The organism is Amycolatopsis sp. GM8, assembly GCF_021653975.1.
GTDB lineage: Bacteria > Actinomycetota > Actinomycetes > Mycobacteriales > Pseudonocardiaceae > Amycolatopsis_E.
In genome coordinates this window covers 617,664-670,914 of record NZ_JAJKFK010000003.1, presented here as the reverse complement: position 1 = coordinate 670,914, position 53,251 = coordinate 617,664, and the positions used below count along the sequence as shown (strand labels likewise).

The window sequence follows — 53,251 nt, the reverse complement described above, 5'->3', positions numbered from 1 at the left end:
AAAACCCAGGGCATCGCCGACCGGATCGGCACGGTCGTGGCGATCGCGCCCCCGGCGCACGGCACCACGTTCGCCGGTCTCACCACCCTCGCATACCTGTTCGGGCAAGGGGAACGCGACCTGGTCGGCCAGGCACTGTCCACCGTGGGCTGTGCCGCGTGCGACGACCTGACCGTCGGCGGCAGTGCGGTCGCCACGCTCGACGCCGGACCGATCGCGCAGCCCGGCGTGCACTACACGATCATCACCTCGCGCTACGACGAACTGGTCACCCCGACCGAAACGGCGTTTGTCCGCGAGCCCGGCGTGGTCAACGAGTACGTGCAGGACACCTGCCCGTTCGACCCGGTCGGGCACATCGGCGAGGCCTACGACCTCAACGTGTGGCACCTGGTGACCAACGCCCTCGACCCGGCGCACGCCACGAAGTTCGTGTGCACGGCCGGATCCCCGGGCTGAGCCGCGGCGGCCGCCCCGCGCAGGGGTCGGGGCGGCCGCCGAGTTTCACGACCGGTAGAAGGCCGCCGCGTTGTGGCACAGTACCTTTGCCCGGTCCACTTCGGACAGTGCGGCGAGCAGCCGGGTCGCCCCGTCACCGTGGTCGTGCGGGTAGTCGCTCGCGTGCATGACGAAATCCGGCACACGCATCATCTCCAGGAACTGCGTCAGCTGCTCACTGTCCGCGGGTAGCTGCGCGGGTTCCGTGGTGGCGCGGAAATGCCGGTACAGGTATTCCGCCGGGGCCTCGTTCACCCACGGCACCTCGCGCCAGACCGAGCGCCATTCCTTGTCGAACCGCCACATCAGCGCCGGCACCCAGGAGAAACCGCATTCCGACAAGCAGACCCGCAGCTGAGGGATGTCCCGGAAGACACCTTCCGCGATCAGGCTCACCACATGCGCCTGCACTATCTGCGCGTTGCTCACGTAGTCCTCGAGGTACGTGTGCGTGAACCCGGTCGCGGTGGGGGAGCTGGAGATCCGGCCCCACGCGTGCAGGCCGACCACCAGATCGTGCCGCGCCGCCGCGGCCAGCAGCGGGTGGAAACGCTTGTTGCCGTACCGCGCGTCCTGGCCGCGCACCGGCAGCAGCACCTGCACGAACCGCCGGTCCGGGCCCAGCCGCTCGATTTCCGCGACCGCCGCGTCGATGTCCAGCGTCGGCACCACCATGCTCGCCCGCAGCCGGTCGTCGGAGTCCAGCCATTCCGTGCGGATCCAGTCGTTGATCGCGTGAGTGAGTGCGTTCTCGTAGTACGGATTGCGGCTGATGTCGAATGACGTGGTGCAGTTGAGCAAAGCCCACCGCAACCCGTCGCGGTCGAGGACCTGCTTGCCCAGCAACTCCACATTGTCCGGCGGGAACGCACCGGCCGCGCGCGCCTCCGGAGTCGCCGACGTCGGGGCACCGGGAGGGTAAGCGTTTCCGACAGACGGCGATAGGCGAAGGTTCGCGTCTGTCACGTAGGAACGCCAGTAGTCGTCCAGATAAGGGAAAAGCGCCCGGATGCTCGACGGTCCACAGTGGACATCCGTGTCGATGTGCTCGGTCACGGGCGCTCCAGGCGGTGGTAGAGCCGGTAGGCGTTGCCGGTCATGATGGTGTCCCGCAGATCCTTCGGCAGGTCCCGCAGCGCCGTCGCCGGCGAGTCGAAATCCCAGTGCGGATAGTCCGAGGCGAACAGGATCCGGTCGGTCATCCCGGTGTGCCGCAACGCCATCGGCAGGTGTGCGGGGTCGGGCGGTTCCTCGATCGGCTGCGTCGAGAACCAGAAGTGCTCACGGAAGTACTCGGACGGCTTGCGGCGCAGCTTCGGCACATCGGCGCGCAACCGGGGCCAGGCCGCGTCGAGGCTCCACAGTAGTGGCACCGACCACGCGATCCCGCCCTCGACGAGAACCACCTGCAGATCCGGCACATCCTCGAAAACGCCTTCACAGATCAGGTTCGCGGCCACCATCGCCATCACGTTGCCGAACCACGCGTGGTGCTCCAGGTAGAACGACGGCCAGCCGTCGCCGCGGTGCTGCTCGATCCCGCCGAGGTGGATCGCGATCGGCAGCCCGGCCCGCGCGGCCGCCCGGTAGATCGGCAGGTACTTCTGGTGCCCCAGAAAGGTTTCCGCACCACCGGGGAACAGCACCTGGACGAAGCGGGGATCGGCGGCGTAGTGTTCGATCTCGGCGATCGCCAGCTCCGGCGACTCGTGCGGCACGCAGATGCTGCTCACCAGCCGCGGTTCGGGTTCGAGGAAGTCTTCGCGCAGGCATTCGTTGAGAGCGTGGCACAACGCGTGCGCGTAGTCCGGCGCCTCCGCGCCATAACTGTGCGCCTGCAACGGAATCAGCACGCCATGGCCGACGCCGTACTCGTCGAGCACCTGCTCGCGCAGCAGGCCGAGGTCGCTGCCGGGAATCCCGTTGGCGGGAAAGGAATCCAGCCGCATCCCGCCGTTGCGCACGCGCGGGTACATCGCCGGCGGCGGTGCGATCCGGGAGCCGAACTGCTGGAACCGGGTGCGCCACGGCTCGGGCAGCTTCTCGGCGAGCCGCGCGGCCGGCACGGTCGGATGGATGTCGGCGTCGACGAGCGCGGTGCGCTGTTTCGGCTCGGTCGTGGTCACTGCGTCTTCACCTGCCTGTCTGCCCGGGTGGTCGTGTCGACCACCACGTAGTCGTCTTCCACCCGCACGTCATACGTTTCCGCGACATACGGACCCGGCACGCGGTCCGGGAACTTCGCATCCGCGCCGATCTGCGCACCGGGCGCCACTGCCACGCCGTAGCTGCGCACGGGCGCCTCGCCGGGCCCGAGATAGGACTGCCCGGTGGTCACGTCGTATTCCCAGCCGTGCCACGGGCAGGCCAGGAACACGTCCTCGTTGACGCCGAAGTCGCCGGGGCCGGCCGACGTCGCGGTCGGCGCCGTGCGCCCCAGGCACAGCGGCCCACCCTGGTGCGGGCAGTAGTTGTTGAGGGCATAGAACTTCTCACCGATCCGGAACACCCCGATGGAGCGCCTCCCGACCCGCACGATCCGCCGTTCGCCCGGCGCGAACTCGGCAACGGGGGCCACCACGATCCGCATTGATCACGTCCCTTCACGCTCGCATATCTGTCAAACTACGGAAGGGCCCGAGCCCCGGGCGATGGACGAATGTTGCCCGGGAATACGTCATGCGTCGCTCCCCGGCACGCGTGATCGGTGCTATTCATGAGCTATGGGAACCGGGCAGCACACCCTCGACCGGGGCCGGCCGGTCGCGCCCGCCGAGCTGCGCGGACGCGCGGACTGGATCCGGCTGCGCACCGTCGAACTGATCGATCAGGCCGGGCTCGGGCACTACTCGAGTACGTTCTCCTGCGCGGAAATCTTCGCCACCCTGTACTACCACGTGCTGCGGCTGCGCCCGGCCGAACCGGATTGGCCGGACCGGGACCGGTTCCTGCTCGGAAAGGGACACGTCGCCACCGGATTGTGGCCGGTGCTGGCGGATCTCGGCTATTTCCCGGCCGAATGGCTCGGCCGGTTCGGGAAAGTGGGTTCCCCGCTCAAACGACCATCCCAATATGCGGCTGGCGCCCGGCATCGACTTCAGCTCCGGCGCGCTGGGCCACAACCTGTCCGTCGCGACCGGGATCGCGCTCGGCGCACGGATGTCGGGGCGTGACTACCGGACGTTCGTCGTGACCGGCGCGGGCCCGACATCGGACGCGATGAACATCGAACCCCTCGGCGAGCGGTTCGCGTCTTTCGGTTGGCACGTCGAGGAAATCGACGGTAACGACGTGGAAGCCCTGACCGCGGCCTTCGACGCGCTGCCGGATCCCTTGGCAGGCAAGCCAGTCTGTTTGATCGCGCGGACCCGGAAGGGCAGGGGAGTGACGATGATGGAGGAATCCCCGCAGGCCTGGCATCTCGGGCTGCTCGAACCCGATCAGCGGGACGCGGTGCTGCTGGAGATCAAGGAAAGGCTGTCATGAGCAGGATGGTCGACGTCTTCACCGACGCCGAGATCCACACCGCGCTGGCGACCAACCCCGCCGGCCACGCGATCGCCACGCTCGCCGCCGACGATCCCCGGATTCTTACGCTGAGCGCGGACCTGGGTGCGACGCTGGCCGATTTCCGCGAGAAGTACCCGGAGCGCTATGTCGAGCTGGGCATCGCCGAGACGAACTCGATCTCGGTCGCGGCCGGGCTCGCGACCTGCGGGTATCTGCCCTACATCTACTCGATGTCGCCGTTCGGGGTGCTGAAATGCGCCGAGCAGTTGCGCACCGACGTCGCGTACAACCACCTGCCGGTGCGGCTGGTCGGGCGGCTGACGGGGCTGGCGATGGGGTATTTCGGGACCAGCCACCACGCGGTCGAGGACATCGCGGTCGCGCGGGCGATCACGAACATGGTCATCGTGACCCCGGCGGACAGCAACGCGGTGCTGAGCCTGATGCGCGCGACGCTCGACGTGCCGGGCCCGGTGTACCTGCGCATCGCGGAAGGCGCCGAGCCGGTTTACGAGACCCCGCCGGAGATCGAGTTCGGCCGGTGGCCGCGGCTGCGCGAGGGCAACGATGTCACGCTGATCGGGCACGGCCTGGCGACCGGCCTCGTCGTGCGCGCGGCCGCACGCCTTGAGGCGCAAGGGATCGAGGCCGACGTGTACGACGCCGCGTACCTCAAGCCGTTCGACGAGGACGCGATCGTCACGTCGTTGCGGCGGACCGGGCGGGCGCTGACCGTCGAGGACCACAACGAGGTCGGCGGCCTCGGTGCCCTCGTCGCGGAGGTGTCCGGCCGCCGCAAGCTCGGCGCCGACCTCTCGCGCCTCGCCCTGCCCGACGTCGACCTCGAAGCGGGCGTCCCCGCCGAGCTGTACGAGTACTACGGCCTGACGACCGGCAACGTCGTCCGCCGCGCCCTGGCCCTCATCGACGGCGAACAACCCGTGGGTCACTCGTAGCGGATCACGCCGCGGATGGTGCGGTGGTTGCGCATGTCCTGGTAGCCGTCGTTGACCTCGTCGAGCGTGTACGTGCGGGTCACCAGGTCGTCCAGCAGCAGGTCGCCCTGCCGGTACAGCTCCAGCAGCCGCGGCACGTCGGCGCGGGGGTTCGCGTGCCCGAACAGGCACCCGACGATCCGCTTCTCCCACGCGGTCAGCTCGAACATCGGCAGCTCCACCTGCCGCGCGGTGACCGGCGCGAGCGAGGTCAGCGCGACCACCCCGAGCTTGCCCACCAGCGAGAGCGCGTCCGCGATGATCGTCGGGGTCGCGGTGTCCACGGTGATCAGCGCCTTGTCCGCGAGCCGTCCGCGGGTCAGGTCCGGCAGCACTGCCAGAGCGTCCTTTGTGGACGCGAAGGTGTGTGTCGCGCCGAAATGCCGGGCCTGCTCGCGGTTGAACTCCGCCGGGTCGATCGCGATGATCTTCGTCGCGCCCGCGATCCGCGCGCCCTGCACGGCATTCGCGCCCACGCCACCGATCCCGAGCACGACGACCGTGTCCCCGGCCCGCACCTGAGCGCCGTACACGGCCGTGCCCCAGCCCGTCGTCACCCCGCAGCCGACCAGCGCGGCCTTGTCCAGCGGGATGTCGTCGTCGATGCGGATCGCCGAACTCTGGCTCACCACGGTGTACGGCGAGAACGTGCCGAGCATGCACATCAGCCGGGCGTCAGCGCCGCGCACGTGGTGCCGGGACGTGCCGTCGCGCTGCAACCCGACGGACAACCCGGCGCCCTCGTCGCACAGGTTCTGGTGTCCCTCGGCGCACCACGCGCATTCGCCGCACGCGGGAATGAAACTCAGCACCACATGGTCGCCTTCGCGCACCTTCGTCACGTTCGGACCGGCGCGCTCGACGATCCCGGCGCCCTCGTGGCCGCCGATACCGGGAAGCGCTTCCAGCGGCAGATCGCCGACGCGGACGTGTTCGTCGGAATGGCACAGCCCCGAGGCGGCGAGCCGGATGAGCACCTCGCCTTCGCGTGGTTCGTCGAGTTCGAGTTCCTCGATCTGCCAGTCTTTGCCGTACTCCCATAGGACAGCAGCCGCAGTCTTCACGGGTGCAAGTATGAAACGGCACACCTGTACGAGAAATACGTCAAAGGACTCATGCCGGGTGAGCGTTCGGCCGGACCGCGCTGGCAGGATCACGGTATGGAACGCGTACTCGGCATCGGTGGTTACTTTATTCGCGCTGCGGACCCGGCGGCCCTGGGTCGCTGGTATCGGGACTGCCTCGGCCTCGATGCCGATGAGAACGGCGTGTGGCATCAGCAGGCGGGCCCCACCGTTTTCGCCCCGTTCGAGGCCGGGACCGGCTACTTCGGGTCCGCCGCACAGCAGACCATGCTCAACTTCCGGGTCCGTGACCTGAACGCCATGCTCGCCCAGCTGCGCGGCAAGGGCGCCGACGTGGCCGACGAGACCCAGGACATGGCAGGCGTGGGCCGTTTCGGCTGGGTCACCGACCCCGAGGGCAACCGCATCGAGCTCTGGCAGCCCGCTTAGCGCGCTGACCACGGACTTGACACCGGGTGGACAATAAAAAATCGGCGTGCCCTCCATAAGCCAATGGAGAACTCGCCGCTTCTATTGTCAGAATAAGCACTGTGAGGGGCCTGTGTCAAGTCAGGGGTACGAAGCGGAATTGCGGTCCGAGCGGGACTACGTGGCCGGGCTCTACACGCGGCTCGACGCCGAGCGCGCGCGGGTGAAGGAGGCGTACCAGGCGTCACTGGGCGGAAACGGCCGGGCGCCGATGGAACGGGACGTCGAGGTGCGCGCACTGGACCGGGAGGTGCGGCGGCTGAACGTCGCGGACAACGGGTTGTGTTTCGGCCGGCTGGACACCATTTCGGGGGACCATTCCTACATCGGCCGGATCGGCCTTTTCGACGGCGAGAACGAGTACGAACCGATGCTGCTGGATTGGCGGGCACCGGCCGCACGCCCGTTTTACACCGCCACCGGCGCGACCCCGGAGAACATGCGCAGGCGGCGGCAGTTCCTCACCCGCGGGCGTCAGGTGGTCGAGTTCAGCGACGAGGTGTTCGGCCACCCCGACAGCGGCGAGCGCGGGGACGCGGCTCTGCTCGCGGCGGTCAACGCGCCGCGCGGGGAGGGGATGCGCGACATCGTCGCGACGATCCAGGCGGAGCAGGACGAGATCATCCGCCTGGACCACCCGGGCGTGCTGGTGATCGAGGGCGGCCCGGGCACCGGGAAAACGGTGGTGGCGCTGCATCGCGTCGCGTACCTGCTCTACACGCAGCGCGAGCGGATGGAACGCCACGGTGTGCTGGTCGTCGGGCCCAACCCGGCGTTTCTCAACCACATCAGCCGCGTGCTGCCGTCGCTCGGCGAGTCCGACGTCGTGTTCACCACCCCCGGCGGCCTGCTGCCCGGTCTGCGCGTCACCGTCGAAGACAGCCCGGCAGCCGCGCGGCTCAAGGGTTCGCGGAAGATCCTCGACGTGCTCGCGGCGGCGATCGCCGACCGGCAGCGGCTGCCGGCGGAGCCGGTGCCGATCCAGTTGAAGGACGTCACGGTGCGGATCGACGCGGAGACCGCCGAGTGGGCCAGGCAGGAGGCGCGGGACAGCGGGCTGCCGCACAACGAGGCCCGCGCGGTGTTCACCGAGATCGTCACCTATGTGCTCACCGAACGCGCGGTCGGCCGGATCGGCCGCGGCTGGCTCACCCGCGACGACCGCGAAGAATGGGAGAACATGCGGGCAGGCCTGCTCAAGGACCTCGCGGTGGACGAGAAGTTCGCCGCGGCACTCGACGAACTGTGGCCGATCCTGACGCCGGAAACCCTGCTGGCATCGCTTTATTCCTCGCCCGAACGGCTGCGGGCGGCCGGTGCCGGCGAGGAGTTGTTGCGTGCCAAAGGCGACGCTTGGACCGTGTCCGACGTGCCGCTGCTCGACGAGCTGATCGACCTGCTGGGCCGGGACAAGGAGGCCGACCGCGCCGCCGAGCAGGCCGCCGAGCGCCAGCGCGCGGCCGAGGCCGCGTACGCCGCCGACGTGCTGGACAGCCTCATCAAGCGGGAGGACCTGAACGACGACGTCAACCTGGTCGCGCAGGACCTGCTCTACGCCGAGGACCTGGCCGACCGCTTCGTCGAGCAGGACACCCGGGACCTCGCCGAACGCGCTGCCGCGGACCGGGACTGGACCTACCGGCACGTCGTCGTCGACGAGGCGCAGGAACTGTCCGAAATGGACTGGCGAGTGCTGATGCGGCGCTGCCCCAACCGGTCGTTCACGGTGGTCGGCGACCTCGCGCAGCGCCGGTCACCGGCCGGCGCGACGTCGTGGGACACGATGCTCGAGCCGTACGTGCCGGGCCGCTGGGTCTACCGGTCGCTGACGGTCAACTACCGCACCCCGGCGGAGATCATGGCCGTCGCCGCCGCCCTGCTCGCCGAGTTCGCGCCCGGTGTCACCCCGCCGGAGTCGGTCCGCGCGTCCGGTGTCCGGCCGTGGGCCAGGCAGGTCACCGAGGACGAACTTCCCGCCGCCATCGAGGAATTCGTTGGGGAGGAAGAAGGTCGCGAAGGTACCAGCGTCGTGATCGGACCGCCGGGCGTGCCGGGTGCGGTGGCGCCGGCTGAGACGAAGGGCCTGGAGTTCGACGCGGTTCTCGTCGTGGCCCCGGAACAGATCCTGGCCGACGGACCGCGTGGCGCGGCCGAGTTGTATGTCGCGCTCACCCGCGCCACCCAGCGCCTCGGCGTGCTGCATCAGGGCCCGTTGCCGCCAGCCCTGACCGGACTCGCTACAAAGAAATTTGCTCATTGGGCTCGGCGGGGATGAAAGCAGTGGTGTGTGCATCGTCGAGGTCGACGCCTGCGGGCTGTGCGGCTTGGACGTGCACGCGCCGGCCGCCGGCGCCACCACCGAAGGGCAGGTGCTGGGCCACGAGTTCGGCGGCCGCGTCGTCGAAGCGCGCGACACTCGCGGACGGGATGTCGCCGGACGAGGTGGCGGCGAAGCTCGCCGACGCGGTGCGGGCCGGTTCCCCGTACCTGCTGACCGATCACGACTGGGACGACCGGGATCATCCAGCGCCACCAAGCGATCCTTGCCGGCGCGGCGGAGGTGGCGCGGTGAGGTTCCAAGGACGCGTGGCGGTGGTGACGGGCGCGGCGGCGGGGTTCGGCCTGGCGGTCTCGACGCGGCTGACCAACGAGGGCGCGAAGGTCGTGATGGTGGACCGGGTGGCGGAGGCGCTGGAGAAGGCGGCGGCCGGATTGGCGGACGCGCTGCCGGTAGTCGCCGATGTCAGCGTCGAGTCCGAAGTGGACGGTTACGTGGTGCGGGCGGTACGGGCGCACGGGGAGATCGACCTGTTCTTCAACAATGCCGGGATCGAGGGCCGGATGGCGCCGATGACCGAGCTGCCGGTGGCCGACTTCGACCGGGTGTGGGCGGTCAACGGGCGCGGGGTGTTCCTGGGCCTGCGCGCGGTGCTGAAGGTGATGAAGGCACAGGGGCGTCGCGATCGTGAACACCGCCTCGCAGGCCGCGATCCGTGGCGCGGCGACGTTTTCCCCCTACGTGGCGGCAAAACACGCGGTCGCCGGGCTGACTTGCTGTGCCGCGCTGGAGGGTGCCCCGTTCGGCATCCGGGTCAACGCCCTCGCGCCCGTTGACCGCCCACACCCGGATGGCGCGCGACCTGACCGCCCAGGTGGACTTCGACGACCCGGAAGGCGCGTACGAACGCACCGCCGCATGTGTCCCGCTGGGCCGGTACGGCACCGCGGAAGTGGTGGCGAACCTGGCTGTCTGGCTGCGAATTTGACCGATTTGGGCGTGCGAGTCCGGCTCGCCGCGTAGCGTGGCCCCCGGCACCAGGACGAGGGGGTACGGAAATGGGAGAGCCATACAAAGTCGATCTCGATGTCATCGACCAGGTGCGCGGCCTCATCGAGGACGCGGAAAAGCACTACGCCACGGTGCTCGCGAATTGTGAGCAGGCCACCGGTGGGCTGCAACTGAAGGGCGGGCGCGGCGAAACCGGTGCCTACCAGGCGCAGCTGTCGGAGTTCGCCACGCAATGGGGGAACGCGCTGGCCTCGTTCCTCCGGGACGAGCACACGTTCGTGACGTTCCTCGACGATATGCGGACCAATCTGGGCCACGCGCACAGCCTTTACCGGCAGCACGAGGCCAAGGCCACGGACACGCTCAACGAGCTCAGCAGGCAACTCGACGAGCTGGGCAGGTGAAAAGATGTCCGCGACGACGGATCCGCAGCCGGGGCATCCCGCCATTCAGCATCTCGACAAGGCCTTCACGAACGCGCCCAAGCTTGCCGGTTATCTCGAGTATCTGGCACATCCGGAACAGAACTACGGTCCCCGGCTGCTCGATTCGGTCGGGTCGGAGTCGAGCATCGGGGAACCGCAACCGCCGAACCAGAATCCGCCCTATGTCGGGTCCGTGCTCCGCGAATTGACGATCCCGGAGTTCTTCGCGGCCGCCGATGTCCTTTCCGGGCAGGATGTCGACGCACTCGGCGGACCGGTCGGCGTGATCGAGGAAATGCGGCATCGCAAGGACGGGCCGCAGGGGCCGCTGCAGGACACCGCGGACGTGTGGATACGACTCGACGGTGCGATCGACGCCCTGGACAAGAGCTGGACGAGCGATTCCGGAAAGGGAGTCGTGACGATCCTCGGCGATATGCGGGTGTGGTACGGGCACCGCACCGAGAAACTCTTCGTGATGTCCAAACGTCTCGTGGAATTCGGGGTCGCGATCAGGGTGGCGCGCCGGAACCTCAACGATCTCATGGGCAAGCTCGTCGACGGGCTGGAAGCGCACACCCGGGATTCCGGGTTCGACGCGGGAGTGTTCAGCATCATCGGCAAGGTCGTGGGATTCGGCGTCGGGAAAATGGAGCCGACCGGAGTGGCGTCGCTCGTCTTCGGCACTTTCTACGACCAGGCGATGAAGGCGGCCCAGGCCGATACCAAATCGGCGGGTCTGGAAGGGGCGAAGTTCTACGACATTCTGCGGTCGTATCTCGATGGCGCGCGCCAGGTCTGCGAGGACATGGCCGATACGGTGCACAGTCTCCTGACCAATGCCGACCTGGGGGACAACAGCATCACGCAGTTGCGCGGGACGATCCCGCCCCCGCCCACACTTCGCGGGTGAAACCGCGCATCCCCTGCGACATTTGTCTCGGGCGCCGTAGGACAGCGGCTCACCGGACCGGGAAACATCGGGTCACCCCCTTGCGGCCACGCGCGTGGCCTGCCCAGACTTGGACCGCCGGGATACGACGCTGCACGAAGGGGTCCAGCGTGACGGAAGTGATCACGAACGCCACCGGGACCTGCCCCGCCTGCGGCCGGCCACCGGGCGAGGTGGGCGGGTCCGACGCCGAGCGCCGCCGGCTCGCGGCCATCGCGCGGGCCGCCTCCAGCGTGGCCGACGCGGCGTCGCTCAGCGTGACCCTCGACGTCGTCGCGCGGGAGGTCGTGCAGGCCACCCACATCGCCGCCGTCCAGATCCTGAAGGTCGAACAGGGCACGATGCGCGTGGTCGGCAAGGCCGGGTTCACCGACGCCGACGACTTCGCCGAGCGGCTCGAACAATGCCGCCAGCTGGGCGCGCGGCTGATGTTCGTCGAGGCTTTCGAGAACCAGAAGCGGATCGTGGTGCCGCACCGGAAAGCGGCGGTGATGGCGGATCCGAAGTGGGCGCCGCTGCACCAGATCATGGGCGCGCCGAACTGGGACAGCTTCGTGGCCGTCCCGCTCGTCGTGCGAGGCCGCGCGGTCGGGGTGCTGAACGCGTTCTACTCGCCGGGCGAGGACCCGGTCGACGAGACGCTGGAGTTCCTCGAGGCGATGACCGACCAGGCCGCGATGGCGGTCGACTCGGCGGAGCTGCTGGCCCAGTCCCGGCGCGAGGCGCAGCTGCACGAGCGGGCCCGGCTCGCCCGGGAGCTGCACGATTCCGTCGTACAACAGGTTTTCTCGATGCGGATGCACGCGAAGGCACTGCGCGCGAAGGTGGGCGCGTCCGAACAGGTGCAGGGTGTCGCCGACGAACTGCTGGACCTGGCCCAGAACGCGCTCGCCGACCTGCGCGGTCTCGTGCTGCAGCTGCACCCGCTCGAACTCGCCGGGCGTGATCTCGCGGGCGCGCTCCGCACACTCGCCGAGTCGGTCCAGGCCGCTTCGGGCGTGCGGATCGACATCGCCACCACCGAACTGCCGGCCATGCCGACCGAACTGCAGGACGATGTTTTCCGGATCGTGCAGGAGGCGCTCAACAATGTCGTCAAGCACGCGCAGGCGACTTCGGCGGGTGTCACGGTCACGGTCGAGGGCGGGAAGCTCACGGTCCAGGTGACCGACGACGGGGTGGGCCTCGCGGGCGATCCGCGGCCGCAGGCGCTGGGGCTGGTGTCGATCCGGGAGCGAGCACAACGATGGAGTGGAAATATGCGGATCGGCAACATCACCGGCGGTTGCCGGGTCACGGTCCGGATGACGATCCCCGCGGACGGCCGGCCGTGACCGCCGCGGCCACCGGGCAGATCGGCGTGATGGTGGTCGACGACCATGCCGTCGTCCGGCGCGGATTGGCCGCGTATCTGGAAAGCGCCGAAGGTATCGAGGTCGTCGCCGAGGCCGTCGACGGCCAGGACGCGCTAGCACGGCTAGCCCGGATGGCAGCGCAAGGATGGCTACCACAGGTCGTGCTGATGGACGTACTCATGCCACGGCTGGACGGGATCTCCGCGCTAGCGTTGCTAGCGGGAAAATATCCGGACGTGCGTGTCGTGGTGCTGACCAGCTTCGGCGAGACCGAGCGGGTGCACGCCGCCCTGCAGGCCGGTGCCGCCGGCTACCTGCTCAAGGACGCCGACCCGGACGAGGTCGCCGCCGCGATCCGGGCCGCCGCCCGTGGCGAGGTCCACCTCGACCCGGCGGTGGCCGGACGCCTGACCCGCCAGCTCGTCTCCCCGCCGATGGGCCTGGCCGCCCTGACCGCGCGCGAACGCACCATCCTCACACTCGTAGGACGTGGGATGTCCAACCGGCAGATCGCGACCGAACTGTCGATCAGCGAACGAACCGCCCGGACCCACGTGAGCCACGTGCTGACCAAACTGCAGCTGCCGTCCAGAACCCAGGCGGCACTGTTCGCGATCCGGGAAGGACTGATCGACGCGCCCAGCTGAAAAGGTCAACGGGGCGAGGCGGCCGGCGTGGCGATGCCGAGGAACTCCGCCGTGGCACTGGCAGCCGAGATTTCCTGGTTGGTCCTGCCGAGGATGAACGGTGCTTTGCGGGGGCCCGGAACGGTGTGCCCGCCGTTGTGGATCGTCAGGAGCCGCACCGCGGGTTGTCCCGCTTCGCGGTAGTCCGTCTGCTCGACCCAGGTCTTGCCACGCGCACCGGTGCCGTTCGGCGGCCGCGTGATCACCGGCGTGGCCGAGATGCCGTTGCGGCGAGCGAAGTACTCGGCCGTCGCCGGCATCGAGAGCGCCGTTCCACCGACCTTGAACATCCGTCGCGCCCACCCGCTCATGGTGCCGCCCCGGTAGGGGACGATCGGGTCCTTCGTCCCGTGGATCAGGAGCACCGGCAGTGGCGTGACCGGGGGCATACCGGCCGGCAGGTGGAAGCTTTCGGGTGCGGGCATTGTCGCGCTGAACACGGCCGCGCCGGCGAGCAGGCCGGGGACCTCGTGCATCAACCGCATCACCAGCTGGCCCCCGTTCGAGTACCCGGCAGCGAATACGCGGTCCGGATCGATGCGATGTGAGGCTTCGAGCTCACGGATGACGGCACGAGTGAAGGCCACGTCGTCGACATTCTCCAGGCGTGCGGGGAAGAAGCTCTCTTTGCGAGCGTCGTTCCAGTTGCCCCGGTAACCGTCCAGATAGGCGACCACGGCGGCACCGCCGGCGGCCATCGCGTCGAACGAGCGACCGGTGAACTTGCGGTGTGTCTCGCCGTCCTGCTTGGAGCCATGGAAGATCAGAACCAGATCTCGCCGTGGAGACGAGTCCTGCTCGCCTACGACCGTGTACGTCCGTTTCCTGCCGCCGACCTCTACGGTATTGCGCATCGTCACGTCCTCGCATCTCGTTGCCGCCCATGCGGCACGAAAACGACGCTAAACGCTGACATCGTGTCAAGGTCAAGTCGTCGGTCCTGTGTGCTTCGAGGTGCGGCGTGATCATCAGCGAACTCAGCGCGAAGACGGGCGTGAGCCCACGCTCACTGCGCGACGAACGGCTACCGTCACTACCACGACGACGCGATCCCGGTGGTGCGAACCATCCGGTCGATGTACGACGCCGGGTTCTCCACTCAGACGGTTCGCACCTTCCTGCTCTGCGCGACCGGCAACCACGACGAGGTTGACGCCGACGCCATCCGCGAGAGCGTTACCCAGATGCGCGACGAGCTCGCCAGCCGTATCTCCGAGCTCACCACCACGCGCGAGACATTGACGCGGTTTCTCGAACAGGGGTGGACGTGAGGGGGAGAGCCGACGCCGATCGCTGATCGTCTAGCGGGCCGCTTTCTATCGGGGTTGGGGGAGGTGTGGGTGGGCTGGTCTGGTGGTTGCGTTTTGTTGCCGGGTGCCGGGCCGGCGTGTTTGCGCGTGGTGCGGGCGTGTTTGCTGGTGGCGCGGGTGAGTTGGCCGGCTGCGCGGGTGAGTTTGCCCGTTGCGCGCCGTCGTTACCGCGCTGGGTGGGGTCTTGGGTGCCCGGATGTGCTGAACCAGGACTCGCCCGGGGGTAGTCCTCGGCCTGCCAGCGTTTTCGACAGGGAGCGGGACGTTTCCAGCAGGATCCGGGCCAGTGCGCGCGGGCGGGCCCGGACCGTTTCCACCACCACGCTGATCGCGGCCGCCACTTGACCGTCGACGCCCAGCACCGGCACCGCCACGACCATGTCGTCGACGGTGATCTGGCCGCGCGCCACCGCGACGCCCGTCTGCCGGATGCGGGCCAGGTGCCGCCGCAGCTCAGCCGGATCCGTGACGGTCAACGGCGTAAAGCGTTCCAGCGGCGACGAAAGCACCTTCGCCTGCAGGTCACGGTCGGCGTGCGCGAGCAACACGAGCCCGGTCCCGGTGGCGTGCATCGGCCACCGATCGCCCACCCGGCTGCTGACCGCCTTCCGTGCCCGCAACGCCTCGACGTAGACGACCTCGAGACCGTCCCGCACCCCCAGATGCACATTGCCGCGCGTCGCCTCGTGCAGGTTGTCCAGGTACGGGAACGCCGCCTCCCGCAATTGAAGCCCACGCGGGGCAAGCGCGGCCAATTCCAGCAGCCGCAAACCGACCGAGTAACGCCCGTCCGCATCACGTTCCAGGCCGCCCCAGTCGACCAGTTCCCGGATCAGCCGGTGCGCCGTCGGCAGCGTCAAGCCGGCCCGGCGGGCGATTTCGCTCAACGACAGGGTGCGGTGCCGTGGCCCGAAAGCGCTCAGCACCGCCAGCACGCGCATCGCGGCGGTCGGGCGTGCCTGGTCCACAGGCGCAGTGGGAGCGGACATGCACACCTCCGCGAGACTCCGGTGTCTGCACCGTCCGAAGTGGACTGATCTCCGGCCGGAACAGGTGCTCGTCCGATTCTTCCCACGCCCGGGCGCACGCACAAGACAGCGGCCGGAACCGCTCGCCGCACCCGCGACGGATGTTGTATCCGCCACCGGCGGGAACCGGATCGTCTTCCGCCACGCGAAATCCATCGTTGCCGGGGCAGATCCCGTTGGCCACGCTGTCGGCACCCAAGTGAGCCACGTCACCTGGCCGGACCGGACTGTGGAGGACGCCGGTGAATGCGAAGATCCGATGGTTCGCGCTCCTGTTCGGCACAATGCTCGGACTCGTCGCGTGCGGCGGCACGAGCACCCCCAGCGGCAGCGGCGCCGCGCCAGCCGGGCCACCCCAGCGCGGCGGCGAACTCACGGTGCTGGAGGACAGCGCGTTCGCGGGCGGCTGGCCCTCGGGCCTCGACCCGGCCACCAACACCACCGGCGGCGCGAACATCTCGCAGATGTACGCCATCTACGGCGGCCTGTTCAGGCTCACCGCCAACGACGACGGCAGCAACGCGAAGGTCGAGCCCAACCAGGCCGAGAGCTACCAGATGCTCGACGGCGGCCGCACCGTCAAGATCACCCTCCGCGACGGCATCACCTTCTCCGACGGCACCCCGTTGAACGCCGACGCCGTCGCGTTCAACTTCCGCCGCGACGTCACCGCGACCTGCACCTGCGCCCCGCAATGGCCGCTCGCCCCGGACGGTATCTCGACCGAGGGGCCGCGCACGGTCGTGCTGAAGTTCACCCGCCCCAACGCGACCGCGATCAACGCGTTCCCGATCTCCAACGTCAACTGGATCGTGTCGCCGGCCGCGCTGCAGAAGGCGGGCCCCGACCAGTTCAAGATCAACCCGGTCGGCGCCGGCCCGTACACGGTGGTGTCCAACCGGCTCAGCTCGGAGCTGGTGCTGCAGCGCAACCCGGGCTACTTCAAGCCCGGCCTGCCGTACCTGGACAAGCTGACCTTCAAGTCGATCGGCGGCGACCAGCCCGCATACCAGGCGCTGCAAGCGGGTCAGGCCCAGGCGTACGAAGGGCTGAGCACGGTTCCCTTGCTGGACCAGGCGAAAACGAACACCCAGCTGACCGTCACCTCGCAGCCGCCGACCTCGCCGTACGTCATCCAGCTCAACACCAAGACCGCCCCGTTCAACAACGAACTGGCGCGCGAGGCGATCTACTACGCCACGGACTTCGACGCGATCTCGCGCGGGCTGTTCAAGAACCTCTACCCGGTCAGCCAGTCCTTCACCGGACCGGGCGGGCTGTTCTACCACCAGACCGTGCCCGGCTACCGGACGTTCGACCTGGAGAAGGCCAAGCAGATCGTGCAGCAGCTGGGCGGGCTGAACATCAAGCTCGGCACGCTGGGCGCGTACGTGGCGCAGCAGGTCGTGACCGCGCTGCAGACGCAGTGGAAGGCCGCGGGCATCAACGTCACCATCGAGACCTACCAGCTGAACTCGCTCGTGCAGCAGTTCAACTCGGGCACCTGGCAGGCGATGCTGCAGACCGCGGGCGCGTGGGACCCGGCCGCCGGGGTGGGCGTCTCGTTCCGGTTCGCCTCGACCTACCCGTTCAGCGGGGTGGCCGACCCGCACGTCGACGACCTGCTGAACCAGGCGTCGGCGACGATCGACCTGGGCCAGCGCGACACGCTGTACCAGGAGGCCGGGAAGTACCTCAGCGACAAGGCCTACGCGCCGTTCGGGCTCGCCTTCGCCCCGGCGAACCTCGCGGTGAAGGGCGTGTACGGCCCGGGCCTGACCACGAAGATCCCGCCGCTGGTGGTCAACAGCGGCGTGCTGTGGGACGAGGTGTGGAAGGCGCAGTGACCCGCTGAGCAGTGGGGCGCGCCCGTAGACTTCCCGGCCATGACGGACGTGGACGAACACGGGCGCCCCGAACCGCCGTACGCCGGGGACGAGGTCGAGACCCTGCTGGGGTTCCTGGACTTCCAGCGCGGGACCTTCGAATGGAAGTGCTCGGGCCTGGGGCCGGAGGGTTTCCGGGCGACGGTGGGCGCGTCGTCGATGACGCTCGGCGGGATGGTCAAGCATCTGGCCTGGGTCGAGGATCACTGGTTTTCCCGCTGGCTGCACGGAAACGAGCGGCAACCGCTGTGGAACGGCGTGGACTGGCAGGCCGACCCCGACTGGGACTGGCACTCCGCCGCGCACGACACTCCGGAGCAGTTGCTGGTGCTGTGGAAGGACACCGTCGCCAGGTCCCGCGCCCTCGTCGCCGGCGCGCTGGCCGACGGCGGGCCCGCGCGGCTGTCCCGGCACACCTGGCCGGACGGGCGGCCGGTGAGCCTGCGCTGGATGCTGTGCCACCTGGTCGAGGAGTACGCCCGCCACAACGGCCACGCCGACCTGATCCGCGAGTCGATCGACGGCCTGACGGGGGAGTGACCTCAGCGGCGCCGCAACCGCGCGTGTTCGATCGCGGGCGGGGTGGCGGCGTAGTTGTCCCGGGGGTCGAGATCGACGCCGGGCGGGACGATCTCATCGATCCGGTCCAGCACGTCGCCGGACAGCTCGGTCTCGGCGGCGGGCAGCAGGCTGTCCAGGTGTTCCCGCGTGCGCGGTCCGATCAGGACGGCGGTCACCGCCGGATGCGCGCGTACGAAAGCCGTCGCCAGCTGCGGCAGGGTCAGGCCCGCTTCGCCGGCGAGCGCCGCTAGCTTCGCCGCCGCGGCGGCCTTCGCCTGGCCGGCCGGGGCGCCGGGGTCGTAGGCCGACGACTCGGGCGTCGCGCGGTAGAGCGCGGCGCGGTGGCTCGAGGCGACGTCCGCCCGCCCGGACAGCCACCCGCCGTTGAGCGGGCTGAACGTGAGCACGCCCAGGTCGTACTTCTGGGCGACCGGGAAGACCGCGGCCTCGGGCTTGCGCGTGAAGATCGAGTACAGGCACTGCTCGGTCACGAACCGGTGCGTGCCACGACGTTCCGCCGCCCACTGCGCCTCGACGATCGTCTCCGCCGGGAACATCGACGAGCCGAACGCGAGGATCTTCCCGGCTTGCACCAGATCCGACAGCGCGGACAGCGTCTCCTCCGGCGGAGTGTCGTGGTCGGGGCGGTGCAGCTGGTACAGGTCGATGTGGTCGGTGCCGAGCCGCCGCAGGCTGTTCTCGACCGCGCGGATGATCCAGCGCCGCGAGGCGCCGCGCTGGTTCGGGTCCTCGCCCATGGGCAGGCCGAACTTGGTCGCGAGCACGACGTCGTCCCGCCGGGTCTTGATCGCCTTGCCGACGATCTCCTCGGACTCGCCTTGTGAGTAGCGGTCCGCGGTGTCGATGAGGTTGATACCGGCGTCGAGTGCACTGTGGACGATCCGGATCGCGTCGTCGTGGTCCGGATTGCCCAAAGAGCCGAACATCATCGCGCCGAGTGCGAACTCGCTGACCGAGATTCCGGTCGCGCCGAGGATCCTGCGTTTCACTGGTGGTGCCTTTCTCTTGTCGCTGATCACAGGACACCACCGCGGTGCGGGGGAGTGTGAGCGCGATCCTGCCGCCGCCTTGCGCGATCCTGGCGAGTTCGCTTGGTTGGAGGAATGGACCTGCTCGACGAACTCCGGACGCTCATCACCCGCCACGCCCGGGGACAGCGAGACGAAGCGGTGCGGCTCGCCGACGGGGTGAAGGTCACCAGGCGCGAGGAGCCGACGGAGCCGTCGGCCGGGATGACCGAGCCCTCGGTCGCGGTGGTCGGATCGGGGGTGAAGCGGACGGTGCTCAACGGCGTGCCGTACGAGTACCGCGCCGGGCAGTATCTCGTGTTCTCGCTGGATCTGCCGGTGTTCGGCGAAGCGCTGAAGGCGAGCCACGACGAGCCGTTCACCGTGTTCAGCATGCGGCTCGACCCGGCCGAGATCGCCCCGCTGCTGCTCGAAACGCCGGCCCGGCCGCCCGAGTTCGGCGGCCTCGCGATCAGCGACGCGACACCGGAAATCCTGGACCCCGTCGTCCGCCTGCTGCGGATCGCCGACCGCGCCGACGACCTGCGGGTGCTCGGGCCGGGCATCCGGCGGGAGATCCTGTGGCGGCTGCTCACCGGCGAGCAGGGCGCGTTCGTCCGGCAGATCGGCCTTGCCGACGGCATGCTCGCGCACGTCTCCCGCGCGATCGGCTGGATTCGGCGGCACCACAGCGAACCACTGCTCGTCGCCGATCTCGCGGAGCTCGCCGGGATGAGCCCGTCCGCCTTCCACCGGCACTTCCGAGCCGCGACCTCGATGACGCCGATCCAGTTCCAGAAGCAGATCCGGATGCAGGAGGCCCGGGTGCTGCTCAAGACCCGGACCGCCACCGTGGCCGAGGTCGGCTACCGCGTCGGGTACACCAGCGCGTCCCAGTTCAGCCGCGAGTACCTGAAGGCTTTCGGTGTTTCCCCTGGGGCGGAACGGAATTCCCTACGCGACTGACTTCCGCAGCGCCGCCGGCGGCAGCAGTGACTCATCGGCCGCGGGCCACGCCAGCGGGTCCGGCCCGAGCGCGGTCAGCTCCGCGATCTGCTCGGCGCACCACGGCGACACCGCGCGCCGCCCGCCGCGGACGTCCTCGGCGAAGGTGGTCCAGTCCACCCATTCGTAACTGTCTACTTCGGACGGATCGGGTACCGGGTCACGGTCGGTGCGGGCGCGGAACACCGGGCACATCTCGTTTTCCACGATGCCGTCCATGACGGCGCGGTAGCGGAAGCGGGGCAGCACCAGGGTGAGCCCGCTGATCTCGGCGCCCAGCTCCTGGCGGATCCGGCGCGGCACGGTGGTCATGATGTCCTCGTCCGGCGCCGGATGGCCGCAGCAGCTGTTGGTGAGCAGGCCGGGGAAGGTCTTCTTGGTCCGCGCGCGGGTGGTCAGCAGCAGCCGGCCGTCCGGGCCGAACAGGTAGCAGGAGAAAGCCAGATGCAGGGGTGTGTCAGTGTGGTGGACCTCCGCCTTGTCCAGCACGCCAGTCGCTTCCCCGGACTCGTTCAGCAGCACGACCTGTTCCATGCGAGGAAATGTACTAGGTTCGGGTGCCCTCCCGGTCCACGATCCCGGCGAGCACATGTTGCTGTGCGAATGTCCACACGTTGTTCGCGACGAAGTACAGCAGCAGCCCGATCGGCACCGGGAAGAAGAACCCGGACACGAACACGCCCGCGGGCGCGAGGTACATCATCACCCGGCTGACCAGGGTGGCCTGCGGGTTGGTGGCGTCCTGGTGGCGCAGGCCCAGCCGCATGGACAGGAAGGTCGCCAGGCCCGCGAGCAGCATCAGCGGGATCGCGACCGCCAGCAGGTGCGGCCGATCGGTGCCCAGCGCGGACAGCTGCGCGGGTGACTCGCTCAGCCACGCGCCGAGCCGGGCACCGAACACGTTGGCGCCGAGGAAGGACTCGACCCCGGCCTGGTCGAACACGTGGTTCGAGGACGCGCCCGGCGTGAAGTCGCGCAGCACCCAGTACAGGCTCAGGAACGCGGGGATCTGGATCAGCGCGGGCAGGCAGCCGGCGAGCGGGCTGGTGCCGTGTTCGGCGTGCAGCTGCTGGATTTCCCGGGTCATCCGCTCGCGGTCGCCGCGGTGGGTGTCCTGGATCTTTACCAAGCCGACCAAAGTAGGCCAGCCCGATCAACCGGCGGCCGACCTACGTTCAGCCGATCGCCGTGACTGCCGGTCGGCTTGGTAACCATCAGCACAGCATTTCCGGGGCCAGCTCGCGCATCCGGCGGGCGGTGCGCAGTTGGCCGAGCGCGGGTTTGACCAGCAGCAGGCGGACGGTGAACACGAGGAAGACCACGGCGAGCACCCAGGTCAGCCCCGCGGCGGGGCCGAAGAGGGCGCCGAACGCCGCGTGCCAGAGCCAGAGGACAGCCGAAACAGGGTAGAGAAAGACATCGAACATGAAGGAACGCTCCGTCGGATCGAGCAGGTGAATGGGCAGGCCGGAAGGCGGCTGCCGGGCTCGAAACGCGGAGGTCAGGCAGCCGGGACGGCTGCTGCCGGTGCCCGGGGACGGGCGCGGCCCGGGGCGTCCGGGTCGCAGAGCCGGACGCGGCCCAGGACACGGTCGCGCAGGCTGACCGCGCGCACGTGGGTGGGCGCGGCGGTGATCTCGACGCGCAGGCAGATCCCGATGACGGCCAGCGCGGCCACTCCCGCGGCGAGCGCGGTGGCCAGTTCGGCCGGGCTCGCGCCGACTGCCGGGAGGGCGAGGAACAGGGCGGGCAGCACGACGGCGAGCGCGAACTTCAGCCGCGCTCCGAGGTCGGTGTCCACCATGCGGCCGACTGTACCGGTTTCCCGTCAGCGCCAGCGCACGGATTCGACGATCCGCCGCCAGGCGGCGTCGTTGCGCGCGCCCGACGGGCCGGACAGGGTCAGCACGAGATCGTGCCGCGCCCGCCAGAACTCGTACCGCTCGACGGACACGATCACCGGCGGCGCCGAAGCCGGCTGGGCCTGGTAGGTCACCCGGATCGCCGGCCCAGCCGCGGTCACCGAGCCGAGGATGAAGTGGTCGTTGGTGGTTCGCAGCAACGGCACGGCCTCGGCGGTCACGGACTCGGCCGTCGGTGCACGCGGCGTGGCCGAGGTGTCCACGGCGACGCTGTCGAAGCCCGAGGTGAACAGCAGCGAGCTCCCGCCCGCCGTCCGGATCCACCCGTCCGGCACGTCGACCGAGGCGGACCCGTCGGCGGTGGTCACCGTGACGAAGGGCTGGGTGGCGGGGATTTCGCCGATCATCGTGGCCGGCGGGGGAGCGGCGGGCCGTTCACCGGCGGGGGCGGCACAGGCGGCCAGCATGATCGCCGCGGCGAACACCGGGATGGTGCGGTGCATGACCCTGCCCGCTCAGTCGTGCGAGAGCCGGTAGCCGACGCCGCGCAGCGTCTGGATGAACCCGGGCCCGATCTTGCGCCGCAGGTACCCGATGTAGACCTCGACGATGTTCTCGTCGCCGTCGTAATGCGCGTCCCACACGTGCGTCAGGATCTCGTGCTTGCTCAGCGCCTCGCCACGCCGCCGCAACAGGAACTCGAGCAGCCCGAACTCGCGGGCGGTCAGCTCGATCTCCTTCTGTCCTTTGTGGACAGTCCGGGCGGCGGGGTCGAGCCGCAGGTCGCCGAGGGTGAGCACGGCGGGCCGCTCGGGCGCGCCGCGGCGCATCAGCGCCCGCAGCCGGGCGACCAGCACGACGTAGGAGAACGGCTTGGTGAGATAGTCGTCGGCGCCGAGGTCGAACGCGTCCGCCTCGTCGTACTCGCCGTCCTTCGCGGTCAGCATCAGCACCGGCGTCCAGTTCTCCCGCTGCCGCAGGCTTTTCAGCACGGCGTAGCCGGACATGCCGGGCAGCATGATGTCGAGCACGATGACGTCGAACGAGTGCTCCTGGGCGAGCCACAACCCGTCGGGCCCGGTGTGCGCGGTCTCGACGGTGAAGCCGTCGGCGGTCAGGCCCTTGCGCAGGGTTTCGGCGAAGGCCAGCTCGTCCTCGATCACCAGGATCCGCATCACCCACCGTCCTTCAACGGAAGCCGGATGAGGAAGTGCGCGCCCGGGTAGTCGTTGTCCTCCCCGGCGGTGCACTCGGCGCTGCCGCCGTGCCGGGCGGCGATCCCCGCCACGATGGCGAGCCCCAGCCCGGCCGACCCGCCCGCGCCGTGGTGGCGGGCGTCGTCGCGGCGCACGAACCGTTCGAAGATCCGCGTCCGGTCGACCGCGGGCACGCCCGGCCCGTCGTCGGCGACCTCGACGTACGCGCTGGCGCCCTCGGTGCCCGTCCGCACCATGATCCGCTGCTTCGCGTGCTCGCGCGCGTTGTCGACGAGGTTGCGGATCGCCCGGCGCAGCTGGGCCGGGTTGCCGCTGACCTTGGCCGGTTCCGTGTCGATCGCGACCTCCGGCAGCCGCGCGGCGCGGGCGCGATCGGCCTCCGTGCGGGCCAGATCGTCGAGGTCGACCTCGGTGTGCGGGGGATTGTCGCTCGCGTCGTCGGTGCGGGCGAGCAGCAGCAGATCGTCCACCAGCTCGCGCAGGCGCGCGGTCTCCGTCGACACGACGTCGAGCAGTTCGGCGGTGTTCATCGCGTCCGGATGGTGTTCGTGCACCTCCAGCGCGGTGGTGACGGTGTTCAGCGGCGAGCGCAGCTCGTGGCTCGCGTCGGCGACGAACCGGCGTTGCGCGCCCTGGGCCGAGGCCAGCCGGGCGAGCATCGAGTTCAGCGTCGTGGCCAGGTTGTGCAGCTCGTCGTGCCCCGGCGGCAGGCCGACCCGGCGGCCGAGATCCCGGGTGGAGATCTCCGCGACCGTGCGCCGCATCTGCTCGACCGGCCGTAACGCCGCGCCGACCGCGCGGTACACGGCGAGCGCGGCGATTCCCAGCAACGGCACCGCCGCGGCGCCGAGCAGCAGCGAGAGCCGGGCCGACGCCTCACTGACCGGCTCGAGCGAGCGGGCCGAGATGACCGTGTACGGACCGCCGGGCCCGGCCACGCCGGTGGAGACGAGCCGGTAGTCGCCGTCGGTGCCGTTGACCGGCATCGTGACCGTCTCCACGATCTCCCGCCCCGGCGTCGGGCGCGCCGACGTGAGCGGCGGGCGCCCGGCGATCGCGGGATCGCTCGCGACCGGGCGGCCGGCGCGGTCGAGGACCTGGAGCACCGACGCGCTGTCGCCGGTGCTGGCCACGTCGCTGCCGGTCAGGTCGCGCGCGCCCTCCTTCGTGATGTCGGCGATGACCTGCTTGCCGGCGCTGCGCGCGTTCTCCGTGGTGGCCTTGTCGAGCGACCAGCCGAGCAGCAGGATCACCACGACCCCGGCCAGCACGAGCGAAGCCGCCACCGCGACGACGGCGACGACCGTCGTGCGGGTGCGCAGGCCCGGCCGGGGAAAAACGCGTGACATGGGTGCAGCGTAAGCAGGTCTCATCCCCGATGCCCGCCCGCGCGCAGCCGTTCCTCGCGCAGCGCGCTCACTTCGGCGAGCGGCAGTGCGGGGAGCGGCGCGCCGAGCACCCAGCCCAGCAGGAGGTCGGCGAGCGCGGGATTGCGGGCGAGGACGGGGCCGTGCAGGTAGGTGGCGAGGACGCGGCCGGTGACCGCGCCGTCGGTGCCGTCGCCGTTGCCGGTGCCGGCGAGCACGCGGCCGAGCGGGCGGCTGCCCCGGCCGAGCGTCGTGACACCGAGGTGGTTTTCGAATCCGGTCAACGGTTCCGCGCCCAGCCCCTGATCGGCCTGGACGACGACCTCGCCGACCGCCCGCCGGTCGCCCGGGCTGGTTTCCGCGTCGAGCAGGCCCAGGCCTTCGTGGCGCACACCGTCGGTGGTGCCGAACCCGGTGCCCAGCAGCTGCAGGCCGGCGCACACGCCGAAGACGACGGCGCCGCGGGCGGCGGCGCTTTGCAGGCCGCGGTGCTCCCGCAGATGCGCCGCGGCGAGTGTCTGCGACTCGTCCTCGCCGCCGCCGAGCAGGTACAGGTCGAGCCCGGCCGGAACCGGTTCGCCGTAGTGGAATTCGGTGATGGTGGCCGGGATTTCGCGCCAGTGCAGGCGACGGCACAGCACCGTCGCGTTGCCCGAATCGCTGTAGGTACCCAGCACGTCCGGCAGGACGAGCCCGATCCGGACCGCGGACTCACTCATCGGCCATCCGCTGCGCCACCCCGCGGAACGCCGTGTAGTTCGCGACCAGCTCCACCGACTCGCCGTCCAGCGCGGCGACCGCGGCGATCGGGTCGCGGGCGACGGTGTGCGGCACCTCGGCGTAGGTCAGCCGGACCGCCAGGTCCATCGCCCGCTCGCCGGCGGCCACCACCGGGCGCCCGGCGAGCCGTTCGAACGGCACGTCCCACAGCCACGACATGTCCCGCCCGTCGGCCTCGCGGCTGTTCACCGCGATCACGACCGGCGTGTGGGAATCCAGCAGTGGCAACGTTTCCCGCCAGCCCGCCGGGTTCTTGGCCAGCAGCAGCCGCACCGAGTGCCCGGCGACGGGGGCGCGGCGGTACCGGCCGGCGACCGCGCTGATCGAGCGCACCCGCTCGATCGCGGTTTCCGCCGGGACGCCGAGGTGCACCGCGGTGGCCACGGCCATCGCGGCGTTGGCGGCGTTCGCCCGCCCCGGCAGCTGGAGGTCCAGCGGCAGTGAGCTTCCCGGCGTGGTCAGGTCATCGCCGTCGAGTGTCCACAGTGGAGCGGGCCGGGTGAACCCGCACACGCACTGCCAGTCCGTGCCGTCGCGCAGGATGGCCTGGCCGCACCGGGCGCAGGCCAGCGCGTCGGCGTGCCAGCTCTGCCCGGCGCCGACCCACACCTGCCGCGCCGCGGCGAGCGCGGCCGAGGTGACCAGCGGGTCGTCGCAGTTGGCGACCACCGTCGTCGAGGGCAGCCGGGACACCACGGCGCGCAGCTCACGTTCGGTGGCCCGGACTTCACCCATCCGGTCCAGCTGGTCGCGGCTGAGGTTCAGCAGCACGAGACAGGCGGGCCGCAGCTCGTCGGCGACCGCGGAAACGTAGTTCTCGTCGACTTCTAGCACTGCTAGCGGCGCGAGCGGGTTCGTGGCCAGGGCCGCGAGTACCCCGTCGGGCATGTTCGCGCCGTCGGCGTTGAGCGCGACCGGGCCGAGGGTCTGCAGGATCCGGCTCAGCATCAGGGCGGTCGTGGTCTTGCCGTTCGTGCCCGTTATCAGCACCACGGTGCGGTCGCGACCGAGCCGGGACAGCGCGCGCGGGTCCAGTTTCAGCGCCACCCGCCCGCCGATCATCCCGCCGTTGCCGAGTCCGAAACGGCGAGAGGTCGCGGCGGCGAGCCGGGCTCCGGCGATCGCCAGCCTGGTCCGTGTGGGGGTCAGCACGCCGTCACCCTTCGCTACCGACGCTGTGAGGACCCTGAGAAAGCTGGAACAAAAAGCATACTCCGGTGAAACCGGACGGAAGATGCCCTAACCGGAGGATAGCCCACACTCGCTGAGTGCACGCTGAGTGCGATCACCCCATGTGGCCAGCGAAAACACTCTTCGGGGGCTGGCTAGATTGATCGCGTGCACGCCTCCGCCATCCGCATCGACACCCCGTCCGCCGTCATCATCGCCGCGGTGCTCGCGCTGCTCTGCGTGGTCGCCGTGCCGTGGGCGTGGGACCGCTGGCGCCGGCGGGTGCTCGGCCGGACGAGCACCACGGTGCTGGCCGTCATCGCGGTCGTCGGCGCGTCCGGCCTCGGCGTCAACGCGGCCGGCAGCTTCTACCCGACGCTGGGCTCGCTGCTCGGCACGTCGCCGAACCCGGCCGAGGGCACGGTCGCCGACGCCGGCCCGGACGGGCGCGACCTGGGCCGGACCCTGGCCACGGCGAGCGAGCGGTCCGCGAACGGGAAGGGCTCGCTGCTGCACCTGACCGTCACCGGGCACCGGACCGCCATCACGCGCGACGTCGACGTGTACCTCCCGGCGGGCTACACGGCGCCGGAATGGGCGGGCTTCCGGTTCCCGGTGCTGGAATGGATCCCGCATTTCCCGGGCGAACCGCGGCAGGTCGCGACGCTGTACGGGCTGCCGGACCTGCTCGACAAGCAGATCGCGAGCCACCGGCTGCCGCCGGTCGTGGTGATCATCCCCGACCCGAACGGGGAACCGCGGCTGACCCACGACTCCGAATGTGTCGACGCCGTGGGCGGCCCCGCGAACGACACGTTCCTATCGGCGGACCTGCGCCGGTGGGCGCTCGACTCGCTGCACGTGCGGGCGGACCGGCAGGGCTGGGCGGTCGCGGGCTGGTCCTCCGGCGGCTACTGCGCGCTGAACCTGGCCGCCCGGCATCCGCAGTGGTTCTCCGCTGCGGCGAGCATGAGCGGGTACGACATCACGCCGGACGACGTCGAGACCGGCAACCTGTTCCACGGCCGGGCGGATGTCCAGCACGCCAACGATGTCAGCGCGAGCCTGCGCGAACACCCGTCCCCGGTGCGGCTCCTGGTGACCGCCGACGGTGCCGCCGGGGACGAGCGCGCCGCGCTGGACCGGCTGCACGCGGCCGCCGCGCCGCCGACCGAGCTGACCACGTGGTTGCTGACCCCCGCCGGGCACAATCTCGCCGCGGTACGCGAAGAACTGCCCGCGGTGCTCGACTGGCTCGACTCGCAACTGGGCAACCCCGTCCCACTCGGCACCGTGCCGCCACAGCAGATCACGACCGTCGGCGCGTGGCCGCTGCCGGACGTCGGCACCCCGGGCAGTCTTCGCGGTATCGACACGACCCTTTAGCAATCCGACCGAAAGTAGGCGGAGACGGTCCGCCGCGGACCTGCTCGTAGACACCCTTTTCCGCCGTGGCTGCTGTCGGATTGATAAAGAACGGCACAGTAACGGCGGTGGTCGTTGTGGAGGGCCACACTGGAGCCATGGACACACCTGCCAAACGGCGAGCGGAACTGAACCCCGCCCGCGTGCTCGGCCTCGCCGCGGTCGCGTCGGGCATCCTCGCCGCCGCGGTCAACGCCGACGCGTGGTGGTTCCTCCTCGGTGTCATCGCCTTCGTCTTCCTCTTCGTCGCCGGCGAAGGCTGACGCGCACCTCCGCTGATGTAACACGTGCTACATTGTCCGATGTGACGATCCGGTGGCTCGTGCTGGTGGTGCGGGTACCGGCGCAGCCGTCCCGGCACCGGGTGGCGGTGTGGCGGGAGCTGCGCCGCGTCGGTGCTTTGCCGCTGGGACAAGGAACCTGGGCGGTGCCGGACGTGCCGGGCTTCGCCGGCGGCGTGGCGCGCGTGCTCGAACTCGCACAGGGCGGCGGGGGCGAGGTCGTCGTGCTGGACGCGGCCGGGCGGGACGAGCACGACGCGACGCGCCTGCGGGAGCTGTTCACCGCCGAGCGCACCGAGGAATGGTCGGAGTTCCTGGCCGACTGCGGCAAGTTCGACGCCGAGATCGACAAGGAGATCCGCAACCGCAAGCTGACCATGGCGGAGCTGGAGGAGGAAGAGCAGAGCCTCGAACGGCTGCGCCGCTGGCACCGTGACCTCAAGGCGCGCGACGTGTTCGGCGCCCCCGAGGCGGCCGAGGCCGCGCGGCAGCTCGAACACTGCACGGCCCGGCTGGCCGAGTACACCGACCGCGTTTTCCAAGCGCTGCACCAGATGTGATGCGCAACGCGACGAGACCCTTGTACGCGGCGGGATTCGTCACCGCGTTCGGGGCGCACAGCATCGCCGCCGGCCTGGGCGGTTACGTCGGCGGCCACGCGTCGCTGCTGACGCTAGGATTCCTGCTGGCGCTCTACGACGGTGCCGAAGTGGTGCTGAAACCGGTGTTCGGCTCGCTGGCCGACCGCGTCGGCCCCCGGCCCGTGCTGCTGGCCGGGCTGGTCGCGTTTTCCTTGGCATCCGGTGCTTTCGTGCTCGCCGGAGACCCGGCGATGGTGGGGCTGGCCCGGCTCGGACAGGGCGCCGCCGCGTCCGCGTTCTCCCCGGCCGCGGGTGCTCTGGTGGCGCGCCTTTCGCCGAAGACGAGCCACGGCAGGGTGTTCGGCGGGTACGGCGCCTGGAAGAGCCTCGGCTACACGCTCGGTCCCCTGCTGGGCGGGGTGTTGACGACCCTCGGCGGATTTTCGTTGCTGTTCGGGGTTCTCGCCGGGCTGGCGCTGGCGGTCGCGGGGTGGGCGGCGCTGGCCGTGCCCGTGGTCCCGCCGCTGCCGCGGACGCGGCAGACCGTGCTCGATCTGGTGCGGCGCCTGCGCAATCCCGGATTCCTGCGGCCGACCTTCACGCTCGCGGGCACCACCGCGGCGTTGGCGGTCGGCGTCGGGTTCCTGCCCGTGTCGGGCGCCGCGGACGGGCTCGGCCCGGTGGCCACCGGCGCCACGGTCTCGGTGCTCGCCCTGTGCTCGGCACTCGCGCAGCCGTGGGCCGGGCACCTGCGCGACACCGGGCGGTTGAAGGACCGTCCCGGCATGGCGGCGGGGCTCGGGCTGACCGCCGGCGGGATGCTGCTGGCGGCGCTCGTGCCCGGGATCGCGGGGGTCCTCGCGGCCGCGGTCGCCCTGGGTGCCGGGATCGGCCTGGCCACCCCGCTCGCGTTCGCGCACCTCGCCGCCGTCACACCGCCGGACCGGCTGGGACAGACCATGGGTGCCGCGGAGGTCGGCCGGGAGCTGGGCGACTCCGGCGGCCCGCTGCTCGTCGGCGCGATCGCCACCGCGGCGACGCTCGGCGCCGGGTTCGCCGGCCTCGCCGCGGTGCTCGTCGTCGCCGGAATCGCCGTCCTCGCGCGCACCACCCGGCCCGCACCCTGACTGTTCGCGCGCGTTACCAGGTGACCGGCAGCTCGTAGACCCCGTAGACGGAACCGTCGTGCTTGAACGGGATCCGTTCGAGATCGGTCGCGAGCGCCAGGGTGGGGATGCGACGGTACAGCGTGCTGTAGACCACCTGCAGCTCCAGCCTTGCCAGCGGCTGGCCGAGGCACTGGTGCACGCCGAACCCGAAGGCCACGTGGCCCCGCGCGTTCCGCGTGAGGTCGAGGCGGTCGGGCTCGGGGAACATCTCGCCATCCCGGTTGCCGACGTCGTTGGCGAGGATGAGCCCTTCCCCGGCGCGGATGGTCCGCCCGGCGATCTCGATGTCCTCGCGCGCGACCCGGCGCCGCCCGTTGTGCGTGATGTTCAGGTACCGCAACAGTTCCTCGACGGCCGAAGCGACCAGTGCCCGGTCGTCACTCTCGCGCAGCAGCGCGAGCTGGCCCGGATTTTCTAGCAACGCTAGCGTACCGAGCGCGATCATGTTCGCCGTCGTCTCGTGCCCCGCGATGAGCAGCAGCACGCCCATCTGCGCGGCCTCGCTCCGGGTCAGCTCACCGGCCTTGACGCGGGCGGCCAGCCCGGACAGCAGGTCGTCGGCGGGGTTCTCGAGCTTCTCGCCCATCAGCTCGTCGAGATAGCCACCCAGGGCACGCTGCCCGGCGGCCCGCTCTTCCGGCTTCGCGTCCCGCCGGATGATGACCTTGCTGTTGTCCTGGAAGAACTCGTGGTCGGTGTACGGCACGCCGAGCAGCGCGCAGATCACCAGCGACGGCACCGGCAGCGCGAACGCCTCGACGAGGTCCACCGGCCTCGGTCCGGCCAGCAACTCGTCGATCAGGTCGTCGACGATCTTCTGCACCGCCGGGCGCAGCGTCTCGGTGCGTTTGACGGTGAAGGAACCGGTCACCATCCGCCGCAGCCGCGCGTGGTCCGGGTCGTCCATCAGGATGAAGCTGATGGTCGAGCCCTGGCCGGTGATCGGCGCCGGGCTCGGGTAGCCGGGGCGGCTGATGTCGGCGCTGACCCGCGGGTCGGCCAGCAGCTTGCGCTGTTCGGTGTAGCCGGTGACGAGCCACGGGGTGCTGCCGTCCCAGAGCCGGACCCGGCTCAGCGGGCCCTCCTGCTGCCGGGCGCGGACCTCCGGGGGCGGGTCGAACGGGCAGCCGGCGGCTCGCTGCATCGGGAATTCGGGGATCTCGGTGGTGGTCACGCTGTTCCTTCCACTATTTTCCCGCCGCCGCAGGCGGGTCTGTTTGGGCATGTTCCAGCCGAGCACGCCGGTGACGTGACCGTCGTGCCGGTAGGTCGTGACGAACCGGCCGCCGCGGAGACACCCCGGTGGCCACGACAATCGCGTCGGCGCCGAGTGTTCGCCCGGCTGCAGTGCGCACCGTGTGCCCGTCGACCGGTCGCCCAGGATGAACTCGGTGTCCAAAGCGGACAGTGCCGTTTCCTTGCGGAGTAACGTCCGGTCGTACGGCAGGTGCGGCTCACCGCCGAGCACGGTGAGAATGCCCTGGTAACCCTTACGGCGCAAGGCTTCCGCGGTGGTCAGGCCGGCCGCGGAAGCTCCGACGATCAGCACGCTGCCGGGCAGGCTCATTCGACGAGTTCGATCGCCACCGCCGGGCACATGCTCGCCGCCTCGCGCGCCGCGTCCTGCTGATCCGGCGCGGGCTCGGCGTCGAGCAGGATCACGATGCCGTCTTCCTCCCGCTGGTCGAACAGCTCCGGCGCGACCAGCACGCACTGCCCGGCGCCGCAGCATTTCTCCTCGTCGATGGTGATCTTCACGAACGCGATCCCTTTCCGGTCTTGGTCACCGGGGCGAGAAAGATCCCGGCGATGGCGTCGATCATTCCCGTGCCGGCGTCGTGCCAGCTGGCGCGCGGGGTGGGGGTGCCGTCGGCGAGCGCGCGTTCGCGCTCGGCCAGCATGTGCACCATCAGCTGGCGCGCCATGGCGTCGCGCTCGGCCCGCACCGCCGCCGGGAGCTTGGGCAGGCACCGGTTGAGTCCGGCGAGGCACTGGTGCAGCGAAGGCGCGGTAAGCGCTTCCTCGATGATGATCGGCCGCAGCGCGGGATCGGTCATCACCTGGGCGGAAAACCGGGCGTTCCAGGTCGGGCTGCCCAGCTCCGCGAGGTGCACAGTGGACGGACGCACCAGGCAGGCCACCCAGTCCCGCACGTCCGGCGAATCCTGGACCTCGGCGACCATGTCCAGCCGCAGCTCCTCGAGCCGCTCCGCGTGCCTGCGCGCGATCGCCCGCACCAGATCGGCCTTCGTGCCGAAGTGGTAGCCGACGGCGGCGTTGTTGCCCTGCCCCGCGGCCTCGCTGATCTGCCGGTTCGACACGGCGACGACGCCGTGCTCGGCGAACAGCCTTTCGGCCGTCACCAGGATCAGGTCCCGGGTCCCTTCCGACCGCTCGGCCCGGGCCGTCCGGCCGCTCACGCCGACCACCGCACCGGCAGTTCGCGCAGCCCGCCCACGACGAGCCCCTCCACCCGGCGCAGTTCGCCCACCGGAACGGCCAGCCGCAACGCGGGAAGCTTGCGCAGCAACACTTCCAGCACGGTCTGCAGCTCGGTGCGGGCGAGCGACTGACCCAGGCACGAGTGCGCACCGGCGCCGAACGCGAGATGCGGGTTCGGGCTGCGGGTCAGGTCCATCTCGGCCGCGCGCGCGAACGCGGTCTCGTCCCGGTTCGCCGCCGCCATGCTGCACACGACGGTCGTGCCCGCGGGCATCCGCACACCGGCCACCTCGGCTTCTTCGCCGATATAGCGCGGCATCCCGAAGCCCGGGTTGGCGTCGAACCGCAGCGCCTCCTCGACCGCGGACCGCACGAGCGACGAGTCCGCGAGCAGCTGCTCCCACCGCCGCCGGTCGGCCAGCAGCAGGCCGACCATCTTCCCGATCATGTTCGCCGTCGTCTCGTGCCCGGCGACAAGTAGCCCCCGCCCGGTCGCCACCAGCCGCGCGTCGGACATCCGCTCGCCGGCCGAGTCGGTGCCCACGATCAGCTCGCTCAGCAGATCGTCACCCGGCTGGTCGCGCTTCGCGGCGATGTGCCCGGCCATATAGGCGTTGAACGCCACGTCCGCGGCGTCGATCTCGGCCTGCTCGTAGCGGGTCAGGTTGAGCAACGTGTCGGACCAGTAGGCGAACCGGTCGCGGTCGCTGTCCGGCACGCCGAGCAGCGCGCAGATCACCCAGACCGGCAGTGGGAAACCGAGGCACGCCTTGAGATCCGCGGGCTCGCCCTGCTTCACCATGTCGTCGATGAGCTGCTCGGCCATCGCCGCCATGCCGGGCTTGAGTGCGCTCATCCGCTTCGCGGTGAACCACTTGGACACCATCCGCCGCCACCGCTGGTGCCCCTCGCCGGTCTGGGGGAGCGCTTCGGCCATCGAGCTCTTGAACACCCCGCCCGCTTCGGACACCCTGGCGGCGTCGTCCGCGTCGAGTTGCCGGGTGAAGCGCGGGTCGGACAGCACCTGCCGGACGTCGTCGTACCGCGTCACGAGGGAGGCCGTGTCGCCGCTGGGCAGTGTGACCTTGGCCACCGGGCGCGTGCTCCGCAGCTCGGCCCATTCGGCGGGCGGCTCCAGCGCCGCCCTGCTCGGGATGGGATAGCTCAGCCGCTCGACCTGCTCCACCGTGAACCTCCGCCCGGATCTCCGCTGTAGTTCGTGGCCAGTCAACCGAAGGTGATAACTTAAGTCAAGCGACTGAAGTAATAGACTGCGCGACGGCCGGACAAGCCGTGCGAATCGGAGGTTTTCCCTGATGGCGCTTGCCACATCGTCCAGAGCGACGCCCGTAGTGGCGGTGCTCGCGTTCTCCGGGATCGTGGTCTCGCTCATGCAGACCCTGGTGATCCCGCTCATCCCGGAACTGCCGGAGCTGCTGCACTCGTCGGCCTCGGACGCCACCTGGGCGATCACCGCGACGCTGCTGGCGGCCGCGGTCGCGACCCCGACGATCGGGCGGCTGGGCGACATGTTCGGCAAACGCCGCATGCTGCTGGTGAGCCTGGTGCTGCTGGTCGCCGGGTCCGTGGTCGCCGCGCTGTCGGACTCGCTGGTGCCGATGGTGGTCGGCCGCGCGCTGCAGGGTTTCTCGTCCGCCGTGATCCCGCTGGGGATCAGCATCATGCGCGACGAACTGCCCGCCGAACGGCTCGGCTCGGCGACCGCGCTGATGAGCGCGTCGCTCGGCGTCGGTGGCGCACTCGGCCTGCCTGCGGCCGCGCTGCTGGCCCAAAGTGCCGACTGGCACGTGCTGTTCTGGACCGCCGCCGGCCTCGGGGTGATCGCCACGGCGCTGGTGCTGGCGCTCGTGCGGGAGTCCGAAGTGCGCTCGCCGGGCCGGTTCGACGTCGCGGGCGCCGCGGGCCTGTCGGTCGGATTACTGGCCCTGCTGCTCGGGATTTCGAAGGGCGCCGACTGGGGCTGGGGGAGCGGGCGGACGCTGGGGCTGTTCGCCGCGGCCGTGATCGTGCTGCTGGTCTGGGGCTGGTGGGAGCTCAGGACCCGGCAGCCGCTGGTGGACCTGCGCACCACGGCACGCCGTCAGGTGCTGCTGACCAACATCGCGTCGGTCGTGTTCGGGTTCGCCCTGTTCGCGATGTCCCTGGTGCTGCCGCAGCTGCTGCAGCTTCCGACGGCGACCGGGTACGGGCTGGGCCAGGAGATGCTGACCGTCGGCCTCGTGCTGGCGCCGTCCGGTCTGGTGATGATGGCGATGGCGCCGTTGTCCGCACGGCTTTCGCGGAGCCGGGGCCCGAAGGTGACGCTCATGGCCGGGGCCCTCATCGTCGCGATCGGCTACGGCCTGGGCACGGTGCTGATGTCGGAGATCTGGGAACTCGTGCTCGTCTCGGCGGTGATCGGCGCGGGTATCGGCCTGGCGTACGGCGCCATGCCGGCGCTGATCATGGGTGCCGTGCCGGTGTCCGAGACCGCCGCCGCGAACAGCCTCAACACGCTGATGCGCTCGATCGGCACCTCGTTCGCGAGCGCGGTCGCGGGCGTGCTGCTGTCCCAGCTGACGATCACCCTCGGCGGCGTGGAACTGCCGTCGCAGAACGGTTTCCGTGTGGTACTAGGTCTCGGCGCCGTGGCCGCACTCGTCGCGCTGGCGTTCGCGGCGTTCCTGCCCGGGCGGCGCCCCGCGCCCAGCCCGGCCGCGGCCGAGCCGGCGACCGCACCGGCCGCCGGCTGACCGGGCAGCGGCAACAGGCCGGCGCGGGCCTGTTGCCGCACAACGGTTATTTGCTCGCCACCCGCCGGTATTTCAGCGTCGCGAGCGGGGCGAAGATCGCGATGATCGCCACGCAGCACAGCACCGCGTAGAGCGCGGCGTGCTCGGCCGGCCAGCCCGTCTGCGGCGCGCCCCACCGGTTGCCGAACAGGTCACGGGTCGCGTTGATCACCGCAGTGAACGGGTTCCACTCGGCGATCACCCGCAGCACACCCGGCAGCTTGTCGAGCGGGACGAACGCCGCGGAGATGAAGCTCAGCGGAAACATCCAGATCAGCCCCGCGCTTTGGGCCACCTCGACACTGCGCGCGGTGAGCCCGATCAGCGCGCCGACCCAGGACAGCGCCCACGCGAACATCAGCATCACCAGGTAGCCCAGCACCGCGTCGAGGAAGCTGCCGCGGATCCGCCAGCCGACGATGAGCCCGCACAGCGACATCACGATCAGCGCGACGACACTCACCACGAGATCCGACGTGGTCCGGCCGAAGACCACCGCCAGCCGCGACATCGGCAGCGAGCGGAACCGGTCGATGATGCCCTTTTGCAGGTCGTTCGCGAACCCGATCACGGTGAACGCCGAGTTGAACGCGACCGTCTGCGCGAAGATCCCGGCGATCAGGAACTCGCGGTACGCCCCGCCGCCCGCGTCCCCGCCGATCGCGTTGCCGAACACGTACGCGAACAGCAGCACGAACATGATCGGCTGCAGGGTCGCGGCCATCAGCCAGTCCGGGTTGCGCCGGACGTTCATCAGGTTGCGCCACGTGATGACGCCGCCGTCGGAGAAGCCCTTCGCGATCGCGTTCATTTCGCCGCCCTCGCCTTGGTTTCCGTGGTTTCCGTCGCGCCGTGGCCGGTCAGGGACAGGAACACGTCGTCCAGCGTCGGCCGGTGCAGGCCGACGTCGTGCACGGTGACCTGCTCCGCGTCGAGCCTGCGCAACGCCTCGATGAGCGCCTTGGGGCCGGTGTCGACCAGGATCTCGGCCCGTCGCGTGTGCTCGTCACTGGTCGGTTCACCGGAGCCGACCTCGCGCAGCACCTTCAGCGTGACCGGCAGGTCCTCGGCCGCGGCGACGACCAGCTCGAGCCGCTCGCCGCCGGTCTGGGCCTTCAGCTCGTCGGCCGTGCCGCGCGCGATCACCCGGCCCTTGTCGATCACCACGATGGTGTCGGCGAGCTGGTCGGCCTCCTCCAGGTACTGGGTCGTGAGCAGCACCGACGTGCCGTCCGCGACCAGTTCCTTGATGACCTGCCAGGTGTCGAGCCGGCCGGCCGGGTCGAGCCCGGTGGTCGGCTCGTCGAGGATCACGACGGTGGGTTCGCCGACCAGCGCCCCGGCGAGGTCGAGCCGCCGCCGCATCCCGCCCGAGTACCCCTTCGCGGGCCGGTCGGCGGCCTCCGCCAGCTGGAACCGGGCCAAGAGCTCGCGCGCCCGCGCGCGGGCGGAAGCCCTGCGCCGGCCGTAGAGACGGCCGACCATGTACAGGTTTTCGTACCCTGTCAGGTTTTCGTCCACCGCCGCGTACTGACCGGACAGGCCGATCTCGCGGCGGACGGCGTCCTTCTCGGTGAGCACGTTGTGCCCCGCGACCCACGCCTCGCCCGAGTCGGGGCGCAGCAACGTGGTCAGGATGCGCACGGTGGTGGTCTTCCCGGCGCCGTTCGGGCCGAGCAGGCCGAGCACGTGCCCGGCCGGGATGTCCAGGTCGACGCCGTCCAGCGCGCGCGTCTGCCCGTACGTCTTGACCAGCGCGCGCGCCCGGACCGCGGTATCCGGTTGCGACATTGCGGTGTTCCCCCTTTTGGTCCTCCTGTGTGGGACCAACATAGGAGGAGGCACCGACAAAAACGTCAGGGTTTTTCCCTGGCCTCAGCCGGGCCACTCGATCCGGTCGAACAGCGCCCGCAGTTTCGCGCCCCGGCCCGGATGCGAGGCCGCCAGCCAGCCGATGCGGCCCAGCAGGTGGGCGCGGAAATCCGGATGGCCGTGCCGGTTCTGTGCCGCCGGGCCGGTGCGCGTGCAGTTGTGCAGCAAGGCTTTCAGCGCGTCGTACTCGGGCCGGGCGGCGGCGGGGGAGGAGTTGACGACGAGGCCGGCGATGCGCTGCCGTTGATGCACCGCGGTGACCGAGGTCTTGTCGTCGCGCAGCCGGAATCCCTCGTCCCGCACGATCATCCGTACGCCCGGCAGCAGCCGGTGCAGCGGGAAATTCGCGTCGCCGGAGAACGCGAGATCGTCGGCGTACCGCGTGTACCGAACCCCGAGTTTCCTTGCCAGGCCGGAAAGTCTGTGATCGAGGTGATGCGTGACCGCGTTCGCGACCGCCGGCGCGGACGGCGAGCCCTGCGGCAGATGCGTCGCCGCGAGGTTGTTCAGCAGCCGGGTCCGCGCGGGCCCACGCCGCCCGTCCGGCGCGCCGGCCAGCACGTCGACGGGGGCGGCGGTGGTGAGGATCCCGGCGAGCGCGGCCGCGACGGCGACCGGATAGCCGGCGAGTTCCAGCAGCGAGCGGACGCGCCGCGCGGACACCGCGGGAAAGAACCCTTCGAGATCCATCCGCACCACCAGATCCTGGCCCGCGTGCGGGGCGGCGCAGGTCAGCACCGAGCGGCCGCGGCGGAACCCGTGTGCGGCCTCGTGCACCGGCAACGCGGCGAGCACATGCCGCTGGACGCGGCGCTGCAGTTCGGCCAGTCGCGGTTTCGGTTGCTCCAGCAGGCGGATCCCGCCGCGGGCGGTGGTGCGCCAGTGGTACCGGTAGTGCCGCAGCGCCGGGCCGGCCCGGCGGTTCCAGGACCGGGCGTCGGCGAACCAGGACAGTTCGCCGGGCATCAGGTCGAGCGCCGCGGCGCATTCGTCGAACGTCGTCCAGCGGGCGACCTGCCACCGCCACACCGGCATCGGGCCGAGCGGCGACACGGAGGTGACCTTTTCTCCGTTCATCCGCGCGGACCCGTACGCGGAGCGTGCCACGCTCGCTGGGGCGCTGGGGTTACCCCAGAGGGGTGGGGGACCCACCTGCTCACCTCCGCGTCGCCAAGGCTTTACTCTAAGCAGTGCCGCGACCAGCGCCGACGCGAGGGTGATGGGGTCCTGTTAACCACCCATTCGGAGCAGAATCCTCACCGACAGCTGCAATTTCCGCCTGAATCCGGCGCTTTTCTCACTTTCTGTGCACAATAGCCGCCAGCCGGCGGCGAGGGGATAGCTCCATTGAGGAAAGCGGTCGTGTCGTTTTCTACCCGTAATGCACGTGCACGCGGCACGTGCATTTACGCGTGCAGTGAGCGATGGTAGCTTGCTGGCTGCAAGATGCACGTGCATGCCAGCGGGCACGAAGGACGGCGAATTCGGACCATGGGCGCCTCGGACGACACCGATACGGTCGAGACCCGGCTGATGGACCTCATCGGCCGCGGGTACCGCTTCATCCATCCGCGCGATCCGGATGGCACGGTCATCGCCGTGGTCGGGGTCCGCCCGCACGGCACGGTCATCGATATCCTGCGCCTCGACGCCGAGAACGACGCGACCGCCCTCCGGGTGCCGGCCGACGAGCAGGATCTGCTCACCCCCAGCCGCACGCTCTGGCAGTGCCGGGGTGCCGCCGACGAGGTGCTCGACGAGCTGCTCGCGCTCCCCGACGACGCCTTGAAGAAATCGCCCGTAGCCTGACAGGGGTTCCGCTCGCCGGGGCGGATGGCTGAGGATGTCTCGGTGCACAGTCTGGGTGACACGTCACTATGGCGTGCTTCCCTCGATCCCGATCTGCCCGCGGCCCTGAAGCTCGCGCAGGCGGGGGACGAGGAAGCGTTCCGCGTGCTCTATCGCGCGATCCAGCCTGGCATGGTGCGCTATCTGCGGGCGCTGGCCGGCGAAGACGCCGAAGACGTCGCTTCCGAAGCGTGGCTGCAGATCACCCAGGGGCTCGCCGCGTTCCGGGGTGACCTCGACGGGTTCCGCGGCTGGACCGCGACGATCGCCCGCAACCGCGCGCTCGACCACCTCCGCCGCGTGCGCCGCCGCCCGCTCGCCGACACGGCCGAACAGCTCCTCGAACGGCCGGCGCGCGACGACACCGCGGGCGCCGCGGTGGACTCGATGGGCACCGACGCGGCGCTCGCGCTGATCGCGAAACTCCCACCGGACCAGGCGGAAGCCGTGCTGCTGCGGGTGGTCGTCGGGCTGGACGCGCCGGGCGCGGCGAAGGTGCTCGGCAAGCGGCCCGGCGCCGTGCGGACCGCGGCGTACCGGGGCCTGCGCACGCTCGCCGACCATCTCGACCGGGCCGGTGTGACACTTTCGGAGGCCGCGGCGCTGAAGGAGATGAGATGAGCGCGCACCGATCTCGTCGTATCGACCGGCATACCGCTGAGCAGCTGCTTCGCGGTGAACCGGGCGTGCGCACGGGACCGGACGCCCTGAGCGGACTGCTCTCGGCGGCCAAAGCCCCGGCGACCGGGGGCGAACTGGCCGGCGAGGAAACCGCCGTCATGGCGTTCCGGGCCGCTCGTCCAGGCCCTGCCCCGCGGACAAGGAGACGGTCGGTGATCGGAATGCTCACGGTGAAGGTCGCGGCGGCGGCCGCTGGTGCAGTGGCCGTGGGTGGTGTCGCGTTTGCCGCCACGACCGGTGTGCTGCCCGCGAACCCGGGCGACGATGTTTCCCGGCCTTCACCGGCGCCGGCCAGCCACACGATGCCGGTGCCGTCCGTGCCGCCATCGAGCGCGCGTTCCTTGCCGGGGCAGGGCACCAGCACGCCGCCACCGTTGCCGAGCGGTGCGAGTGCCGGCGTGCCGGGCCAGGGCAACGGGCGCGGCAAACCGGAGAAACCGCCGCACCCCACGCATCCGACGCACCCGGTGCATCCGACGCATCCGGCACACCCGGTGCATCCGTAGTACGACGACTGATCCCCGTCCCCAAGCGGCGGCGGCCTCCTGTGCCCTCTTCTTCCACAGGGTTCCGCCGCTGAACGGGCGAGCGGCGGGCACCGCCCCCCAGGTCCGCCGCTCGCCCCCCTTTTTTTCACCGGCTCCGTGGGAGAAGCGATGGTGAACAACTGCGCGCAGACGATTACGGCCGCGAGCTACCTGCTCGGCGTGCTTCGCCCGGCGGAGCGTGACGAATACGGCCGGCACGCCGACACGTGCGTCTACTGCCGTCGCGAACTCGCCGAGCTGGCGCCGGCTACTCGCGCACTCGCCTCGGTCAAGGACGACGGGTCATTCGCCGTGCAGTGAGCGGCGGATCTCCGCCAGCTTGTCCTTGGCGGCCTTGTCGCGTTCGGCGATCTTCTCGTCGACCGAGGTGGTGTCGCCGGACAGCTCCGTCATCCCCTCGGCGACCGCGGAGCGGTGCTCGATCTTGTCCCGGACGAAGTCGAAGGTCGGCACACCGTCCTCGGTGTAGTCGCCCTGGATCTGCGGGTCGTCGGTCATGACACCAGTCTGCCACCGGTGCGGCCCCTTAGCGCCGGCCCCTCGCCCGACCACCGCCCCTCACTGACACGCTTCGCGTGGCTGCTTAATCTTTCAGTATGAAACGGACCTCGTTCGCGAACTGGCCGTGCTCGATCGCCCGCACCATGGATCTGTTCGGCGACTGGTGGACACCGCTCGTGCTGCGCGAGGCGTTCTACGGCATCCGCCGGTTCGACGAGTTCCGGCAGGCACTGGGTATCGCCCGCAACACGCTCGCCGACCGCCTGTGCCGGCTCGTCGACGAGGGGTTGCTGGAGAAGCGGCCGTACCAGAGTGAACCGGTCCGTTACGACTACGTGCTGACCGAAAAGGGCGAGGACTTCTTCGGCGTGCTCGCCGCGATGAGCCGCTGGGGCGACCGGTGGCTCGCGGGGGAGGAGGGCGAGCCCGTTCTCCTCCACCACCACGCCTGCGGGCACGACACGCATGCCGAGGTCGTGTGCGCCCAGTGCGGTGAGCCGCTCGCCGCGGCGGACACCACGATGCGGACGGGGCCCGGCTTTCCCGAGCGGCTCAAGCAGCGCCCGGACGTGCGTCGCCGGTTCTCTCTGGCTTGACATGCTGAGTCTCATTGCGAGACTCTCTCGGACATGGAATGGACGGGTGCGCGTTACGCGGACACGCCCACAGTCGAGGTGTCGACCTGGGTGGGCGCCGCGCCGGAGCGGGTCTGGGGCCTGGTGACCGACATCCGGCTGATGCCGGAGCTGAGCGACGAGCTGCAGTCGATCGAATGGCTCGACGGTGCCACCGCGCCCGCGCTCGGCGCCAAGTTCCTCGGCCGCAGCAAGCACGACGCGATGGGCGAATGGGCGACCACGTCGCAGGTCACCGAGTACGAGCCGGGCCACGTGTTCGGCTGGGCGGTGGAGGATCCGGAGCATCCCAGCGCGCGCTGGCGCTTCCGGGTCCAGCCCGAGGCCGGCGGCACCCGGTTGTCGGAATGGATGCAGCTCGGCCCCGGGCGCTCGGGCCTCTCGTTCGCGATCGACCGGATGCCCGACAAGGAACAGAAGATCGTGTTCGTGCGGTTGCGTGAGTTCGAGCGCAACATGACCGCGACGCTCGAGCAGTTGAAGTCGCTGGCGGAATCCTGATGCGCACGGCCACCACGGTCGAGGCGTCGGGCGGGGACCGGTGGCGGGAGACGGCCGATTTCGTGGTGGAGGCCGAAAAGCTCGGGCTCGACGTCTGCTGGGTCGCCGAGGCTTGGGGGTCGGACGGCCCGTCGGCGCTGGGCTTCTACGCGGCGCGGACGGAGCGGATGCTGCTCGGCTCGGGCATCCTGCAGGTCGGCACGCGCACGCCGGTGGCCGTCGCGCAGACCGCCATCACTCTGTCCAACCTGTCCGAAGGCCGGTTCCTGCTCGGGCTCGGCGCGTCCGGACCGCAGGTGATCGAAGGCCTGCACGGGGTTCCGTTCGCGCGGCCGCTGGCGCGTATGCGCGAGACGGTCGAGATCATCCGCCGGGTACTCGACGGCGGCAAGATCTCCTACTCCGGCAAGGAGTTCCAGATCCCGCGCCCGGGCGGGGACGCGGTGCCGATGCGGCTGTCGACGCGGGCGCACCACGAGATCCCGATCTACCTGGCCACGCTCTCGCCGGGCATGCTGCGGCTCACCGGGGAGATCGCGGACGGCTGGCTGGGCACGAGCTTCGTGCCGGAAGGCGCCGCCGAGGCGTACTTCGCGCATCTGGACGAAGGGATTGCCCACAGTGGACGATCACGGTCCGATGTGGACGTCTGTCAGGGCGCGGAGGTCGCGTTCGCGCCGGACGAGGACGCGGTGCGCGCCATGGTCGCCGGGCGGAGGAAGGAGCTGGCGTTCAGCCTCGGCGGAATGGGCTCGTCTTCGACGAACTACTACAACCAGGCCTACAGCCGGCAGGGCTGGGCCGAGGTCGCCGCGGAGGTCCGTGCGCGGTGGCAGGCCGGGGACCGCGACGGCGCGGTTGCGCTCGTCACCGACGAAATGGTCCTCGGCACCACACTGATCGGCACCGAACAGATGGTGCGCGAACGGCTTCGCGTGTGGCGCGACGCCGGGGTCGACACCGTCCGCCTCTACCCGGCGGGCGAAACCCTCGACGCCCGGCTGTTCACCTTGGCCCACGCGATCGACCTCGTGCGGGAGATCGGGAGCTTCTCGTGACGGACTGGCACAAGACGGCGTGCAGCCTCTGCTATGTCAACTGTGGACTGCAGGTGCGGACCGAGGGCCGCGCCATCGTCAAGATCCGTGGTGACAAGGAACATCCGCGCAGCGGCGGTTACCTGTGCCAGAAGGCACAGCAGCTCACCTGGTACGGCAAGGACGGCGATCGGCTCACCACCCCGCTACGGCGCCGGCCGGACGGCACGCACGAACCGGTGGACTGGGACACCGCACTCGGCGAGATCGCCGCGAAGCTGCTCGAGATCCGGGACGCCGACCGGGTGCGGGAGCGACCCAGCTCGTTCGCCTACGTCGGTGGCGGCGGTCAGGGCAACCATTCCGGCGGCGGTTACGGGCAGGCGCTGCTGCGGTGGATGGGCGGCACGCGTTACTTCGGCGCGCTGTCGCAGGAGAAGACCGGTGATTTCTGGGTCAACGGCAAGCTTTTCGGCGGCCAGACCTGCCACACCGCCGAGGATATCGAAGAATGCGACCTGCTCGTGGTGATCGGCTGCAACCCGTGGCTCGCGCACGGCTTCACCCGCGCCCGCAACGTCGTGAACACGATCAAGAACGACCCGGACCGTACGATGATCGTGATCGACCCGCGGCACACGGAGACCGCCGCCGCGGCCGACGTGCACCTACCGCTGCGCCCCGGCACGGACGCCTATCTGCTCGGCGCGATCCTGGCGCTGATCGTCGCACGGAACGGGCAGGACGAACGGTTCCTCGCCGAGCACACCGCGGGGTCCACCGAGGTTTTGGCGGCGCTGCGAGCGATCCCGGTGGACGACTGGATCGCGCACGCCGAGGTCGAGCGTGCCGACGTGGAACGCGCGGTGGACCTGATCCTCGCCGCACGCGCGATGTCGGTCCGCGTCGAGCTGGGCATCCAGCAGGGCCGCAACTCGACCCTGAACAGCTACCTGGAAAAGCTTCTCTACCTCGTCACCGGCCACTTCGGACGGCCGGGCACCAACGCGCTGCACTCGTGGTTCATGCCGCTGTGGGGCGAGTCGTCGGGGGAGCGGTCGGAGATCAGCGGGTACGAGTACATCGCCGGCTACCTTCCGCTGAACACGCTCGCCGAGGAGGTGCTGGCCGGCCATCCGAACCGTATCCGCGCACTGTGGGTGGATTCCTCGAACCCGGCCAACACCGCGGCGGACACGGCGGCGGTGGAGCGAGCGCTGATGGCATGCGAACTGTCGGTTGTCGTCGACGTCGCCTACACCGAGACGGCGGCCCTCGCGGACTACGTGCTGCCCGCGGCTTCGCAGCACGAGAAGTGGGAATGGACCTTCTTCACGCTGGACTGGCCGAAGAACTACTTCCACCTGCGGCCGCCGCTGTTCGACCCGTTGCCGGGCACGCTGGTCGAGGCCGAGATCTACGCCCGGTTGTTCGAAAAGCTCGGCGCGCTGCCGGACCAGGCGGCGCTCGACACGCTCACCGAGGTCGCCCGGACCGACCGGCCCAGCCTGCTCGCACACGCCGCCGCGGTACCGGGTTTCGCCGCGATCGCACCTGTGCTGCTGTACCGGACGCTGGGGCCGACGCTGCCCGGCGGAGCCGCGTCGGCCGCGGTGCTGTGGGCGGGGTGCCACCGGACGGCGAAGCGGATGCCCGGGCCGGTCCAGCGGGCGCTCGGCACTTCGGTGTCCGGCCCGGCGCTGGGCGAGGAGCTCTTCGACCGGGTTCTCGCCGCCCCCGGCGGGATCCTGTTCTCCGAACACGAGTACGACGAGGTGTGGGACCTGATGCGGGTCGGGCGAGTACGGCTCGCCGTGCCGGAGCTGCTGGACTGGCTGCGGCGGCTCGATCCAGCCGCGGACCGTCCCGCCGTGGACTTCCCGCTGTCGCTCGTCAACGGCCAGCGCCGGAGCCACAACGCGAACCAGATCCTGCGCGCGCCCGCGTGGCGCAAGACCGATCCCGAGGGCGCGTTGCGGGCGAGGCCGGAAGACCTGGCCGCTGCCGGCGCCGAGGCGGGGGACTGGGTCGCGGTCGTGTCCAGGACGGGCCGGATCGTGGTCCGGGCCGAGGCCGACGACAGCCTTCGTGCCGGGCAACTGGCCCTGCCACACGGTTTCGGTATGTCCATTCCAGACGGTCACGGCGGTCGCGTGGTGCACGGCCCGCGGATCAACCTGATCACCGACGCCCACGATCGTGACCCGATCGCCGGTACTCCGCACCACAAGGACGTCCCCGTCCGCCTGGAACCGGTCACCGAAGCCGAACGCGCCGCCGCCGAGCACGACAGCACCATTGTCCGGTCCCTGATCCACACCTGATCCCCGTGCGAGTTCTACGTTCGCGCCAGTTCGTCGATGACTCCCAGTTCGGCCAGCAGGGTTTCGCGCAGGAGCGGGAACTCCGGTGCCTTGCGGTCCCGGGGGCCGTCGAAGGCGATCCGGTGTTCCGCCGCGAGTTGCCCGTCGCGCATGGCCACCACGCGGTCGGCGAGGAGGATGGCCTCGTCGACATCGTGCGTGACCAGCAGGACCGCGGGCCGGTGCCGGGTGACCAGATCCCGCACCAGGGCGTGCATCTTGATCCGGGTGAGCGCGTCGAGCGCGGCGAACGGTTCGTCGAGCAGCAGCAGCCGCGGCTCACGGACGAGTGCGCGCGCGAGCGCGACCCGTTGTGCCTCACCGCCGGACAGCGTCGCGGGCCAGGCTTCGGCGTGCCCGTCGAGGCCGACCTCCGCGAGCGCGCGCAGGGCGGCCGCGCGGGAGTCGCCGCCCAGGCCGACCGCGACGTTGCGCCAGACGCGCCGCCAAGGCAGCAGCCGGTGTTCCTGGAACACCACCATCTTCGCGTCCGGCGCAGCGAGACGTCCGTCGTCGGGCCGGTCGAGCCCGGCGAGCAGGCGGAGCAGCGTCGTCTTGCCGCACCCGCTCTGCCCGATCAGCGCGACGAACTCGCCTTCGGCGATGTTCAGGTCTAGTCCATTGAGGACGGTCCGCTCACCGAACCGCCGCACGAGCCCGCGGACCTCGACGGTACTCACAGCTTCACCGAGTGCTCGGCGATGTCGATCTTGCCGCTGAGGATCTTCCGCTCGCTCAGCCAGTCCGCGCCGCGTTGCAGCTGCGCGATCCCGTCGTCGTTCATCGGCGCCAGCGTGGTCTGGACATTCTTCGCGGCCATCTTGTCGATCACCGCCTTCGGGTAGTTCGACACCGCGTTGCCGATCTGCAATGACTCGGCGTAGTGCTGGTTCTGCCAGTCGTAGTCCGCGGTGAACGCCTTGATCACCGCGCGGATCGTGTCGGCGTTGCGTTCCGCGTAGTCCCGCCGGACGAGGTAGCTGGTGAAGTCGATCTGGAAGTCCAGCTCGTCGCCTTCGACGAAGATCGGCGTGGCACCGTACTGAACCTCGGCGATTTCACGGAAGCCCTGCCAGATCGCCCAGGCGTCGATCTGCCCGCCGCCGAACGCCGCGGACGCCTCGGGCGGGTTCAGGTAGACGATCTTCACCTTGTCCTTGGGCACCTGGTACTTCTCCAACGCGGCCACGAGCAGGAACTCGCCCAGTCCGGCCTTGTTGACCGCGACGGTCTTGCCGGCCAGGTCGCTCACGTGGGCGATCCCGCTGCCCGGTCGCGCGACGATCGCCGTGGTCCGCGGGGAGGTGGTGGCCCAGGCGACGTAGACGAGGTCCGCGCCGGACAGGATCGCCTGGTCCGCCGGAGTCGTGCTGCCGCCGAAACTGAAGTCGGCGCTGCCCCCGACGACGGCCTGCATGCTCGGCGCGTGGTTCGGGAACGGCCCGACCCATTCGACGGCGATGCCCTGGTCCTTGAGCGTTTTCTCCAGCACACCACGGCTTTTCGGCACCGAGATGTTGCCGTAGGTCAGCCGCACCTTGCCGGGGGTGCCGCCGCCGGCGGCGTTGGTGCTGGCGCAGGCGGCCAAAGTGGACAGTCCGGCGACACCGGCCGCGGACAGGAAAGCTCTGCGGGACAAGGACATCGGGGCTCCTCAGGCATGCAGTTTCGCGTAGGTGGGGTGCCAGCGCAGCAGCCGGCGTTCGAGCAGCCGGGTGATCAGGTCGCACACGATGCCGATCGCGGCGTAGATGATCACCACCAGCACGATCACATCGGCCTGCAGGAATTCGCGTGCGTTGGTGGCCATGAAACCCAGCCCGGCGTCGGCGCCGATCGTCTCGGCGATCACGAGCGCGAGCCAGGCCGCGGTGAGGGAGAGCCGGAGCCCGCCGAGGATCGACGGCAGCGCACCGGGCAGCACCACCCAGCGGACCTGCCCGGCCCGGTTCAAACCCACCACTTCGGTCATTTCCAGGAGTTTCGCGTCGATCTGGCGGATGCCGAGCACGGTGTTGAGATACAGCGGGACCGCCGTGCCGAGCGCGATGAGGAAGATCTTGCCGGCCTCGCCGATGCCGAACCAGACGATCACCAGCGGCAGGATCGCGAGGAACGGGACCGCCCGGACCATCTGGATACCGCGGTCCAGGAACGATTCGGCGATCCGGGAAAGCCCCACGAGCAGGCCGAGCCCGAGCCCGGTCGCCGCGCCGATCAGGAAACCGGTCGCCGCGCGTTGCAGGCTCGCCAAGAGGTTCTCCGGCAGTTGCCCGTCGGCGATCAGCTCACCGGCCTTCGCGAGGACGATGGTCGGCGCGGGCAGGACTTGTTGCGACAGCAGGCCCAGCCGGGCGGCCAGCTCCCAGATCACCAGCACGGCGACCGGCGTGAGCCACGAGACGGTCCGGTGCGGAAAGCGCCGGACCCTGTTGGTCACCGTCATGTGCCCATTGTTTTGGGTGGCGCGCGCGGGTGTCAATCGTCGTACGAGACATCCCAGGAGTCGGGATCGATCCACAGTGGACCGTTATTGGCCGGCACGGAAACGGCCTGGCTGGGCGGTTTCCGGTCGCCGGTGAGCAGTTCGAGTTCCGGCCCGGTCAGACTGCCGAAGCGGTGCAATGCCTCTTCGGCGGTGAGCCGCACTTCCCGTGGCGTCTCGCCGGTGACCTCTTCGATCGCGGTGAGGTACTCCGTGAGCGGCCGCCAGCCGGGGACGACCCGGCGGCCGCGGTCGCCCCGGAAAATGAGGGTGGGCAAGGCATAACGGAGGTGGCCGCTGACCTCCTTGGCCCGGCCACTGTGCGGTCCCGGCCGGTCGAGCCGCCGTACTTCCGCACAGGGCTCACGGGTTTCCGCCCAGTCCCGGCGGACCGCTTCCTCCCGCTCGGGTAGGTCCCGGGCGAGCCGGTCCACGTCGAGCCCGGGAACGGTACGTACGGCGGTCAGTACACTGTGGACACTGTCCGCCGGCCGGCCGGCGACGAACGTCGTCTCCCGGAGCCGTCGCAGTACCCGGTCGGCGACCTGTTCTCCTTGTGCCTCAGCGGCTTTCGCGGCCATCGACGCGGGCCAGCTCGTGCGGGTCAGCCAGGCCAGCTTCGCCGCGTGCGGCGCACCCGTGTGGGCGCTGATCCCCGCGACGAAGTCGGCGTACCACGCGGCTTCGGCGTCCGGATCGGGCGGCGGGTCGTCGCCGGTGTCGAACAGGATGCCGAACACCCGCCGCCAGCGGACGCCGAGCGGCGCGGTCGCCAGCCGGAGCCGGCGGAACTTCGGCTCCGAACCCCAGGCCCACGGGCAGGCCGGATCGGTGTACTCGACGACCTCGAGCACTCCTCAGTCCTCTTCGGACACCGGTGCCCAGAGGCTCGGCAGGTTCACCACGATGCCCTCCTGGCTGCTGCGGGCGATGATGATCACCGCGTCCTCCTCGCCGGGGTTCTCTTCGCGGTGTGGCACGTACGGCGGGACGAAGATGTAGTCGCCCGGCCCGGTCTCCAGCCGGATTTCCTTGTCCCCGTCGGCGAAGACGAACGCCGGATGCCCGGATTTGATGTAGATCGCGGTTTCCGCCTCGCCATGGTGGTGGTCGCCGGAGTTGGTAGCGGGGCCGACGTGGGTCTCGCCCATCCACACCTTCTCCGAACCGACGGTCTTACCGGAGATTGCCTCCAGCCGCCGCATTCCGCTGGTCTGCATGGTGTCTCCGGTCAGCTCACCGCCTTTGATGTGGCGCAGCGGCTGATGCCATTGGTCGGTCATGAGTGACTCCTTCTCGGGTGAGCAGGTGGGCGATCGTGGTGGCGTCGAGCATCCGGTCGAGCTGGGCTTCGAGGTCCGCCCAGAACGGGGTGAGGGACCGCGCGGTGCCGTGGTAGCTCAGCCCGGCCCGCGGCTCGCCGCGGATCGAGAGCAGGTCGCCGTCGACCGCGACCACCGCGTCCCGCACCGTGATGGTGTTCGCGTCCCGGGCCAGCCAGTAGCCGCCGTCGCACCCGCGCTGGCTGCGCACGAGACCGGCCCGGCGCAGGTCGCCGACCACGGCCTTGAGGAACCGGGGCGGGATGTCCTGGCGCACAGCCATCGCCTCGCAGGTCGTCGGTCTCGTCGTGTCCGCGGCGAGTTCGAGCAGCACCCTGATCGCGTAGTCCGCCTTCGCCGAGATGCGCATGGTCCCCATTGTGCGCCACGGCTCAGACGCCGGCCGGTTCGCGCTGCCGGCTCGCCAGCCCGGCGCGCACCAGTGGCAGCAGCTGGCGGCCGTAGTCGATCGCGTCGTCCAGCGGGTCGTAGCCGCGGATGAGCAGGGTGGTCACGCCGATGTCGACGTAGTCCAGGAGCGCCTTCGCGACGGTTTCCGGCGTACCGACGAGCGCCGTGGAGTTTCCGGCGGCACCAGTCGCCGCGGCCAGCGGTGTCCACAGTGCACGGTCGTGCAGCTCGCCGTTCGCGGCCGCGGCCAGCAGGCGCCGGCTGCCTGCATTCTGCGGCGGCCCGCCGTCCCGCCATTCGCGGGCGATCTTCGCCGAGCCCGTCGAGGTGATCTTGTCGAGGATCCGGTGTGCGCGTTCCCAGGCGAGCTCTTCGGTGGCACCGAGAATCGGCCGGAACGAGACGCTGATCCGCGGCGGATTCTCGCGCCCGGCCGCGGCAGCCGACGCGGTCACCGACGCGATCTGCTCGGCTGTCCCGGCCAGTGGCTCTCCCCACAGCGCGAACACGTCGGCGTGCTTCCCGCCCACCCGGTACGCCGCCGCCGACGACCCTCCGAAGTAGACCGGGATCCGGGGCTGCAGCGGCCGCACCTGACCGACGTAACCGTCCACTTTGTAGTGCCGGCCCCGGTGCGAGAACGGCTCTTCGGCCGACCATGCCGACTTGACCACGTCGAGGTACTCGTCGGTGCGCTCGTAGCGTTCGTCCTTACCGAGGTAGTCCCCGTCGCGCGCCTGCTCGGTGTCGCTGCCCCCGGTGATGATGTGCACCGCGACCCGGCCGCCGCTGAAGTGGTCGAGTGTGGCGAAAGCGCGCGCGGCGAGCGTGGGAGCGACGAAGCCGGGGCGGTGCGCGATCAGCAGGCCGAGCCGTTCGGTGTTCGCCGCGGTGAACGCGGCCACCTGCTGCCCCTCCGGCCAGCCGGCGCCGTAGCCGATGAGGACCCGGTCGAACCCGGCGTCCTCGTGGGCCCGGGCGAACCGCCGGACGTACCCGGGATCGATGACCGGACCGCGAGCCGGCCGGGTCTCACTGGTGTCGCGCGTGCCGATCATGCCGATGAACTCGACCGCCATGGCGTCTTCCCCTCTGCTGCGGACGGAGCACGAACGAAGCCAGAAAACGGTGCTGTGGCAGGGCTTGTCAATACAGGCACCCCGAGGTGTCCATTCCGTGGACGGGCTGGGCAACGAGCCGCGCCCGCCCTACGGTGAGCCCCGTGACGACGGTTGCCGCACCTGCCTTGCCGGATATCGTCCGCGAGCTCGCGGCGCGCGCCGGCGAACACGACCGCGACGGGAGCTTTCCCTTCGAGGGCATCGATCTCGTGCATTCGGCCGGGATCCTGACGAGCACGGTGCACCGGCGCTACGGGGGCCGGGGCGCCGGAGTCGGCGACACCGCGCGGCTGCTCGCCGAACTCGGCCGTGGCGATCCGTCGGTCGCCCTCGTCACCGCGATGACGCTGTTCGTCCATGCGGGACAAGGAGAACGGCCGAGCTGGCCGAAGGAGCGCTATCGCGAGGTGCTCGCCGAGTCGGCGGACCGGCCGGTGCTGATCAACGCGTTGCGCGTGGAACCGGCACTCGGTTCGCCGAGCCGCGGCGGACTGCCGGAGACGGTCGCGCGGCGCACCGGCGACGGCTGGCGGGTGACCGGCCGCAAGATCTACTCGACGGGTTCGGTCGGCCTGCGGTGGATGATCGTCTGGGCCCGCACCGACGAACCCGAGCCGCGTGTCGGCGGGTTCCTCGTGCGCGCGGACTCGCCCGGTATCGAGATCGAACCGACCTGGGACCATCTGGGCTTGCGGGCGAGCGCGAGTCATGACGTGCTCTTCACCGACGTCCCGGCCGAGCCATCGCTCGAACTGTCCACTCCGGACAGTGTGCGGCCACCGGCTGCGCAGTCGTGGCAGCTCGCCCTTCCCGCGCTGTACCTGGGCGTGGCGCGCAACGCGCTCGACTGGCTCGTCGGCTTCCTGCGCGAACGAGTGCCGAGCGGGCTGGGCAAGCCACTGGCGACGCTACCGCGCTTCCACACCGGTGTGGGGGAGATCGCCACCGCCATCCAGGGCGCGGAGGAGTTGCTGTTCGGCCTCGCCCGGCGGCTCGACGATCGTGATCCGGACGCGCCCGCGCGGATCGGGGTCGCGAAGGCCCTGGCGACGCGGTCGCTGATCGCGGCCGTCGAGCAGGCGCTCGCGCTCGCCGGGAATCCCGGTCTCAGCCGGCATGCCCCGTTGCAGCGGTATTACCGGGACATCTTGTGCTGCCGGGTGCATACTCCGCAGGACGATGCCGTCGTCACCGGGCTCGGCCGCACCGTACTGGGAGGCACCTAGATGAGCGTGACCCTGCACTGGTTCCTGCCGACGCACGGCGATGGCAGGTCCATTGTGGACCGTCCGGCGGAAAGCGCTTTCGGCGCCGGTATCCCGCGGCAGCCGGACATCGACTACCTCGCCCAGGTCGCGCAGGCCGCCGAACGGCTCGGGTTCACCGGGATGCTCACGCCGACCGGGAGCTGGTGCCAGGACGCCTGGCTCACCACGGCGGCGCTGCTCGGCCGGACGAAGTCCATCAAGTTCCTGGTCGCGTTCCGGCCCGGCTCGCTCACCCCGACGCTCGCCGCGCAGCAGGCCGTGACCTACCAGCAGGTGTCGGGCGGGCGGCTGCTGCTCAACATCGTCACCGGCGGTGATCCGGTGGAACAGGCCCGGTTCGGCGACCACCTGCCGCACGACGAACGGTACGAGCGCACCGACGAGTTCATGGCGATCCTGCGCGCGATCTGGGCGGGCGAGCCGGTGGACTTCGCCGGGAAGCACTACCGGATCGAGGGTGCGACCGCCTTCACCACGCCGGTTCCCTTGCCACAGCTGTATTTCGGCGGCTCCTCGGACGCCGGTATGCGGGTCGCGGCCCGGCGCGCGGATGTGCACCTCACGTGGGGCGAGCCACCGGGGGCGGTCGCGGAGAAAATCGCCCGGCTGCGCAAGCTGGCCGCCGACGCGGGTCGCGAACTGCGCTTCGGGATCCGCCTGCACACCCTCAGCCGGGACACTTCGGCGCAGGCGTGGGCCGAGGCGCAGCGGATGTACGACGGGTTCGACCCGGCGGACGTCGCGGCGTCACAGGCGAAGTTCGCGGCCGGGGATTCGGTGGGGCAGCGGCGGATGGCGGCGCTGCACGGCGGCCGCCTCGACGGCGACGCGCGCTCGCTCGAGATCCATCCGCACCTGTGGGCCGGGGTGGGACTCGTCCGCAACGGCGCGGGCACCGCGCTCGTCGGGAGCCACGCCGAAGTCGCCGATCTCATCGAGGAATACCACGAGATCGGCATCGAGGAATTCGTCCTGTCCGGCTACCCGCATCTCGAAGAGGCCTACTGGTTCGGCGAAGGCGTCCGGCCCGAGCTGGCCCGCCGCGGGCTGCTCGCTTAGCGTCCACTGTGGACTGACGGCCAGAGCCCTCCGTGGCGGGCTCTGGCCGTCTACTGTGGACCGCTCAGCTGGCCGAGCGCGCCGGCAGCTTCCAGCCCGGGCGGATGAAGTGGCAGGTGTAGCCGTTCGGGTAGCGCTCCAGGTAGTCCTGGTGCTCCGGCTCGGCCTCCCAGAACGGCCCCGCCGGGGCGACCTCGGTGACCACCTTGCCCGGCCACAGCCCGGACGCCTCCACGTCGGCGATCGTGTCCTCGGCGACCCGCTTCTGCTCGTCGCTCACGTAGAAGATCGCCGACCGGTAGCTGAGCCCGACGTCGTTGCCCTGGCGGTTCTTCGTCGTCGGGTCGTGGATCTGGAAGAAGAACTCCAGCAGCTGCCGGTAGCTGATCTTGGCCGGGTCGAACAGGATCTCGATCGCCTCGGCGTGCGTGC

At 70.2% G+C, this 53,251-nt stretch carries 63 protein-coding genes and 1 pseudogene (2 of these 64 only partly in view); 32 read left to right on the top strand and 32 right to left on the bottom strand.

All coding sequences use genetic code 11. The features are described 5' to 3' along the window. Positions 1–459: the 3' portion of a triacylglycerol lipase gene (locus tag LOZ83_RS16505; protein WP_236791587.1), read on the top strand. It extends 396 nt beyond the left edge of the window; only the last 459 of its 855 coding nucleotides appear in the window; the start codon falls outside the window, past its left edge; its stop codon occupies positions 457–459. 45 nt (positions 460–504) lie between these two features. Here LOZ83_RS16505 and LOZ83_RS16500 read toward each other — a convergent pair whose 3' ends face one another. The 3 genes from LOZ83_RS16500 to LOZ83_RS16490 are packed head-to-tail and all read right to left on the bottom strand — an operon-like array spanning position 505 to position 3,088. Continuing rightward, positions 505–1,554: an amidohydrolase family protein gene (locus LOZ83_RS16500; RefSeq protein WP_236791586.1), complete on the bottom strand. Its 1,050-nt coding sequence runs from the start codon at positions 1,552–1,554 to the stop codon at positions 505–507. Continuing rightward, the gene (locus tag LOZ83_RS16495; protein ID WP_236791585.1) at positions 1,551–2,624 is read right to left on the bottom strand and encodes an amidohydrolase family protein; all 1,074 of its coding nucleotides are present in this window, start codon (positions 2,622–2,624) and stop codon (positions 1,551–1,553) included. The genes LOZ83_RS16500 and LOZ83_RS16495 overlap by 4 nt, the downstream gene beginning before the upstream one ends. Then, the gene (locus LOZ83_RS16490; protein WP_236791584.1) at positions 2,621–3,088 is read right to left on the bottom strand and encodes a Rieske (2Fe-2S) protein; all 468 of its coding nucleotides are present in this window, start codon (positions 3,086–3,088) and stop codon (positions 2,621–2,623) included. Before LOZ83_RS16490 ends, LOZ83_RS16495 begins: the two co-directional genes overlap by 4 nt. A gap of 133 nt (positions 3,089–3,221) precedes the next feature. Here LOZ83_RS16490 and LOZ83_RS16485 point away from each other — a divergent pair, with 133 nt between their 5' ends. Genes LOZ83_RS16485 through LOZ83_RS16475 form a run of 3 tightly spaced genes read left to right on the top strand, consistent with a single transcriptional unit; the run spans position 3,222 to position 4,964 of the window. Then, a complete protein-coding gene (locus LOZ83_RS16485; RefSeq protein WP_236791583.1) occupies positions 3,222–3,671 on the top strand; it encodes a hypothetical protein in 450 nt (149 codons plus the stop codon). A gap of 16 nt (positions 3,672–3,687) precedes the next feature. After that, positions 3,688–3,984, top strand: a complete 297-nt coding sequence (locus LOZ83_RS16480; protein WP_236791582.1) for a hypothetical protein — start codon at positions 3,688–3,690, stop codon at positions 3,982–3,984. Next, positions 3,981–4,964, top strand: a complete 984-nt coding sequence (locus tag LOZ83_RS16475) for a transketolase family protein (protein WP_236791581.1) — start codon at positions 3,981–3,983, stop codon at positions 4,962–4,964. The genes LOZ83_RS16480 and LOZ83_RS16475 overlap by 4 nt, the downstream gene beginning before the upstream one ends. Here LOZ83_RS16475 and LOZ83_RS16470 read toward each other — a convergent pair. Further along, positions 4,955–6,067 carry an NDMA-dependent alcohol dehydrogenase gene (locus LOZ83_RS16470; protein WP_236791580.1) on the bottom strand — a complete coding sequence of 371 codons (1,113 nt, stop codon included), beginning with the start codon at positions 6,065–6,067 and terminating at the stop codon, positions 4,955–4,957. The genes LOZ83_RS16475 and LOZ83_RS16470 overlap by 10 nt on opposite strands. 96 nt (positions 6,068–6,163) lie before the next feature. On the opposite strand from LOZ83_RS16470, the gene LOZ83_RS16465 reads away from it, so the two are divergent. The 9 genes and pseudogenes from LOZ83_RS16465 to LOZ83_RS16430 all read left to right on the top strand — a co-directional run bounded on the left by LOZ83_RS16465 (position 6,164) and on the right by LOZ83_RS16430 (position 13,224). Next, on the top strand, positions 6,164–6,517 hold the full coding sequence (locus LOZ83_RS16465) for a VOC family protein (RefSeq protein WP_236791579.1): 354 nt from the start codon (positions 6,164–6,166) through the stop codon (positions 6,515–6,517). 112 nt (positions 6,518–6,629) lie between these two features. Beyond that, positions 6,630–8,831, top strand: a complete 2,202-nt coding sequence (gene helR, locus LOZ83_RS16460; RefSeq protein ID WP_236791578.1) for an RNA polymerase recycling motor ATPase HelR — start codon at positions 6,630–6,632, stop codon at positions 8,829–8,831. A 10-nt stretch (positions 8,832–8,841) separates the two neighbouring features. Continuing rightward, positions 8,842–8,961: pseudogene (locus tag LOZ83_RS40755) on the top strand (alcohol dehydrogenase catalytic domain-containing protein); the annotation flags it as partial. 22 nt (positions 8,962–8,983) lie between these two features. Further along, complete coding sequence (locus LOZ83_RS16455; protein WP_236791577.1) at positions 8,984–9,670, top strand: SDR family NAD(P)-dependent oxidoreductase; 687 nt, start codon at positions 8,984–8,986, stop codon at positions 9,668–9,670. After that, positions 9,576–9,857: a hypothetical protein gene (locus LOZ83_RS40750; protein WP_374202669.1), complete on the top strand. Its 282-nt coding sequence runs from the start codon at positions 9,576–9,578 to the stop codon at positions 9,855–9,857. Before LOZ83_RS16455 ends, LOZ83_RS40750 begins: the two co-directional genes overlap by 95 nt. A 35-nt stretch (positions 9,858–9,892) precedes the next feature. Next, positions 9,893–10,249: a hypothetical protein gene (locus LOZ83_RS16445; protein WP_236791573.1), complete on the top strand. Its 357-nt coding sequence runs from the start codon at positions 9,893–9,895 to the stop codon at positions 10,247–10,249. A 4-nt stretch (positions 10,250–10,253) separates the two neighbouring features. Beyond that, complete coding sequence (locus LOZ83_RS16440; protein WP_236791570.1) at positions 10,254–11,183, top strand: hypothetical protein; 930 nt, start codon at positions 10,254–10,256, stop codon at positions 11,181–11,183. 149 nt (positions 11,184–11,332) lie between these two features. Then, positions 11,333–12,556: a GAF domain-containing sensor histidine kinase gene (locus LOZ83_RS16435; protein WP_236791569.1), complete on the top strand. Its 1,224-nt coding sequence runs from the start codon at positions 11,333–11,335 to the stop codon at positions 12,554–12,556. Between the two features lie 29 nt (positions 12,557–12,585). After that, the gene (locus tag LOZ83_RS16430; RefSeq protein WP_236792102.1) at positions 12,586–13,224 is read left to right on the top strand and encodes a response regulator transcription factor; all 639 of its coding nucleotides are present in this window, start codon (positions 12,586–12,588) and stop codon (positions 13,222–13,224) included. Between the two features lie 5 nt (positions 13,225–13,229). Here the strand turns inward: LOZ83_RS16430 and LOZ83_RS16425 are convergent, their stop codons facing one another. Beyond that, positions 13,230–14,117 (bottom strand): PHB depolymerase family esterase, encoded by an 888-nt coding sequence (locus tag LOZ83_RS16425; protein ID WP_236791568.1) that lies wholly within the window; start codon positions 14,115–14,117, stop codon positions 13,230–13,232. A 222-nt stretch (positions 14,118–14,339) separates the two neighbouring features. On the opposite strand from LOZ83_RS16425, the gene LOZ83_RS16420 reads away from it, so the two are divergent. Beyond that, positions 14,340–14,534 (top strand): hypothetical protein, encoded by a 195-nt coding sequence (locus LOZ83_RS16420; protein ID WP_236791567.1) that lies wholly within the window; start codon positions 14,340–14,342, stop codon positions 14,532–14,534. Between the two features lie 203 nt (positions 14,535–14,737). Here the strand turns inward: LOZ83_RS16420 and LOZ83_RS16415 are convergent, their stop codons facing one another. Then, the gene (locus LOZ83_RS16415) at positions 14,738–15,562 is read right to left on the bottom strand and encodes an IclR family transcriptional regulator (protein WP_236791565.1); all 825 of its coding nucleotides are present in this window, start codon (positions 15,560–15,562) and stop codon (positions 14,738–14,740) included. 281 nt (positions 15,563–15,843) lie between these two features. Between LOZ83_RS16415 and LOZ83_RS16410 the strand changes: the two genes are divergently transcribed. Both LOZ83_RS16410 and LOZ83_RS16405 read left to right on the top strand, forming a co-directional pair. Beyond that, on the top strand, positions 15,844–17,448 hold the full coding sequence (locus tag LOZ83_RS16410; RefSeq protein WP_236791563.1) for an ABC transporter substrate-binding protein: 1,605 nt from the start codon (positions 15,844–15,846) through the stop codon (positions 17,446–17,448). A 39-nt stretch (positions 17,449–17,487) separates the two neighbouring features. Further along, positions 17,488–18,027 (top strand): DinB family protein, encoded by a 540-nt coding sequence (locus LOZ83_RS16405; RefSeq protein ID WP_236791561.1) that lies wholly within the window; start codon positions 17,488–17,490, stop codon positions 18,025–18,027. A 2-nt stretch (positions 18,028–18,029) separates the two neighbouring features. Here the strand turns inward: LOZ83_RS16405 and LOZ83_RS16400 are convergent, their stop codons facing one another. Then, positions 18,030–19,058, bottom strand: coding sequence for an aldo/keto reductase (locus LOZ83_RS16400; RefSeq protein ID WP_236791559.1), 1,029 nt, complete (start codon positions 19,056–19,058; stop codon positions 18,030–18,032). Between the two features lie 114 nt (positions 19,059–19,172). On the opposite strand from LOZ83_RS16400, the gene LOZ83_RS16395 reads away from it, so the two are divergent. After that, a complete protein-coding gene (locus LOZ83_RS16395; protein ID WP_236791558.1) occupies positions 19,173–20,042 on the top strand; it encodes an AraC family transcriptional regulator in 870 nt (289 codons plus the stop codon). On the opposite strand, the gene idi is transcribed toward LOZ83_RS16395, so the two are convergent. From idi to LOZ83_RS16350, 9 genes are all read right to left on the bottom strand, one after another. Beyond that, positions 20,031–20,615 (bottom strand): isopentenyl-diphosphate Delta-isomerase, encoded by a 585-nt coding sequence (idi, locus tag LOZ83_RS16390; RefSeq protein WP_236791556.1) that lies wholly within the window; start codon positions 20,613–20,615, stop codon positions 20,031–20,033. The genes LOZ83_RS16395 and idi overlap by 12 nt on opposite strands. Before the next feature lie 13 nt (positions 20,616–20,628). Beyond that, the gene (gene yidC / locus LOZ83_RS16385) at positions 20,629–21,210 is read right to left on the bottom strand and encodes a membrane protein insertase YidC (RefSeq protein WP_236791555.1); all 582 of its coding nucleotides are present in this window, start codon (positions 21,208–21,210) and stop codon (positions 20,629–20,631) included. A gap of 85 nt (positions 21,211–21,295) precedes the next feature. Next, positions 21,296–21,508 (bottom strand): hypothetical protein, encoded by a 213-nt coding sequence (locus tag LOZ83_RS16380; protein WP_236791553.1) that lies wholly within the window; start codon positions 21,506–21,508, stop codon positions 21,296–21,298. 74 nt (positions 21,509–21,582) lie between these two features. Next, positions 21,583–21,885: a DUF6412 domain-containing protein gene (locus LOZ83_RS16375; protein ID WP_236791552.1), complete on the bottom strand. Its 303-nt coding sequence runs from the start codon at positions 21,883–21,885 to the stop codon at positions 21,583–21,585. 24 nt (positions 21,886–21,909) lie between these two features. After that, entirely contained in the window at positions 21,910–22,446 is a 537-nt protein-coding gene (locus tag LOZ83_RS16370; RefSeq protein ID WP_236791550.1) for a hypothetical protein, read from the bottom strand. Between the two features lie 12 nt (positions 22,447–22,458). Next, positions 22,459–23,118, bottom strand: a complete 660-nt coding sequence (locus tag LOZ83_RS16365) for a response regulator transcription factor (RefSeq protein WP_236791548.1) — start codon at positions 23,116–23,118, stop codon at positions 22,459–22,461. Beyond that, positions 23,118–24,509, bottom strand: a complete 1,392-nt coding sequence (locus LOZ83_RS16360) for a HAMP domain-containing sensor histidine kinase (RefSeq protein ID WP_236791546.1) — start codon at positions 24,507–24,509, stop codon at positions 23,118–23,120. Before LOZ83_RS16360 ends, LOZ83_RS16365 begins: the two co-directional genes overlap by 1 nt. Positions 24,510–24,529: 20 nt before the next feature. After that, positions 24,530–25,246 (bottom strand): type 1 glutamine amidotransferase, encoded by a 717-nt coding sequence (locus LOZ83_RS16355; RefSeq protein ID WP_236791545.1) that lies wholly within the window; start codon positions 25,244–25,246, stop codon positions 24,530–24,532. Further along, entirely contained in the window at positions 25,239–26,459 is a 1,221-nt protein-coding gene (locus LOZ83_RS16350; RefSeq protein ID WP_236791543.1) for a MurT ligase domain-containing protein, read from the bottom strand. Before LOZ83_RS16350 ends, LOZ83_RS16355 begins: the two co-directional genes overlap by 8 nt. A gap of 186 nt (positions 26,460–26,645) precedes the next feature. Between LOZ83_RS16350 and LOZ83_RS16345 the strand changes: the two genes are divergently transcribed. From LOZ83_RS16345 to LOZ83_RS16330, 4 genes are all read left to right on the top strand, one after another. Further along, positions 26,646–27,863, top strand: coding sequence for an esterase family protein (locus LOZ83_RS16345; protein ID WP_236791541.1), 1,218 nt, complete (start codon positions 26,646–26,648; stop codon positions 27,861–27,863). A 137-nt stretch (positions 27,864–28,000) separates the two neighbouring features. Next, a complete protein-coding gene (locus tag LOZ83_RS16340) occupies positions 28,001–28,165 on the top strand; it encodes a hypothetical protein (protein WP_236791540.1) in 165 nt (54 codons plus the stop codon). Positions 28,166–28,206: 41 nt separating this feature from the next. Further along, positions 28,207–28,743 (top strand): Chromate resistance protein ChrB, encoded by a 537-nt coding sequence (locus LOZ83_RS16335; protein WP_236791538.1) that lies wholly within the window; start codon positions 28,207–28,209, stop codon positions 28,741–28,743. Beyond that, the gene (locus LOZ83_RS16330; RefSeq protein WP_236791536.1) at positions 28,743–29,891 is read left to right on the top strand and encodes an MFS transporter; all 1,149 of its coding nucleotides are present in this window, start codon (positions 28,743–28,745) and stop codon (positions 29,889–29,891) included. Before LOZ83_RS16335 ends, LOZ83_RS16330 begins: the two co-directional genes overlap by 1 nt. Before the next feature lie 13 nt (positions 29,892–29,904). Here LOZ83_RS16330 and LOZ83_RS16325 read toward each other — a convergent pair whose 3' ends face one another. The 4 genes from LOZ83_RS16325 to LOZ83_RS16310 all read right to left on the bottom strand — a co-directional run bounded on the left by LOZ83_RS16325 (position 29,905) and on the right by LOZ83_RS16310 (position 33,561). Beyond that, positions 29,905–31,077: a cytochrome P450 gene (locus tag LOZ83_RS16325; RefSeq protein WP_236792101.1), complete on the bottom strand. Its 1,173-nt coding sequence runs from the start codon at positions 31,075–31,077 to the stop codon at positions 29,905–29,907. A 419-nt stretch (positions 31,078–31,496) separates the two neighbouring features. Next, a complete protein-coding gene (locus LOZ83_RS16320; RefSeq protein ID WP_236791534.1) occupies positions 31,497–31,691 on the bottom strand; it encodes a ferredoxin in 195 nt (64 codons plus the stop codon). Then, a complete protein-coding gene (locus tag LOZ83_RS16315) occupies positions 31,688–32,353 on the bottom strand; it encodes a TetR/AcrR family transcriptional regulator (RefSeq protein WP_236791533.1) in 666 nt (221 codons plus the stop codon). The genes LOZ83_RS16320 and LOZ83_RS16315 overlap by 4 nt, the downstream gene beginning before the upstream one ends. Further along, positions 32,350–33,561: a cytochrome P450 gene (locus LOZ83_RS16310; protein ID WP_236791531.1), complete on the bottom strand. Its 1,212-nt coding sequence runs from the start codon at positions 33,559–33,561 to the stop codon at positions 32,350–32,352. The genes LOZ83_RS16315 and LOZ83_RS16310 overlap by 4 nt, the downstream gene beginning before the upstream one ends. A 130-nt stretch (positions 33,562–33,691) precedes the next feature. Here LOZ83_RS16310 and LOZ83_RS16305 point away from each other — a divergent pair, with 130 nt between their 5' ends. Beyond that, positions 33,692–35,128: an MFS transporter gene (locus LOZ83_RS16305; protein WP_236791527.1), complete on the top strand. Its 1,437-nt coding sequence runs from the start codon at positions 33,692–33,694 to the stop codon at positions 35,126–35,128. Positions 35,129–35,174: 46 nt separating this feature from the next. Here LOZ83_RS16305 and LOZ83_RS16300 read toward each other — a convergent pair whose 3' ends face one another. The 3 genes from LOZ83_RS16300 to LOZ83_RS16290 form a co-directional block, all read right to left on the bottom strand. Next, entirely contained in the window at positions 35,175–35,978 is an 804-nt protein-coding gene (locus tag LOZ83_RS16300) for an ABC transporter permease (protein ID WP_236791526.1), read from the bottom strand. Beyond that, complete coding sequence (locus tag LOZ83_RS16295) at positions 35,975–36,958, bottom strand: ATP-binding cassette domain-containing protein (protein WP_236791525.1); 984 nt, start codon at positions 36,956–36,958, stop codon at positions 35,975–35,977. Before LOZ83_RS16295 ends, LOZ83_RS16300 begins: the two co-directional genes overlap by 4 nt. An 84-nt stretch (positions 36,959–37,042) precedes the next feature. Beyond that, positions 37,043–38,116 carry a reverse transcriptase family protein gene (locus LOZ83_RS16290; protein ID WP_236791524.1) on the bottom strand — a complete coding sequence of 358 codons (1,074 nt, stop codon included), beginning with the start codon at positions 38,114–38,116 and terminating at the stop codon, positions 37,043–37,045. Between the two features lie 414 nt (positions 38,117–38,530). Between LOZ83_RS16290 and LOZ83_RS16285 the strand changes: the two genes are divergently transcribed. The 4 genes from LOZ83_RS16285 to LOZ83_RS16270 all read left to right on the top strand — a co-directional run bounded on the left by LOZ83_RS16285 (position 38,531) and on the right by LOZ83_RS16270 (position 40,416). Beyond that, positions 38,531–38,848 carry a hypothetical protein gene (locus tag LOZ83_RS16285; RefSeq protein WP_236791522.1) on the top strand — a complete coding sequence of 106 codons (318 nt, stop codon included), beginning with the start codon at positions 38,531–38,533 and terminating at the stop codon, positions 38,846–38,848. Positions 38,849–38,890: 42 nt separating this feature from the next. After that, positions 38,891–39,508, top strand: coding sequence for an RNA polymerase sigma factor (locus LOZ83_RS16280; protein ID WP_236791520.1), 618 nt, complete (start codon positions 38,891–38,893; stop codon positions 39,506–39,508). Beyond that, on the top strand, positions 39,505–40,074 hold the full coding sequence (locus tag LOZ83_RS16275; RefSeq protein WP_236791518.1) for a hypothetical protein: 570 nt from the start codon (positions 39,505–39,507) through the stop codon (positions 40,072–40,074). Before LOZ83_RS16280 ends, LOZ83_RS16275 begins: the two co-directional genes overlap by 4 nt. A 150-nt stretch (positions 40,075–40,224) precedes the next feature. Beyond that, positions 40,225–40,416, top strand: a complete 192-nt coding sequence (locus LOZ83_RS16270) for a hypothetical protein (protein ID WP_236791516.1) — start codon at positions 40,225–40,227, stop codon at positions 40,414–40,416. On the opposite strand, the gene LOZ83_RS16265 is transcribed toward LOZ83_RS16270, so the two are convergent. Next, positions 40,399–40,614 (bottom strand): PspA/IM30 family protein, encoded by a 216-nt coding sequence (locus LOZ83_RS16265; RefSeq protein WP_236791515.1) that lies wholly within the window; start codon positions 40,612–40,614, stop codon positions 40,399–40,401. The genes LOZ83_RS16270 and LOZ83_RS16265 overlap by 18 nt on opposite strands. 98 nt (positions 40,615–40,712) lie before the next feature. On the opposite strand from LOZ83_RS16265, the gene LOZ83_RS16260 reads away from it, so the two are divergent. Genes LOZ83_RS16260 through LOZ83_RS40415 form a run of 4 tightly spaced genes read left to right on the top strand, consistent with a single transcriptional unit; the run spans position 40,713 to position 45,114 of the window. Beyond that, complete coding sequence (locus LOZ83_RS16260) at positions 40,713–41,213, top strand: helix-turn-helix domain-containing protein (protein ID WP_236791513.1); 501 nt, start codon at positions 40,713–40,715, stop codon at positions 41,211–41,213. 33 nt (positions 41,214–41,246) lie between these two features. Further along, positions 41,247–41,753 carry an SRPBCC family protein gene (locus LOZ83_RS16255; protein ID WP_236791507.1) on the top strand — a complete coding sequence of 169 codons (507 nt, stop codon included), beginning with the start codon at positions 41,247–41,249 and terminating at the stop codon, positions 41,751–41,753. Beyond that, a complete protein-coding gene (locus tag LOZ83_RS16250; protein WP_236791506.1) occupies positions 41,753–42,811 on the top strand; it encodes an LLM class flavin-dependent oxidoreductase in 1,059 nt (352 codons plus the stop codon). The genes LOZ83_RS16255 and LOZ83_RS16250 overlap by 1 nt, the downstream gene beginning before the upstream one ends. Continuing rightward, a complete protein-coding gene (locus tag LOZ83_RS40415) occupies positions 42,808–45,114 on the top strand; it encodes a molybdopterin-dependent oxidoreductase (RefSeq protein ID WP_236791504.1) in 2,307 nt (768 codons plus the stop codon). The genes LOZ83_RS16250 and LOZ83_RS40415 overlap by 4 nt, the downstream gene beginning before the upstream one ends. Positions 45,115–45,128: 14 nt before the next feature. Here LOZ83_RS40415 and LOZ83_RS16240 read toward each other — a convergent pair whose 3' ends face one another. From LOZ83_RS16240 to LOZ83_RS16210, 7 genes are read right to left on the bottom strand one after another with little or no spacing between them, the layout of a single operon-like run. Further along, entirely contained in the window at positions 45,129–45,833 is a 705-nt protein-coding gene (locus LOZ83_RS16240) for an ABC transporter ATP-binding protein (RefSeq protein WP_236791503.1), read from the bottom strand. Continuing rightward, entirely contained in the window at positions 45,830–46,798 is a 969-nt protein-coding gene (locus LOZ83_RS16235; protein WP_236791501.1) for an aliphatic sulfonate ABC transporter substrate-binding protein, read from the bottom strand. Before LOZ83_RS16235 ends, LOZ83_RS16240 begins: the two co-directional genes overlap by 4 nt. Before the next feature lie 9 nt (positions 46,799–46,807). Continuing rightward, positions 46,808–47,599, bottom strand: coding sequence for an ABC transporter permease subunit (locus LOZ83_RS16230; RefSeq protein WP_236791500.1), 792 nt, complete (start codon positions 47,597–47,599; stop codon positions 46,808–46,810). Between the two features lie 32 nt (positions 47,600–47,631). Beyond that, positions 47,632–48,492 carry a DsbA family protein gene (locus LOZ83_RS16225; RefSeq protein ID WP_236791499.1) on the bottom strand — a complete coding sequence of 287 codons (861 nt, stop codon included), beginning with the start codon at positions 48,490–48,492 and terminating at the stop codon, positions 47,632–47,634. Between the two features lie 3 nt (positions 48,493–48,495). Continuing rightward, positions 48,496–48,921, bottom strand: a complete 426-nt coding sequence (locus tag LOZ83_RS16220; RefSeq protein WP_236791497.1) for a cupin domain-containing protein — start codon at positions 48,919–48,921, stop codon at positions 48,496–48,498. Next, positions 48,875–49,330: an Rrf2 family transcriptional regulator gene (locus LOZ83_RS16215; RefSeq protein WP_236791495.1), complete on the bottom strand. Its 456-nt coding sequence runs from the start codon at positions 49,328–49,330 to the stop codon at positions 48,875–48,877. Before LOZ83_RS16215 ends, LOZ83_RS16220 begins: the two co-directional genes overlap by 47 nt. Positions 49,331–49,352: 22 nt before the next feature. Next, a complete protein-coding gene (locus LOZ83_RS16210) occupies positions 49,353–50,450 on the bottom strand; it encodes an LLM class flavin-dependent oxidoreductase (protein ID WP_236791493.1) in 1,098 nt (365 codons plus the stop codon). Positions 50,451–50,593: 143 nt separating this feature from the next. Between LOZ83_RS16210 and LOZ83_RS16205 the strand changes: the two genes are divergently transcribed. Both LOZ83_RS16205 and LOZ83_RS16200 read left to right on the top strand, forming a co-directional pair. Continuing rightward, complete coding sequence (locus LOZ83_RS16205; RefSeq protein ID WP_236791492.1) at positions 50,594–51,718, top strand: acyl-CoA dehydrogenase family protein; 1,125 nt, start codon at positions 50,594–50,596, stop codon at positions 51,716–51,718. Then, positions 51,719–52,819: an LLM class flavin-dependent oxidoreductase gene (locus LOZ83_RS16200; RefSeq protein ID WP_236791490.1), complete on the top strand. Its 1,101-nt coding sequence runs from the start codon at positions 51,719–51,721 to the stop codon at positions 52,817–52,819. A 64-nt stretch (positions 52,820–52,883) separates the two neighbouring features. Here the strand turns inward: LOZ83_RS16200 and msrA are convergent, their stop codons facing one another. After that, positions 52,884–53,251, bottom strand: partial view of a peptide-methionine (S)-S-oxide reductase MsrA gene (msrA, locus tag LOZ83_RS16195; protein WP_236791488.1) — the 3' portion only. It continues 145 nt past the right edge of the window; only the last 368 of its 513 coding nucleotides appear in the window; its start codon lies beyond the right edge, outside the window — the gene reads right to left on this strand; it ends in the stop codon at positions 52,884–52,886.

Bases quoted from the DNA above. Each gene is read 5' to 3' on its own strand.
- LOZ83_RS16490 (WP_236791584.1), bottom strand. From the start codon at position 3,088: ATGCGGATCGTGGTGGCCCCCGTTGCCGAGTTCGCGCCGGGCGAACGG.
- LOZ83_RS16485 (WP_236791583.1), top strand. From the start codon at position 3,222: ATGGGAACCGGGCAGCACACCCTCGACCGGGGCCGGCCGGTCGCGCCC.
- LOZ83_RS16475 (WP_236791581.1), top strand. From the start codon at position 3,981: ATGAGCAGGATGGTCGACGTCTTCACCGACGCCGAGATCCACACCGCG.
- LOZ83_RS16465 (WP_236791579.1), top strand. From the start codon at position 6,164: ATGGAACGCGTACTCGGCATCGGTGGTTACTTTATTCGCGCTGCGGAC.
- LOZ83_RS16455 (WP_236791577.1), top strand. From the start codon at position 8,984: ATGTCGCCGGACGAGGTGGCGGCGAAGCTCGCCGACGCGGTGCGGGCC.
- LOZ83_RS16445 (WP_236791573.1), top strand. From the start codon at position 9,893: ATGGGAGAGCCATACAAAGTCGATCTCGATGTCATCGACCAGGTGCGC.
- LOZ83_RS16440 (WP_236791570.1), top strand. From the start codon at position 10,254: ATGTCCGCGACGACGGATCCGCAGCCGGGGCATCCCGCCATTCAGCAT.
- LOZ83_RS16430 (WP_236792102.1), top strand. From the start codon at position 12,586: ATGGTGGTCGACGACCATGCCGTCGTCCGGCGCGGATTGGCCGCGTAT.
- LOZ83_RS16425 (WP_236791568.1), bottom strand. From the start codon at position 14,117: ATGCGCAATACCGTAGAGGTCGGCGGCAGGAAACGGACGTACACGGTC.
- LOZ83_RS16420 (WP_236791567.1), top strand. From the start codon at position 14,340: ATGTACGACGCCGGGTTCTCCACTCAGACGGTTCGCACCTTCCTGCTC.
- LOZ83_RS16415 (WP_236791565.1), bottom strand. From the start codon at position 15,562: ATGTCCGCTCCCACTGCGCCTGTGGACCAGGCACGCCCGACCGCCGCG.
- LOZ83_RS16405 (WP_236791561.1), top strand. From the start codon at position 17,488: ATGACGGACGTGGACGAACACGGGCGCCCCGAACCGCCGTACGCCGGG.
- LOZ83_RS16395 (WP_236791558.1), top strand. From the start codon at position 19,173: ATGGACCTGCTCGACGAACTCCGGACGCTCATCACCCGCCACGCCCGG.
- idi (WP_236791556.1), bottom strand. From the start codon at position 20,615: ATGGAACAGGTCGTGCTGCTGAACGAGTCCGGGGAAGCGACTGGCGTG.
- LOZ83_RS16380 (WP_236791553.1), bottom strand. From the start codon at position 21,508: ATGTTCGATGTCTTTCTCTACCCTGTTTCGGCTGTCCTCTGGCTCTGG.
- LOZ83_RS16375 (WP_236791552.1), bottom strand. From the start codon at position 21,885: ATGGTGGACACCGACCTCGGAGCGCGGCTGAAGTTCGCGCTCGCCGTC.
- LOZ83_RS16370 (WP_236791550.1), bottom strand. From the start codon at position 22,446: ATGCACCGCACCATCCCGGTGTTCGCCGCGGCGATCATGCTGGCCGCC.
- LOZ83_RS16365 (WP_236791548.1), bottom strand. From the start codon at position 23,118: ATGCGGATCCTGGTGATCGAGGACGAGCTGGCCTTCGCCGAAACCCTG.
- LOZ83_RS16360 (WP_236791546.1), bottom strand. From the start codon at position 24,509: ATGTCACGCGTTTTTCCCCGGCCGGGCCTGCGCACCCGCACGACGGTC.
- LOZ83_RS16355 (WP_236791545.1), bottom strand. From the start codon at position 25,246: ATGAGTGAGTCCGCGGTCCGGATCGGGCTCGTCCTGCCGGACGTGCTG.
- LOZ83_RS16340 (WP_236791540.1), top strand. From the start codon at position 28,001: ATGGACACACCTGCCAAACGGCGAGCGGAACTGAACCCCGCCCGCGTG.
- LOZ83_RS16330 (WP_236791536.1), top strand. From the start codon at position 28,743: ATGCGCAACGCGACGAGACCCTTGTACGCGGCGGGATTCGTCACCGCG.
- LOZ83_RS16325 (WP_236792101.1), bottom strand. From the start codon at position 31,077: ATGCAGCGAGCCGCCGGCTGCCCGTTCGACCCGCCCCCGGAGGTCCGC.
- LOZ83_RS16305 (WP_236791527.1), top strand. From the start codon at position 33,692: ATGGCGCTTGCCACATCGTCCAGAGCGACGCCCGTAGTGGCGGTGCTC.
- LOZ83_RS16300 (WP_236791526.1), bottom strand. From the start codon at position 35,978: ATGAACGCGATCGCGAAGGGCTTCTCCGACGGCGGCGTCATCACGTGG.
- LOZ83_RS16295 (WP_236791525.1), bottom strand. From the start codon at position 36,958: ATGTCGCAACCGGATACCGCGGTCCGGGCGCGCGCGCTGGTCAAGACG.
- LOZ83_RS16290 (WP_236791524.1), bottom strand. From the start codon at position 38,116: ATGAACGGAGAAAAGGTCACCTCCGTGTCGCCGCTCGGCCCGATGCCG.
- LOZ83_RS16285 (WP_236791522.1), top strand. From the start codon at position 38,531: ATGGGCGCCTCGGACGACACCGATACGGTCGAGACCCGGCTGATGGAC.
- LOZ83_RS16275 (WP_236791518.1), top strand. From the start codon at position 39,505: ATGAGCGCGCACCGATCTCGTCGTATCGACCGGCATACCGCTGAGCAG.
- LOZ83_RS16270 (WP_236791516.1), top strand. From the start codon at position 40,225: ATGGTGAACAACTGCGCGCAGACGATTACGGCCGCGAGCTACCTGCTC.
- LOZ83_RS16265 (WP_236791515.1), bottom strand. From the start codon at position 40,614: ATGACCGACGACCCGCAGATCCAGGGCGACTACACCGAGGACGGTGTG.
- LOZ83_RS16260 (WP_236791513.1), top strand. From the start codon at position 40,713: ATGAAACGGACCTCGTTCGCGAACTGGCCGTGCTCGATCGCCCGCACC.
- LOZ83_RS16255 (WP_236791507.1), top strand. From the start codon at position 41,247: ATGGAATGGACGGGTGCGCGTTACGCGGACACGCCCACAGTCGAGGTG.
- LOZ83_RS16250 (WP_236791506.1), top strand. From the start codon at position 41,753: ATGCGCACGGCCACCACGGTCGAGGCGTCGGGCGGGGACCGGTGGCGG.
- LOZ83_RS16235 (WP_236791501.1), bottom strand. From the start codon at position 46,798: ATGTCCTTGTCCCGCAGAGCTTTCCTGTCCGCGGCCGGTGTCGCCGGA.
- LOZ83_RS16230 (WP_236791500.1), bottom strand. From the start codon at position 47,599: ATGACGGTGACCAACAGGGTCCGGCGCTTTCCGCACCGGACCGTCTCG.
- LOZ83_RS16220 (WP_236791497.1), bottom strand. From the start codon at position 48,921: ATGACCGACCAATGGCATCAGCCGCTGCGCCACATCAAAGGCGGTGAG.
- LOZ83_RS16215 (WP_236791495.1), bottom strand. From the start codon at position 49,330: ATGCGCATCTCGGCGAAGGCGGACTACGCGATCAGGGTGCTGCTCGAA.
- LOZ83_RS16210 (WP_236791493.1), bottom strand. From the start codon at position 50,450: ATGGCGGTCGAGTTCATCGGCATGATCGGCACGCGCGACACCAGTGAG.
- LOZ83_RS16200 (WP_236791490.1), top strand. From the start codon at position 51,719: ATGAGCGTGACCCTGCACTGGTTCCTGCCGACGCACGGCGATGGCAGG.